This is a genomic window from uncultured Senegalimassilia sp., assembly GCF_934630535.1.
In the GTDB taxonomy this organism is placed as follows: Bacteria; Actinomycetota; Coriobacteriia; order Coriobacteriales; family Eggerthellaceae; genus Senegalimassilia.
In genome coordinates, this window is sequence record NZ_CAKTVU010000001.1 from 115,100 (window position 1) to 171,047 (window position 55,948).

Annotated in this window: 58 protein-coding genes (2 of these 58 cut by a window edge); 46 read left to right on the plus strand and 12 right to left on the minus strand. The window is 62.1% G+C overall.

All coding sequences use genetic code 11. The annotated features are described in order from the left end of the window. From Q0D52_RS00535 to Q0D52_RS00640, 22 genes are all read left to right on the plus strand, one after another. Positions 1 to 500: the end of a phage portal protein gene (locus Q0D52_RS00535; RefSeq protein ID WP_294379449.1), read on the plus strand. 751 nt of this gene lie to the left of the window's left edge; only the last 500 of its 1,251 coding nucleotides appear in the window; the start codon falls outside the window, past its left edge; its stop codon occupies positions 498 to 500. 22 nt (positions 501 to 522) lie between these two features. Continuing rightward, a complete protein-coding gene (locus Q0D52_RS00540) occupies positions 523 to 1,110 on the plus strand; it encodes an HK97 family phage prohead protease (protein WP_294379452.1) in 588 nt (195 codons plus the stop codon). 13 nt (positions 1,111 to 1,123) lie between these two features. Next, a complete protein-coding gene (locus Q0D52_RS00545) occupies positions 1,124 to 2,380 on the plus strand; it encodes a phage major capsid protein (RefSeq protein WP_294379454.1) in 1,257 nt (418 codons plus the stop codon). Between the two features lie 14 nt (positions 2,381 to 2,394). Further along, the gene (locus tag Q0D52_RS00550) at positions 2,395 to 2,712 is read left to right on the plus strand and encodes a hypothetical protein (protein ID WP_294379456.1); all 318 of its coding nucleotides are present in this window, start codon (positions 2,395 to 2,397) and stop codon (positions 2,710 to 2,712) included. Further along, positions 2,705 to 3,013, plus strand: coding sequence for a hypothetical protein (locus tag Q0D52_RS00555; protein WP_294379458.1), 309 nt, complete (start codon positions 2,705 to 2,707; stop codon positions 3,011 to 3,013). Before Q0D52_RS00550 ends, Q0D52_RS00555 begins: the two co-directional genes overlap by 8 nt. Further along, positions 3,010 to 3,393, plus strand: coding sequence for a hypothetical protein (locus Q0D52_RS00560; RefSeq protein WP_294379460.1), 384 nt, complete (start codon positions 3,010 to 3,012; stop codon positions 3,391 to 3,393). The genes Q0D52_RS00555 and Q0D52_RS00560 overlap by 4 nt, the downstream gene beginning before the upstream one ends. Then, positions 3,390 to 3,719 carry a hypothetical protein gene (locus Q0D52_RS00565; protein WP_294379461.1) on the plus strand — a complete coding sequence of 110 codons (330 nt, stop codon included), beginning with the start codon at positions 3,390 to 3,392 and terminating at the stop codon, positions 3,717 to 3,719. Before Q0D52_RS00560 ends, Q0D52_RS00565 begins: the two co-directional genes overlap by 4 nt. Positions 3,720 to 3,732: 13 nt before the next feature. Next, positions 3,733 to 4,329: a major tail protein gene (locus tag Q0D52_RS00570; RefSeq protein ID WP_294379463.1), complete on the plus strand. Its 597-nt coding sequence runs from the start codon at positions 3,733 to 3,735 to the stop codon at positions 4,327 to 4,329. Further along, on the plus strand, positions 4,329 to 4,751 hold the full coding sequence (locus tag Q0D52_RS00575; RefSeq protein ID WP_294379465.1) for a hypothetical protein: 423 nt from the start codon (positions 4,329 to 4,331) through the stop codon (positions 4,749 to 4,751). The genes Q0D52_RS00570 and Q0D52_RS00575 overlap by 1 nt, the downstream gene beginning before the upstream one ends. Then, positions 4,720 to 4,932: a hypothetical protein gene (locus tag Q0D52_RS00580; protein ID WP_294379467.1), complete on the plus strand. Its 213-nt coding sequence runs from the start codon at positions 4,720 to 4,722 to the stop codon at positions 4,930 to 4,932. Before Q0D52_RS00575 ends, Q0D52_RS00580 begins: the two co-directional genes overlap by 32 nt. An 84-nt stretch (positions 4,933 to 5,016) precedes the next feature. Beyond that, the gene (locus tag Q0D52_RS00585) at positions 5,017 to 7,524 is read left to right on the plus strand and encodes a hypothetical protein (protein WP_294379469.1); all 2,508 of its coding nucleotides are present in this window, start codon (positions 5,017 to 5,019) and stop codon (positions 7,522 to 7,524) included. Then, on the plus strand, positions 7,514 to 8,248 hold the full coding sequence (locus tag Q0D52_RS00590) for a distal tail protein Dit (protein WP_294379471.1): 735 nt from the start codon (positions 7,514 to 7,516) through the stop codon (positions 8,246 to 8,248). The genes Q0D52_RS00585 and Q0D52_RS00590 overlap by 11 nt, the downstream gene beginning before the upstream one ends. After that, the gene (locus tag Q0D52_RS00595; protein ID WP_294379474.1) at positions 8,239 to 10,953 is read left to right on the plus strand and encodes a phage tail spike protein; all 2,715 of its coding nucleotides are present in this window, start codon (positions 8,239 to 8,241) and stop codon (positions 10,951 to 10,953) included. Before Q0D52_RS00590 ends, Q0D52_RS00595 begins: the two co-directional genes overlap by 10 nt. Before the next feature lie 15 nt (positions 10,954 to 10,968). Continuing rightward, entirely contained in the window at positions 10,969 to 11,394 is a 426-nt protein-coding gene (locus Q0D52_RS00600; RefSeq protein WP_294379476.1) for a hypothetical protein, read from the plus strand. Beyond that, positions 11,394 to 12,197 (plus strand): BppU family phage baseplate upper protein, encoded by an 804-nt coding sequence (locus Q0D52_RS00605; protein WP_294379477.1) that lies wholly within the window; start codon positions 11,394 to 11,396, stop codon positions 12,195 to 12,197. The genes Q0D52_RS00600 and Q0D52_RS00605 overlap by 1 nt, the downstream gene beginning before the upstream one ends. Before the next feature lie 11 nt (positions 12,198 to 12,208). Continuing rightward, a complete protein-coding gene (locus tag Q0D52_RS00610; protein ID WP_294379478.1) occupies positions 12,209 to 13,768 on the plus strand; it encodes a hypothetical protein in 1,560 nt (519 codons plus the stop codon). Between the two features lie 343 nt (positions 13,769 to 14,111). Next, the gene (locus tag Q0D52_RS00615) at positions 14,112 to 15,212 is read left to right on the plus strand and encodes an RNA-directed DNA polymerase (protein WP_294379479.1); all 1,101 of its coding nucleotides are present in this window, start codon (positions 14,112 to 14,114) and stop codon (positions 15,210 to 15,212) included. Beyond that, positions 15,163 to 15,534, plus strand: a complete 372-nt coding sequence (locus Q0D52_RS00620; RefSeq protein WP_294379480.1) for a hypothetical protein — start codon at positions 15,163 to 15,165, stop codon at positions 15,532 to 15,534. Before Q0D52_RS00615 ends, Q0D52_RS00620 begins: the two co-directional genes overlap by 50 nt. Further along, positions 15,534 to 15,659 (plus strand): CD1375 family protein, encoded by a 126-nt coding sequence (locus Q0D52_RS00625; protein ID WP_294379481.1) that lies wholly within the window; start codon positions 15,534 to 15,536, stop codon positions 15,657 to 15,659. Before Q0D52_RS00620 ends, Q0D52_RS00625 begins: the two co-directional genes overlap by 1 nt. Before the next feature lie 4 nt (positions 15,660 to 15,663). Next, entirely contained in the window at positions 15,664 to 16,083 is a 420-nt protein-coding gene (locus Q0D52_RS00630; RefSeq protein ID WP_294379482.1) for a phage holin family protein, read from the plus strand. Next, positions 16,061 to 16,768 (plus strand): C39 family peptidase, encoded by a 708-nt coding sequence (locus tag Q0D52_RS00635; protein WP_294379483.1) that lies wholly within the window; start codon positions 16,061 to 16,063, stop codon positions 16,766 to 16,768. Before Q0D52_RS00630 ends, Q0D52_RS00635 begins: the two co-directional genes overlap by 23 nt. Further along, positions 16,765 to 17,793 carry a GH25 family lysozyme gene (locus Q0D52_RS00640; RefSeq protein ID WP_294379484.1) on the plus strand — a complete coding sequence of 343 codons (1,029 nt, stop codon included), beginning with the start codon at positions 16,765 to 16,767 and terminating at the stop codon, positions 17,791 to 17,793. Before Q0D52_RS00635 ends, Q0D52_RS00640 begins: the two co-directional genes overlap by 4 nt. 153 nt (positions 17,794 to 17,946) lie before the next feature. On the opposite strand, the gene Q0D52_RS00645 is transcribed toward Q0D52_RS00640, so the two are convergent. Next, a complete protein-coding gene (locus Q0D52_RS00645; RefSeq protein ID WP_294379485.1) occupies positions 17,947 to 18,132 on the minus strand; it encodes a hypothetical protein in 186 nt (61 codons plus the stop codon). Positions 18,133 to 18,697: 565 nt separating this feature from the next. On the opposite strand from Q0D52_RS00645, the gene Q0D52_RS00650 reads away from it, so the two are divergent. From Q0D52_RS00650 to Q0D52_RS00680, 7 genes are all read left to right on the plus strand, one after another. Then, the gene (locus Q0D52_RS00650) at positions 18,698 to 19,351 is read left to right on the plus strand and encodes an HAD-IA family hydrolase (RefSeq protein WP_294379487.1); all 654 of its coding nucleotides are present in this window, start codon (positions 18,698 to 18,700) and stop codon (positions 19,349 to 19,351) included. A 374-nt stretch (positions 19,352 to 19,725) separates the two neighbouring features. Further along, entirely contained in the window at positions 19,726 to 20,145 is a 420-nt protein-coding gene (locus tag Q0D52_RS00655) for a 6-carboxytetrahydropterin synthase (RefSeq protein WP_294379489.1), read from the plus strand. Between the two features lie 7 nt (positions 20,146 to 20,152). Beyond that, positions 20,153 to 21,163 carry a radical SAM protein gene (locus Q0D52_RS00660; protein WP_294379491.1) on the plus strand — a complete coding sequence of 337 codons (1,011 nt, stop codon included), beginning with the start codon at positions 20,153 to 20,155 and terminating at the stop codon, positions 21,161 to 21,163. A gap of 1 nt (position 21,164) precedes the next feature. After that, positions 21,165 to 22,004, plus strand: coding sequence for a 7-cyano-7-deazaguanine synthase QueC (queC, locus tag Q0D52_RS00665; protein WP_294379493.1), 840 nt, complete (start codon positions 21,165 to 21,167; stop codon positions 22,002 to 22,004). Between the two features lie 113 nt (positions 22,005 to 22,117). Further along, positions 22,118 to 22,621: a preQ(1) synthase gene (gene queF / locus Q0D52_RS00670; RefSeq protein WP_288578118.1), complete on the plus strand. Its 504-nt coding sequence runs from the start codon at positions 22,118 to 22,120 to the stop codon at positions 22,619 to 22,621. Between the two features lie 189 nt (positions 22,622 to 22,810). Continuing rightward, on the plus strand, positions 22,811 to 23,332 hold the full coding sequence (locus tag Q0D52_RS00675; protein ID WP_294379496.1) for a phosphatase PAP2 family protein: 522 nt from the start codon (positions 22,811 to 22,813) through the stop codon (positions 23,330 to 23,332). An 81-nt stretch (positions 23,333 to 23,413) separates the two neighbouring features. Next, a complete protein-coding gene (locus Q0D52_RS00680; protein ID WP_294379498.1) occupies positions 23,414 to 23,881 on the plus strand; it encodes a hypothetical protein in 468 nt (155 codons plus the stop codon). Positions 23,882 to 24,265: 384 nt separating this feature from the next. Here the strand turns inward: Q0D52_RS00680 and Q0D52_RS00685 are convergent, their stop codons facing one another. Continuing rightward, complete coding sequence (locus Q0D52_RS00685; RefSeq protein WP_294379501.1) at positions 24,266 to 24,631, minus strand: helix-turn-helix domain-containing protein; 366 nt, start codon at positions 24,629 to 24,631, stop codon at positions 24,266 to 24,268. Between the two features lie 143 nt (positions 24,632 to 24,774). Here Q0D52_RS00685 and Q0D52_RS00690 point away from each other — a divergent pair, with 143 nt between their 5' ends. Then, positions 24,775 to 25,623: a nuclear transport factor 2 family protein gene (locus tag Q0D52_RS00690; protein WP_294379503.1), complete on the plus strand. Its 849-nt coding sequence runs from the start codon at positions 24,775 to 24,777 to the stop codon at positions 25,621 to 25,623. A 107-nt stretch (positions 25,624 to 25,730) separates the two neighbouring features. Further along, a complete protein-coding gene (locus Q0D52_RS00695; protein ID WP_294379505.1) occupies positions 25,731 to 26,528 on the plus strand; it encodes a protein-ADP-ribose hydrolase in 798 nt (265 codons plus the stop codon). 239 nt (positions 26,529 to 26,767) lie between these two features. On the opposite strand, the gene Q0D52_RS00700 is transcribed toward Q0D52_RS00695, so the two are convergent. Further along, a complete protein-coding gene (locus Q0D52_RS00700; protein WP_294379507.1) occupies positions 26,768 to 28,063 on the minus strand; it encodes an O-acetylhomoserine aminocarboxypropyltransferase/cysteine synthase family protein in 1,296 nt (431 codons plus the stop codon). Positions 28,064 to 28,332: 269 nt separating this feature from the next. Between Q0D52_RS00700 and Q0D52_RS00705 the strand changes: the two genes are divergently transcribed. After that, on the plus strand, positions 28,333 to 28,701 hold the full coding sequence (locus tag Q0D52_RS00705) for a heavy-metal-associated domain-containing protein (RefSeq protein ID WP_294379508.1): 369 nt from the start codon (positions 28,333 to 28,335) through the stop codon (positions 28,699 to 28,701). Positions 28,702 to 28,899: 198 nt separating this feature from the next. Here the strand turns inward: Q0D52_RS00705 and Q0D52_RS00710 are convergent, their stop codons facing one another. The 4 genes from Q0D52_RS00710 to ilvA all read right to left on the minus strand — a co-directional run bounded on the left by Q0D52_RS00710 (position 28,900) and on the right by ilvA (position 32,766). Then, positions 28,900 to 29,319 carry a flavodoxin gene (locus Q0D52_RS00710; RefSeq protein WP_294379509.1) on the minus strand — a complete coding sequence of 140 codons (420 nt, stop codon included), beginning with the start codon at positions 29,317 to 29,319 and terminating at the stop codon, positions 28,900 to 28,902. Between the two features lie 182 nt (positions 29,320 to 29,501). Next, the gene (locus tag Q0D52_RS00715) at positions 29,502 to 30,209 is read right to left on the minus strand and encodes a DUF3793 family protein (RefSeq protein ID WP_294379512.1); all 708 of its coding nucleotides are present in this window, start codon (positions 30,207 to 30,209) and stop codon (positions 29,502 to 29,504) included. Between the two features lie 236 nt (positions 30,210 to 30,445). After that, positions 30,446 to 31,360, minus strand: a complete 915-nt coding sequence (locus Q0D52_RS00720) for an AEC family transporter (protein ID WP_294379514.1) — start codon at positions 31,358 to 31,360, stop codon at positions 30,446 to 30,448. Between the two features lie 194 nt (positions 31,361 to 31,554). Next, entirely contained in the window at positions 31,555 to 32,766 is a 1,212-nt protein-coding gene (ilvA, locus tag Q0D52_RS00725) for a threonine ammonia-lyase (protein ID WP_294379517.1), read from the minus strand. 279 nt (positions 32,767 to 33,045) lie between these two features. Between ilvA and Q0D52_RS00730 the strand changes: the two genes are divergently transcribed. The 3 genes from Q0D52_RS00730 (at position 33,046) to acpS (ending at position 36,411) form a co-directional block, all read left to right on the plus strand. Continuing rightward, the gene (locus Q0D52_RS00730) at positions 33,046 to 33,420 is read left to right on the plus strand and encodes a RidA family protein (RefSeq protein ID WP_042432748.1); all 375 of its coding nucleotides are present in this window, start codon (positions 33,046 to 33,048) and stop codon (positions 33,418 to 33,420) included. Between the two features lie 437 nt (positions 33,421 to 33,857). After that, positions 33,858 to 35,696, plus strand: coding sequence for a glutamine--fructose-6-phosphate transaminase (isomerizing) (gene glmS, locus Q0D52_RS00735; RefSeq protein WP_294379520.1), 1,839 nt, complete (start codon positions 33,858 to 33,860; stop codon positions 35,694 to 35,696). A gap of 73 nt (positions 35,697 to 35,769) precedes the next feature. After that, positions 35,770 to 36,411 carry a holo-ACP synthase gene (gene acpS / locus Q0D52_RS00740; RefSeq protein ID WP_294379522.1) on the plus strand — a complete coding sequence of 214 codons (642 nt, stop codon included), beginning with the start codon at positions 35,770 to 35,772 and terminating at the stop codon, positions 36,409 to 36,411. Positions 36,412 to 37,004: 593 nt separating this feature from the next. Here acpS and Q0D52_RS00745 read toward each other — a convergent pair. Then, positions 37,005 to 37,979 (minus strand): hypothetical protein, encoded by a 975-nt coding sequence (locus Q0D52_RS00745; protein ID WP_294379524.1) that lies wholly within the window; start codon positions 37,977 to 37,979, stop codon positions 37,005 to 37,007. A 770-nt stretch (positions 37,980 to 38,749) separates the two neighbouring features. On the opposite strand from Q0D52_RS00745, the gene Q0D52_RS00750 reads away from it, so the two are divergent. The 11 genes from Q0D52_RS00750 to Q0D52_RS00800 all read left to right on the plus strand — a co-directional run bounded on the left by Q0D52_RS00750 (position 38,750) and on the right by Q0D52_RS00800 (position 52,821). Next, positions 38,750 to 39,763, plus strand: coding sequence for an NAD(P)H-hydrate dehydratase (locus Q0D52_RS00750; protein WP_294379525.1), 1,014 nt, complete (start codon positions 38,750 to 38,752; stop codon positions 39,761 to 39,763). 379 nt (positions 39,764 to 40,142) lie between these two features. After that, entirely contained in the window at positions 40,143 to 42,350 is a 2,208-nt protein-coding gene (locus tag Q0D52_RS00755) for a SpoIIE family protein phosphatase (protein ID WP_294379779.1), read from the plus strand. A gap of 30 nt (positions 42,351 to 42,380) precedes the next feature. Beyond that, positions 42,381 to 42,683 (plus strand): STAS domain-containing protein, encoded by a 303-nt coding sequence (locus Q0D52_RS00760; RefSeq protein WP_294379527.1) that lies wholly within the window; start codon positions 42,381 to 42,383, stop codon positions 42,681 to 42,683. A 9-nt stretch (positions 42,684 to 42,692) separates the two neighbouring features. After that, complete coding sequence (locus tag Q0D52_RS00765; RefSeq protein WP_294379529.1) at positions 42,693 to 44,477, plus strand: GH3 auxin-responsive promoter family protein; 1,785 nt, start codon at positions 42,693 to 42,695, stop codon at positions 44,475 to 44,477. A 6-nt stretch (positions 44,478 to 44,483) separates the two neighbouring features. Next, positions 44,484 to 46,316, plus strand: coding sequence for an MATE family efflux transporter (locus Q0D52_RS00770; RefSeq protein WP_294379531.1), 1,833 nt, complete (start codon positions 44,484 to 44,486; stop codon positions 46,314 to 46,316). A gap of 226 nt (positions 46,317 to 46,542) precedes the next feature. Next, on the plus strand, positions 46,543 to 47,460 hold the full coding sequence (modA, locus tag Q0D52_RS00775) for a molybdate ABC transporter substrate-binding protein (protein WP_294379533.1): 918 nt from the start codon (positions 46,543 to 46,545) through the stop codon (positions 47,458 to 47,460). Between the two features lie 95 nt (positions 47,461 to 47,555). Next, positions 47,556 to 48,998, plus strand: a complete 1,443-nt coding sequence (gene modB / locus Q0D52_RS00780) for a molybdate ABC transporter permease subunit (RefSeq protein WP_294379535.1) — start codon at positions 47,556 to 47,558, stop codon at positions 48,996 to 48,998. Between the two features lie 3 nt (positions 48,999 to 49,001). Beyond that, a complete protein-coding gene (locus Q0D52_RS00785) occupies positions 49,002 to 50,126 on the plus strand; it encodes an ATP-binding cassette domain-containing protein (protein WP_294379537.1) in 1,125 nt (374 codons plus the stop codon). A 231-nt stretch (positions 50,127 to 50,357) separates the two neighbouring features. Further along, entirely contained in the window at positions 50,358 to 51,374 is a 1,017-nt protein-coding gene (gene moaA, locus Q0D52_RS00790) for a GTP 3',8-cyclase MoaA (RefSeq protein WP_294379538.1), read from the plus strand. Positions 51,375 to 51,401: 27 nt separating this feature from the next. Then, positions 51,402 to 51,917, plus strand: coding sequence for a cyclic pyranopterin monophosphate synthase MoaC (gene moaC, locus Q0D52_RS00795; protein WP_042432773.1), 516 nt, complete (start codon positions 51,402 to 51,404; stop codon positions 51,915 to 51,917). Further along, entirely contained in the window at positions 51,910 to 52,821 is a 912-nt protein-coding gene (locus Q0D52_RS00800; RefSeq protein ID WP_294379540.1) for a diacylglycerol kinase family protein, read from the plus strand. Before moaC ends, Q0D52_RS00800 begins: the two co-directional genes overlap by 8 nt. A 129-nt stretch (positions 52,822 to 52,950) precedes the next feature. Here the strand turns inward: Q0D52_RS00800 and Q0D52_RS00805 are convergent, their stop codons facing one another. From Q0D52_RS00805 to Q0D52_RS00820, 4 genes are all read right to left on the minus strand, one after another. After that, positions 52,951 to 53,517 carry a VanZ family protein gene (locus tag Q0D52_RS00805; RefSeq protein WP_294379543.1) on the minus strand — a complete coding sequence of 189 codons (567 nt, stop codon included), beginning with the start codon at positions 53,515 to 53,517 and terminating at the stop codon, positions 52,951 to 52,953. Positions 53,518 to 53,663: 146 nt separating this feature from the next. After that, complete coding sequence (ribE, locus tag Q0D52_RS00810; RefSeq protein ID WP_294164065.1) at positions 53,664 to 54,131, minus strand: 6,7-dimethyl-8-ribityllumazine synthase; 468 nt, start codon at positions 54,129 to 54,131, stop codon at positions 53,664 to 53,666. A 54-nt stretch (positions 54,132 to 54,185) separates the two neighbouring features. Next, on the minus strand, positions 54,186 to 55,391 hold the full coding sequence (locus Q0D52_RS00815; protein WP_294360842.1) for a bifunctional 3,4-dihydroxy-2-butanone-4-phosphate synthase/GTP cyclohydrolase II: 1,206 nt from the start codon (positions 55,389 to 55,391) through the stop codon (positions 54,186 to 54,188). Positions 55,392 to 55,446: 55 nt separating this feature from the next. After that, positions 55,447 to 55,948: the 3' portion of a riboflavin synthase gene (locus tag Q0D52_RS00820; protein WP_294379545.1), read on the minus strand. It continues 179 nt past the right edge of the window; the window shows 502 of its 681 coding nt (coding positions 180–681); its start codon lies beyond the right edge, outside the window — the gene reads right to left on this strand; the stop codon is at positions 55,447 to 55,449.

Below are 55,948 nucleotides of genomic sequence, written 5' to 3' on the forward strand. Positions count from 1 at the left end.
CGGTGGACGCCGCCCAGATGGAACGCATCGAGAAGGCTGCATATCGGTTCTTCGGCTCGTGCGAAGACATCGTTATGAACAAGGCCGACGAGGAAACATACAACTCGTTCTATGAGGGGCGCACAGAGGTTTTCGCGGTGCAGCTTGGATACGTGCTCACGTGCATGACCTTCACGCCGAACGAGATCGCGTACGGCAACAGCATCATGTTTTCCGCGAACCGCCTTGAGTTCGCGAGCAACCAAACGAAGCTCAACGTCGTCACGTCGCTTTACGACCGAGGGATCATGACGGGCAACCAGGGCGCTGACGTGTTCCAGCTTCCGCATTACGATGGCGGCGACCGCCACGTGATACGCGGAGAGTACATCGACCTCGACCTGATAAGCGAGCACACATCCGAGCAAGCCGCGAAGGCGGCTGAGGTAAACGCAAACGTCGCGGCAATCGACGGTAATAAGAAGAAGGACGGTGACGACGATGCCAGCCAAGCCGAATGAGCGGCAATACAGAACGATGTCGATGGTGCTGCGCAGCCTGCCCGATGATGGCAAGCGCGAGAAGCGCATCGAATCCGACTACTACGTTGAGGGATACGCCTCGACTTTCAATGACCCGTATGTTCTGTGGGTAGACCCGTGGGACGGCACCGAGTATCGAGAGGTCATCAGTCCCGATGCTTTCGCCGACACCGATATGAGCGACATCATCATGCAGTTCGACCATAGGGGCGACGTTTTGGCGCGCCAATCGAACGGCACGCTCATCGTCGAGCCCGACGAGCACGGGCTTTTCATGGCGGCCGATCTATCGAAGTCGGACGCCGCCCGCAACCGATTCGAGGAAATCGACAACGGCCTTGTCACGCGCATGTCGTGGGCGTTCACCATCGGCGCGTCCGAGTACGACCGAGACACGCACACCACGACGATCACGCGCGTCAAGAAGATTTATGACGTGTCCGCAGTTAGCCTTCCAGCTGATCCGAACACCGAAATAAGTGCAAGAAACCTTCTCAACGGAGTGATTGAGAAGTCGCACGGGGAGCACGTGCGCCGCAAGAACGCGCTGGTTAAGGCGCGTGCAGTAATGGCAATCGCCACCAATTAGAAGGGAAACAAACATGAACCTTGAAGACCTGCTGAAAGAGCTTCAGGCGCTCATCGACAAGTATTCCGCCGATGACGCCGAGCCGACCGATGAGGATGCCGCCCGCATGGCCGAGTTGACGAAGAGCATCAACGAAATTCGCGCGCAGCAGACCGCGACCGCCGACACCCGCGCCGCGACCGTCGCAGCAGCCCGCGCAGCCATCGAGAACGGCACCGCACGCCGCGTGGATGCTGTTCCGCTGGCGCGTTCCGCCAATGTCGTAGGCACCGGCAACGCCTACGACATCACCGATTACAAGGCGGCTGAGCGCCGCGCTTGGGTTAAGGGAATCGCTGAGCGTTCCGGCGTTCAGCTTGTCGAGGGCTACGCCCTGACCGACGTGGAGCGCGCGGCGCAGAACCACGCCATGGAACAGCGCGCCGCCTTCAACCACATGACGAGCAACACCGATTCCGTCATTCCCGTCGAGCTGCAAAACGAGATCATCACGCTCATCGACAACACCGCCGTGCTGTGGGGCGACATGCCGAAGCAGAACTTCCCTCACCAGTTCGAGATCATCCGCCATACGGGCATCGAAAAGGGCGATGCGGCGCAGACCGATGAGGGCGCAGCACCTGCCGATGACGAGAAGAACACTTTCGACACGCTCAAGTTCGAGGGCGTGGAGATCAAGAAGACCGTGAAGATGAGCCGCCGCATGGCCGTTCAATCCGTGGCAGCTTTCGAGTCCTATCTCGTGAGCGAGATTGCCGCCCGCCTGTCCGTTGGCTGCAACGCGCATGCACACGCGCGCCTGGTCGATACGTCCTACGGCATGGATGCCGCGAACAAGATTCAGACGGCCGAGGCACAAGCGCTTGCGAAAGCCGACCTCGCTGGCCTGCTCTCCAAGCTCTACACCTACGGAAACGCCGCGCCCAAGGGTGCCATCATCTACGCGAACAACAATGTCATCTGGAACTACATCGCCATGCTTGAGGACGGCAACGGTCGCTCTTACTTCGTCGATGAGAAGAACGCCGACCCCACTGTCGAGGGGCACATCTTCGGCAAGCTGGTCAAGCGCGACGATTCCATCGCCGACGGCGTGATCGTCGCGGGCTACCCCGACCTGTTCAAGGGCAACGTGTTCGACGGCCCCGACGTGATGCCCTACATCGCGCCCGACGGAACCCAGAACCGCTGCTTCGACGGATATGAGCTCATCGACTGCGGCCTTGCCGTTCCCAAGTCGTTCGCCCAGCTGACCATCAAGACCGCCTAGGCAGGCGGTGCGCCATGGCCGACAAAGCCAAGAGCAAGCTGCTCGACGCGTGCCGCGCCGCCCTGCGCATCCCCGCCTTCTGCAACGACTTCGACGAAGAGATTACAGACGTCATCGAAGCCGCCCGCGCCGAGCTGGTCGCGGGCGGCGTCCTTCCCGAGAAGGCCAACGACGATTCCGACGGGCGTATCCGCCTTGCCATCAAGGTCTACGTCAAGGCGAACTTCGGCATGGACAACCCGGACGCCGATCGCTTCATGAAGTCGTTCGAATGCATGCTCACCTCAATGAGCGGCGATTCGGCATACAGGACGGAGCCAGCCGATGAGTAACTGGAATGGCGTATGCACGCTCATCGCGACCGAGACCGAGCGCGATGACAAGGGGGTGCCTCATAAGAAGGAACGCCGCAGACGCGTGCCGTGCAACGTGTACTCGATGAGCGCGGCGGCGTACTATGCGGCGGCCCAGGCTGGCGTGAAACCGCAGGCGATTATCGGTATCCGCACCTGTGCGTATTCGGGAGAGGCTCTTGTGGAGCTAGGCGGCACCACGTACTCAGTTGACAACAAGCAGATGAGTGGTGCCGACAACGTGCGCCTGACGCTTGTTGAGAAAACGGGCAACAGATGAGCAGCATCAAAATCGACGACTTGGCGGCGATTATCGTGAACGACATGCAAGAGGTCATCGACGATGACACAGAGGCGCTCGAAAGCAACGCCCGCGCCGCTGGTCAGAAGGCCGTACGGTTGCTGCGCGAGCGAAGCCGAAAGAGAGAGCATCACGGCGGCAGCTACGCCAAAGGTTGGGCGGCGAGCGTTGAGACGGACGATACGGGCACGAGCTGCATCGTCCACAATAAGCAATATCAGCTCACGCATCTGCTCGAAAAGGGCCATGCGATCGCCAACCAGAGCGGGCGTTACCCTGGGCACGTCGCTGGCGACCACGTAATCGAGGGCGTGTACAACGAGGTTGCCGCCGAGTTCGCGAAAGGCGGTGAGCGATGAACTCTCTTGACGAGCTTGTGGCGGTGCTTAAGTCGTTTGGTTTGCCGTTCAGCAACGGAGCGTTCCAGCCCGACGAGCTGCCTGTGCCGCCGTACATCGAGATTGAAGCGAGCTACGGAGAAGCCGCGTACGCCGACAATGTGGCGCACCTGCGGTGGATGCCGTACGACTGTGGCCTTTACTGCGCAGAACGCGACTACGAGCTTGAGCAGCGTGTCGAAACCGCGCTCGATGATGCTGGCTTCGCCTATTCGAAAACCGTCACGCCAATCGACGGCGAAGGCGTTATCGAGATCGCCTACCAGACAAACGTATTTGAATACTAGAAAGGGGCATGCAATGCCACGAAACGGATTCTTCGGCGTTAAGAACTCGCATATCGCAGTTCTCAGTGACGAAGACGCATTTACCTATGCCACTCCCGTAAAGATTCCTGGCACGGTCGAAATCAAGATGGAGCCGTCCGTGGAGACTTCCACGAGCTACGGCGACAATGAACCGTGGCTTGACAAGAACCAGGACAACGGCGGCACCGGCACCATCTCGTTCTACGATACAGAGAGCACGGCTGAGATGCGTAAGCTCTTCGCCGATATCGTTGGTTTCGACATCGATGCAAAGGGACGAGTGCTCGGAACGTCTGGGAAGAAGCCAAAAAAGTTCGCCTTCATGTGCGAGCAGCCTGGCGAAGTCATCAGCAAGCGCCGCTGCTTCCTCGAATGCCAGCTCAAGGCTCCGAGCATGGACGCGAAGACGCTTGAGGAAAAGCCCGACATCACGCAGCTCGATTACGATCTGACTTGGCGTCCCGTCACGCTGCCCACGAAATGGCGAGGCAGCTTCTATGACAGCTACAGCGACCTTGAAGACTATGACAAGTTCTTTGAGAAGGTCGATATACAGCTCACGCCCGCGCCTGAGTCCGAGGTCGCGTAATGGTTGCAGAGATCGCCGTCGGCGGCGATACGTACCCAGTCGCATGCAACGCGTTCACACCGATTGTGTTCTCTCGCGAGTTCAGCGTGACCCGAGCTGACGGGAGCAAGCGACCGAAGGACATCAACGAAGACGTGTCGATGGTTCTTGAGGTTCAGGCTTGCTCAAGCGTCGCGCCAGTGGTTCCGCTGCTTGAGATTTTCTACGCGTGCGCGAAGACCGCCGACCGCAAGCTCAAGCCGTTCGATGAGTGGGTGAAGGGCTTCCCCGCCGACGCGTACGACCTGGAGCGTTCAGACGGTTGGGCTACCGACGTGATGAGCATCGTCCAGGAGAACTTTTTTCCGAACGCAGGAAAGGACGTGGAGCCCGCGACCGCCGAAGCATCCGATGCCACCGCTGCCGACGGAGCTGCAAAGTAGCTGCGACGCACTCTATATCTACGAGTGCCAGCAGGCGGGCTTGTCGATAAACGACCTGGAAAAGCTCAGCTATCGGCAGGTGCAGACGCTGCTTGACATACATTCGTTCGTCAATGATGCAATCGCCTATGCGCAAGACGACGAGGAATCGCGCAAAGGCGAAGCGGCGTTTTGGGCGTGATGCGAGCGCAAAGCGTCAGCGCACCTGAGAAGGTGCGCTGTTCTATGCGCTCATATCTTTGAATAAACGAATAGAGGTGAAGGCATGGCCGTAACGTACAAGGGCCTTACGATCAAGTTCGGCGGCGACACGACCGAGCTGCAAGGCGCGTTAAAGAAAGTGCAAGGCACGGCCAAGGACACGCAAGGCGCTCTCAAGGACATCAACCGCGCGCTCAAGCTCGACCCTGGCAACACCGAGCTTCTGACCGAGAAGGCGAAGCTCTTGAATCGAGCCTATGGCGAGACCAAGGCGAAGCTCGATGCCTACAAGTCGGCACTCGCTGGGCTTGAGGAAAAGCAGCGAAGCGGTGCTGCGCTCACGGAGCGCGAGCAAGCCCAGTATTCGAGCTTGAAAGCTCAGATAGCCATCTGCGAGAACCAGCTTGAGAGCTATGCCGACGACCTGAAAAACGTGAGCCGTGAAGCAGAAGCGTCCAAAACTGGGCTGTATCAGTTCGGCCAAACCATCCAAGACAACAGCGACAAGCTTGCAAAAGCTGGCAAGGGTCTTGAGACAACTGGCAAGACAATAACCGGCGCAGTCGGCGGCGCAGCGACGGCGCTCGTCGGATTGGCTTCGAGCCAAGAAGAGAACATCGAGCAGACTCATCAGCTCGACGCTGCCTGGAAGGATGCTGGAGGAACGAGCGAGCAGGCGCGGAACTCGTATACGCTCTTTTACAAGTTACTCGGCGAAGAGGACACTGCCACCGAAGCCGCGCAAAACCTGTCCCGCCTGACAACGAATCAGCAGGAGCTTGACCAGTGGACCAACATCGCCGCTGGCTCGTTTTCCAAGTTCGGCGACGCGTTGCCGCTAGAGAACCTGGTGGAAGCGTCGCAGGAGACGGCGCACACGGGCACCGTCACAGGCGGCTTGGCCGATGCGCTCAACTGGGCCACCGCGAGCAACGAGCAATGGAGCGCCGCGCTCTCTGGAAACCAGGCCGCGCAGCAGGCTTTCAATGACCAGCTAGACCAAGGTGCGACTAAAGAGGACGCGTTCAACGCCGCCCTTGCCGCATGCGGCAGCGAGCAGGAGCGTTCGACGCTCATCACGCAGACGCTTGACGGCCTTTACGGCGACATCGGGCAGACGTACCAGGAAACGAACAAGACCATGCTCGACACGCGCGAGCAGCAAGCCCAGCTCAACCAAAAGATGGCAGAAGCGGGCGAAGCGGCGATGCCGCTGAAAGAGAAGGTCTTGGAGCTTGGCACCACGTTGCTCGAAAAGGTGACGCCAGCGCTTGAGGGGGTCTCCAACTGGTATCAGCAGCTATCGCCAGAGCAGCAGGATCTGGTTACGAACATCGGGCTTGGGACGCTCGCGTTTGGCGGGCTCGCGACCGGCGCAGGCAAGGTTCTCCAAACTGGTACCGAGATCGGCGGCGCGATAAAGGGCGTTTCGGAGACATTCGGCGGGCTCAAGGGGGCCATCGGCGCAGTCGGCGGCGGATGGACTTTGTTCACAGGGCTTATCGCCGCGAACCCGATTCTGCTTGGTGTTGCGGCGGTGGCTGCTGCCGTTGCTGGCCTTACATGGTTTTTCACTCAGACCGAGGCAGGCAAGCAGCTGTGGTCTGATTTCACGGGCTGGATTTCCGAGAAATGGCAAGGCGTTCAAAATTTCTTTGCTGGAGTTCCCGCGTTCTGGCAGGGAGTATGGGACGGAATAACTGGCAAGTGCGAAGAAGTGAAGAACAGCCTAGCCGACAAATTCAATGGCATCCAGCAGAGCGCATCCAACGCCTGGGAAGGCTTGAAGAGCACAGCAAGCGACACGTGGAGCAACCTGCAAACCGCCGCAGCGGAGAAATTCGGTGCTATTAGAGATTCCATTCAGAACGACATGCAGACGGCCCAGACCGTCGGCAGCTCTGCGGCTGGCGCTTTGCAATCTGTCCTAAACGGCGATTGGGAGCAAGCGAGAAACCAGGCAAGCAACGCTTTTGATGCCATCAGAGACAACATATCGACCAAACTGCAAAACGCTCAGACCAATGCCATCAACGCGGGCAACGCAATCGGAGACAAGTTGGGCTTTCCTGGCCTTGGCTCAACGGTGGCTAACAAGTTCAACGAAATCAAGAACAACATAACCAGTCCCATTAATGATGCGTGGAACGTGATTAGCGGAATCCCCGGGCGCATTTCGTCTGCATTCAGCGGCATCCGAATAAGCTTGCCGCACATCAACCTGCCGCATTTCAACGTTTCTTGGCGCGACGTCGGCGGCGTCGTGAAGCTGCCGAGCGTGAGCGTCGATTGGTACGCAAAAGGCGGCTACTTCGACCGGCCCAGCATCATCGGCGTCGGCGAAGCAGGCGGCGAGCATGTTACGCCAGATAAGAAATTGCGCTCTAGCGTCGAGGACGCGGTTTCGCGCGCGTTCGATCGCGTTGGCGCAGGGGCTTCCCGCGCCGTCGAAATCGCCGTGACCGTGAACGCGAGCGTGTCCGACAAGCTGGACGCCTACACCACTGGTCAGCAAATTGGCGCTGGTATCGCGAGCCGCCTTAAGCAGAAGGGAGTGACCGTTGGAGCGTAACCGCAAGCGCAACCAGACCGACAGCATCGTGTTCAACGGCCATGACCTTTCGAGCCTGGTTTATTGTAAAATTCGCCGCCCTGTCATGGCGAGCGTCGATGCGACGTTCGAAGATGTGCCGGGGCGGCACGGCGAGGTTTTCAAAACAGTCAAGCGCGATGGCTACGACCTCTCGGTCGATATGTGGCTGCGCACAGAGCATCGCCGCGACGTAGCGGAAGCCCGCCACAAACTCGCGGCGATGCTCTGGGCCGACGAGCCCGCGCCGCTGTTTCTGCCAGACGATCCGACGCGGCACCTTATGGCTATCGTCAGCGGAAGCACCGACCTAGACGAGATAACTGACGATTGCCCGAGCTGCACGGTGACGTTCCATATCGGCGACCCGGACTATCGCGGCCAAAGCCGACGCATCGAAGTGAGCGGTTCAGCGGCGTTCGCCGTCGGCGGCACGCTGCCAGCACCGATGAGAGTGACGGCGAAGCCTGGCGCTTGCAGCTCTTGGCGTATCACCAACGCCGATACGGGCGAGTTCGTTGAGGTGGTTCAGGCGTTGACGGCTGACAGCATTGTTCGGCTCGATTTCGCAACGGAGCAAGCCACGGTGAACGGCTCGGTCGCGGCACTCAACATCATGAGCGATTTCTTCGAGATAAATGGCCGCGCTCACTTGAAGATTACAGGCGGCACAGCAACTATCGAATGGGAGGAACGATGGCTTTAATCTCGCGCATCGGCTTCACCCTGTTCGACCGCTGGGGCGAGAACATGGGGCGCTTGGCTTACACTGCCGCAACACACGCCGAAGCGCTCGACGGAACCGACGAGCTTAAGATCACATGCGGTCGCGAGCTTTCAAAGGGTCAGCGCGTCGTTTGGGTAGACCGTCAAGGCAATGCGCACGAGCATCTTGTCGATGAGGTCTCTCAGGTTCACGACGAAAGCGGCAAGACCTACTGCGAAGCCGTCTGCATAAACTCCATCGCCGAGCTGCTCGATGACTATATAGAAGATAAGCGGCCTAGCGGCGGCGTGGCCGAAGCGCTCACGTCCATCTTGGGCGGTACGCGCTGGGAAGTCGGAACATGCGATCTCAAGACCAGCGCATCGCATACGTTCTACCATACGAGCGTACGAGAGGGGTTGACCGACCTCATTGCGACATGGGGCGGCGAGCTTGAGACGCGCATCGAGACCGACGGCGTTAAGGTCACGCATCGCTACATCGGTGTGCGGGCTTCGCGCGGCGACCAGCAAAGCCCGAAGCGTTTCACCTGGACGAAGGACATCGTTGACATAAAGCGCACCGTCGGCAGCGCTAACCCGAAAACGCGCGTCTACGGCTACGGCAAGGGCGTGGAGACCGATACGGGCGGCTACGGTCGCCGCTTGACGTTCGGCGACATCAACGGTGGCAAGGACTACGTAGAAGACGCGGAAGCCACCAAGATTTGGGGGCATCCCGACGGCAAGGGCGGAATCCTGCCTGCCGTCGATACGTACATCAACGAGCAGTGCGAGGATGCCGCGCAGCTGTTGCAAGAGACGCAAGACTACCTTGACGCCGTAAAGGAGCCGACGGTCTCTTACGAAGCCAACGTGCTCGACCTGTACGCCTACGGGCGCACGTGGGAAGGCGTGGCGCTGGGCGATTGCGTGGCGATCATCGACAAGCAGTTCGCCGAGGGCGGCATACGCCTTAAGGGTCGCGTCTCGCAGATTGAGCGCGATTTGGTCACGGCAGAGACCACGGTGATGTTCGGCAACCTGGTCGACGCGCTCACCGACATGTGGGAGACGATCGCTGGCGCGTTGAAATCGGGCGCGGCTTCGAGGGCGAACTACGACGCCGTCACTAACCCTTCCGTCGGATGGTTGCAGCTTCTACAATCGGCGCTCAACAAGCAGTTCAACGCCGTCGGCACCTACAAGGTCGAATCGTTCGAGCTTGGGCAGGTTTTCAGCAACGTCGCCCTGAACCCCGAGACGGGAACGCCCGTCAAAACGACATCCAACATGTGGGCCGTGAACATCAACGGCATGGGCATCCGCCTTGCGTCATCGCTCACGGCTGACGGGCAATGGGCTTGGACGACGTTCATCACGGGGCAAAGCGTGAACGCCGATTGCATCAACGTCGGAACCATGCACGCCGACCGCGTGCGCGCTGGCCTGCTCACCGACGAGAAGGGCAAGAACTTCTGGAACCTCGACACGGGCGAGTTCCAGCTTTCGCCAGGCGATGTGAACTACGGCACTGGCGGATGGACGCTCGATAGCGTCGTGAACGACCTCGACAAGAGGGCGACAGACAACGCGAATGACGTCAAAACCCTAGGCAACGAAACGAGCACCGCGCTCAATGAGCTGACCGAGAACCTTGGCGAGACCGACAAGTCGCTCTCAGAGCTAAAGACATCGCTCGACAACCTCGACGGTACCGTCAACGACCTCGCGAGCGACGGCGTGGTGACCGAAGCCGAAAAAGCCGCCGTCAACAAGATTCTGCAAACGATCGAGAAGGAGCAATCAGACCTTTCGAGCGAGTACAGCACCCTGAACAACAGCACCTCGCTCAACGCCCAATTCAAGGCGAACGTCCTGGCCCCGAAATACAACGCGGCGTTCGGCAAAGGCCAGGCGTACGACAACCTGAAAGACTGCATCGACAAGGTTCTCGCGTGCAAGACAGCCGACGCGCTCAAGTCGGCGATGATCGAGTACAAGAGCGCATACAGCACTTACGCGAGCGCGGTCAACGCGTACCACTCGGCGGCGTACAGCGCGAAGAGCACCATCGAGCAATCGAAGGCCAAGGCGACGGCGCAGGGACTTTTGAGCGACTACGACGATGCGTTGACGCAAAAAGAGATCTTCAACAGGCTCACGAACAACGGTGCCACCCAAGGCGTCTACATGAGCAACGGAAAGCTCTATATCAACGCTTCGTATATGTCCACAGGCATTATTTCCGACAAAATCGGTCGAAACACGTGGAACCTCAACACCGGAGTGCTCACAACGAACTACATGACGGCCAACTACATGACGGCCAACGGAACGTTCAAATGCGGATACTCCAACTATTACACGATGCTAAACAACTCTGGTCAAATGAGCGGGTATCGAACAGACAACAGCAGCACGAGAAGCGTCGGATACATCGATTATTCCAGCTCGTCACGTGATACTTCTACAGGCGCGCTTTCATATGGCCTACAGCTTCAAGCAGAGGGCATCGTACGCGTCTCTACGCCGAAACTGTCCATATCAACGTCATCGAATCACTCTGTAACGACCACCAACGCGGGAACGGGAACGCTTTGGCTCGCAGGTTTCGACCACAACCCCGGCGATGGATGGAGCCTGAACGATCTTCGAGCCTACCAACTGCCGTTTGTGAACGGAATATGCACACGTGGATTCTAGAAGAAAGGAGACGCTATGAGCGAAGAGGAATCTTTGACGAAGACGATTGTGGCGTACATCTTGCATGACCCAATCGGAAACGTTGAGGGCTATATATCAGACTTTGATACAGAAGCGCTTAAGCGGGCAGAAGAGAACGGCATGGTCATCATAGCCGAATACAGCGATGGAACGCGTGCCATCGTGAAGGCATCTGATGTCGTTGAGCCCAAACCGAGCCTGAACGGCATCAGCGTGACAACGCCCGAATATGTCAACGCCCGTGCCGTCGCCACGGTGGAGTGCTTCAACGCATTGGCTCAGGTGCTGCAACCTACAGATGCGGTGATGCAGTCCGCAGATGACGCAGATGACACAGATGCGAAGTCACTCGACCCGTTTGGAGCCTTCAAGGCAGCGATCTCGCGCCTTCAAGTTCTTGCAATTGATGGTGATGCCTAATGAACACGCAGACCATCGAGCTTGATATCGACAAGCGCGGATGCGGGAATAACTGCATCCGCATCGCGCAGGGAGAGAGCGGCGGCACCACCATCAAGGCACTCATCTACGATAACGGCGCAGAGTTCGCGCTTTCGGGCTATACGGCCTACATTGTTGCGCGTTTGCCCGATCGAATCCATTACTACAAGGGAACCGCAACCGTTTCGGGAAATACGGTTACGTATGTCTGCGAAGAAAGCAAGCTCGCGTGCGTCCCTGGATACACCGACGAAGCCTATTTCGAATTCACCAAGAGCTCGCAAACGGTGCAGACCGAACGTTTCGCGCTCGACATCATGCGCGACGCCCGCGAGGGCAACGCGCCCGCGCAGTCTTGGGACAACGCCGTCGAGGCGTTGGAGAAACGTGCCGAGACAGCCGTTTCGAAGGGCGAGAAGGCCGCGACCGTCGCGACCGCCGCAGTCGGCAATGCCAACGCCGCCGTGAACATCTGCAAGAGCGCGACCGAAGCTGCCAACACGGCAACCAGCAAGGCCAACGCGGCAACAAGAAGCGCGAACGACGCCACGACGGCGGCGAACGCGGCGAAAGCCAACGCGGACGCTGCAACCGATGCCGCGAAGACGGCGACGAACGCCGCAAACGCATCGAAGGACAGCGCCGACGAAGCGGCGGCGGACGCCCGCAAGGCGGCTGAGGAAGCTCGCGGCTCCATCAGCACCGACATGAAGATCTATTTCAAACGAGTGACCGACGCGCAGGGCAACTCTTGGCCCGTGCTGGTCGATATGACTGTTTAGGAGGTCAAAGGATGGATTTCAATTTCCCGCGAAACGAGACGCTTGAGCGCATCGCCGTCGCGCTCGAAGGCATGGGCGCATCGACGGTGCCGAAGTTCAACGAGGGAACGGGACGCTACGACAATGCGAGTATCGCCGCTTGGCTCGCGAAGATGCGCGACGGCAAGAACTACGGCGTGAGCATTCCCAAAGGCAGTTCTACCGCCTGCACCAAGACTGGTGCGAATGCAGGTATCGCGAACCCGAAGCCAGGCGTCATCGGTCGCGCGGCGGTAGACCCGTACGTCGGCCATGGCGCGTTCGTCTTCTTCGAGGTCAACGGCGGCGTCGATGCCGACGGCACGCCGTACGTCACGGCAATCGACGGCGATGGGCGCTTCTCGCGCGCGAACGATACGTGGATTATGACACCCGTGCTGTACACGCTTGAGACCGAGACCGACGATGCCGTCAACCTCACGGTTTCCGACACGCGACAGCCGGGCATGAAGCGGCAACCCGCCGCCCTGCTGCCGAACGGCGCGCAGCGTCCCTATATGCTCTACGCGAAATACGCCCTGTCGGTCGACGCCGACGGCAATCCGCGCAGCGTGAGCGGCGCACCAGTCAAGACGCGCACCGTGAGCCATGACGGCGGCGTCTCGCTCATGAAGACGGCCACTACGGGCGATGCGCTCAAGGCCGCTGCCGACGACTGGTACGTGAAGGCGATGTTCCTGCTCAAGTACGCCACGAAGAACTCGCAGAGCGTCTTCGCGGGCTGCACCGCATACGACGTGACGGCAACGCCGACGCTCACCGAGAGCAACACCACGCGCGTCGTAATCGCGAAGGACAAGGCCGACCAGGTTCTCGTAGGCTCGGCGATGATGCTCGGCACGCACACGGGAGACAGCACCGACCGTGGCTATAGCTACAACTGTGACGTATTCGACGGCGCGAAGGTCATCAAGAAAGCGGCAGTCGATGCTTCGAACGTCGCGATCTACTTCGATGTCGCGAAGCCGTTCAGCACCGCTACCACCTACCAGCTCGCGACTTCGCCGTGGAACACGGGCGCGTGCGACATGGTTGAGGGAGACGGCTCACCGACGAGCTGCACCGACTCCAAGCAGCCGTTCGTTGTCCAGGGCATCGAACTTGGCTTGGGCATGTACGAGGTTCTAGGTAACGTGCTCATCCAGTACACGGGCAGCGGCACCGTCGTGTGGGTTAATCCCGACACCAAGAATGAGAAGTCTGGCGGCATGCCAGATTCGGCGCTAAGCATCGGCGCATTCCCTGGCTCTGCTGGCGCAGGCTGGAATTACGGCCTTTACCCGAAGACCGCCAACGGCCTGATGATGCAGCAAGGAACTGGCGCGTCAACGTCCGTCGGCATCTGCGACGGCAACTACAAGGTCGCGGACACCACCGTCGGCTGGCGAGAGTGGCTTTCCCTCGGCGCCTTGTGGCACGGGGGCGTTGCTGGCCTTTGGTGCGTCGACGGCGACTACGGCACCGGCGCCTCCCGGTGGTGCATCGGCTCGCGCCGCTCTGCCAATGGTCGCTCAAGGGGTGAAGCGGCGTAAGCCGCGAGGGGACTTGTCCCCTCTGAAAAACAAGCAGGGATTCGCGGCGCGCGGGCTGTCATGCTCTCTTGGCTTTCCCTCGGCAACTTGAGGAACAGGGGCAATGCTGGCCTTTGGTACGTCAACGGCAACAACGGCACCGGCAACACCAGGTGGAGCATCGGCTCGCGCCTATCTGGAACAACTAACAACCAGCTGAGCACTTCCGCCGCGACTACCCGCCGTGCTGGCAACGAGCGGGCATTGGCCTGGGTCAACTGACTGAAATGGCTTTAAGACCACTGGGACAGTAGCCGTGTCGGCGACCTCTCAGACAGCATCCAGAGAGAAACGGTCTAAACAATTGAAGAGTTATTGCAAAGGGCTCCGCATCGACGGAGCCCTTATTAGTAGAGCCTACGAATCATGGCTCGCCGCGCCCGCTGGAAAGAAGAACGCGTGGCGCGTACCCGACGAGCACGGCAGCTCCGAGTCGCTTATTGCGGAAATCGAGAGCGAGATCGCGTCGCGCACGCTCGCGCTTCGCCCCATCAAGCGCTACAGGCACCGCGAGCCGACGAACGGCAAGCTGCGCATCATCGGCGTCGAATCGGTCAAGCAGCAGATATGCGACTACGTGGCAATCGAAGCGCTAAGCGGGCTGCTGCGCTCGAAAGTCGGCTTCTGGCAGGTTTCCAGCGTGAAGGGCAAAGGCCAGCTAATGGCTGCGAACGCCGTGAGCCGCTGGGTTCAGGAAGGCGGCTATTTCGTCCATTTGGACGTTCGCAAGTGCTATCCGTCGATAAAGGCCGATGTGGTCATGCGCATCCTCCGCCGCTATGTGAGAAGCCCCGACGTGCTGTACCTGTGCGAGACGCTGCTCGCGACCTACGGCGGCGGGTTGGAGATCGGCAGCTATTTCAGCCTGCGAATGGCGCAGCTGGTTCTCTCGTTTGGCTACCACGCCGTGGAGGGCATGCGCAAGGTTCGGCGCGGCTGCAACGTGCCGATGGTGGCGCACCAGCTCTGGTATGCCGACGACATCTATCTGTTCAGCCAAGACAAGCGCAACCTGCGAAGCGCCGCGCGGCAGCTGCAAAGGCTGCTGCTCAAGGACTTCGGCCTGCACGTCAAGCCTTGGAAGGTCTGCCGCGTCGGCGACGAGGAACCAGTCGACGTCGTGGGCTTCACCGTCCGGCGGAACCGCGTGACGTTGCGGTCAACACTGTTCCTTCGAGCATGCAGGGCGTTTCGCAAGTACAGGCGATTGCCGACGCTAGGACGCGCCAGGCGCGTGTGCAGCTATTGGGGCTGGTTCAAGAACACCGATTCGCTCCGTCTCGTGATAGGCAACGGGTTCGACAAGGCATTTAAGCAAGCAAAACGGCATGTGAGCGCCGTGGAAAGGAAGGAACATGAGCTATCAAACGGTATCGGCGACGCCGCTCGCGGCGGTGCTGATTGAGGCGCGCGCGGACAACGTGACCGCTGATGTTTGGCTTCGCAAGAACATCGATAAGGACGTTGCCGATAACGGCCCCGACGCCGAGAAGTCCATCGAGTTCTACAAAGCCGACGAGCTTCATTTCGTCCAAGTCGGGGTGCCGACCGTCGATGAGGTGACGGCGGCATTCGATGAGCTGTGGGAAGCGCACGAGGATGACGAGCTTACCGACGCCGAACGCATCGACGCGCTCATGGCGCAGCTAAAGGCGACCAACGCCGCGCTCGATGACACAAACGCCGCGTTGCTCGAAATCGGCGATTTGGTAGGCGGTGAAGAGTAATGGCGAAGATCTACTACGAGGCCGTGAAGAGCGGCAAGCGAACGCTCGACAGCGTGCCGAAGCGTTGGCGCGACGCCGTGGCGGCGATGCTCGAAGCAGACAAGAAGAACGACCAGGAAGGTTAAGGATATGGATTTCACTGCAATTTACACGTTCACCGAACAGCAGGTTTGGGCGATTGCTGGCGCGTTTCTGCTGATGCTGTTCGACATGATCAGCGGCATCGTTGCAGCCATCATGAACCGCGAGTTTAAGAGCTCCACGATGCGCACTGGGCTTGGACACAAAGCGGTTCTCGCGCTCATCATCTTGCTTGCGATGTGCATCGAGATTCTAAGTGCCCACGTGGCTGGATTAGGCTTCGGCGGTGTGACCGTGTACGTCGTATGCGTCGCGATTATCGTCATGGAGGTCGCGAGTATCCTCGAAAACCTCTGCAAGGCTTACCCAGAAATCGCGAACCTTACCATCATGAAGATTTTCGAGCACGCCGACGCCGAAGCGGCTACCGCGAAGGTGATCGCCGATGAAGCATCTAAGCGCGGTTAGGCTCAAGCTCGCAATTGCGTTGCTGTTAGGTGTCGCTATCGGCTTCGCGGCGTGGTTCGGCGTGACGCTCGACCATGTGCAGGCTGACAGATCAAGCGCCACCGAGAGCTATGAGCGTGGCTACAGCGACGGCGTGCAAGATGCGCAGCCCATCATCGACAAGCAAATGAACACACCGAAGAGCGGCTATATGCCGCTCTTCTTACAGAAAGACCCGCAATGGGCGTCGTACGCCTACAGCGACGGTACGATAGGCACCTACGGTTGCGGGCTGACTTGCGCAGCTATGGCTCTGAGCTATGAGAACGGCACCACCGTCACGCCAGACCTGCTCGCGAGCCTTGTGGGCGAAGCGTGCCTTACAGACCGTGTTAACGACATGGCAAAGTTCTCGCAGCTGCTTCATGACCGCTACGGTTTCGACTGCGTTGACACGTTCTGGGACATCGACACAGCGCTTGGCTACATCGATGATGGATGGATCATCTTCGCTGGCGTGAGCGGAACACTTGGCGAGCGCAACTACGGGAGCCACGTCGTGATGCTGTGGCACGGAAACGATGACGGCACCTACGCGATGCGAGACCCAGACGATGGGGCGAATTCAATCAAGACATGGACGCGTGAAGAGCTTGAAGCCGTCGGCTTCGGCTCTTTCAACGCTTTGAGAGGTGATAAGCGATGACTATGAAGGGCATCGACATTTCCGATTACCAGCGCGGCATCAACCTTGCCGCAATCGACTACGATTTCATGATTTGCAAAGCGACCGAGGGAACAAGCATCGTCCATACGACGTGCGATCCGTTCATCCAGAAGGCAATCGCCATGGGGAAGTGCTGGGGCTTCTACCACTTCATGAACAAGGAAGACCCTATCGCGCAGGCGAATTACTTCTATGAGAGCTGCAAAGGCTATTTCGGCGCGGGTATTCCAATCCTCGATTATGAGATGTACGGAAGAATTGGCACCGACGGCGCTAAGAAGTTCCTCGACCGAATCTATGAGCTTACAGGCGTGCGCTGTATCGTGTACATGAGCCGTAGCGTTTGCGAGGAAGAGGATTGGAGCGCAATCGCGCCAAATCATGCGCTCTGGGTTGCCCAATACGCAAACGACGATACTACTTGTTATCAGGATTCGCCGTGGTTGCCGTCGGGCAGCTTCGGCGCATGGAGCATGTGCGCGATTCATCAGTACACGTCCCATGGCCGTATCGACGGATACGGCGGCAACCTCGACCTCGACATCGCCTATATGGATGCCGCCGCATGGGCGAAGTTCGCAAACCCCAACGGCGGCACGCCCGCGCATGCGCCGTCCAACGACCCGCAAGGCAGCACGGCAGACCTTGCCGCCGCCGTCATGCGCGGTGAGTACGGCAACGGAGACGATCGCCGTAACCGCCTAGGCTCGCGCTACGATGAAGTTCAAAACCTCATCAACCGCGCCGCTTCCGCAAGCGTCGATGACCTTGCTAGCGACGTACTCAACGGGATTTTCGGCAACGGTGACACCCGCCGCGCAATCCTCGCAGACCGTTATGACGATGTTCAGGATCGCGTGAACGAGCGCGCCAATGGCGTTGACATCGACGCTCTTGCCCGCGCCGTGATTCGCGGTAAGTACGGAGATGGCGATGCGCGCCGCGCTGCCCTGGGAAGCAACTACGATGCCGTACAGAACCGCGTGAACGAGCTTCTTGCATGAAAGACGAAGCTATCTGGGGCATCGGCGTTGCGGCTGGCGTACTAGTCACGCTGTGCCTTCTACCGTTCGTGCCCATCTTTTGGGCGGTATCGAAGCTGAGCAAATAAAGAACAAAGCCCGCACCCCGTAAAGGGTGCGGGCTTTTTCTGCGTTTCATACGTGCTTTTCCATATCGGCGGCAACGAGCTTCTTGAGGTATTCGGTGGTGTTCGGCTGGCTCTTTAGCCACTGATACATTGTCTCATCGCCATCGTTGGGATAAAACCGAATGGTGAGCTGCTTCACCGACTTTTTGCGGTAGGCCGATACGGCGCGCTTCTGCGAATCGTAGACCATCATTTTCCGCCTTTCCTGCTTCTGAGCCACCTCATTACAAAGATTGTTGCCAATGACGCCGCAACTGCAATTAAAACCGTTTTCATCGCGATTCTCCTAGTGTAAAATCGTTGGTGGCGGGGCACCGCCTTCGCGGTGCCCCTTTGACTCAAGACCTCTTCGAATGCTTCCCGGCTTTGCGAGAGGTCTTTTCTTTTAGGGCTTGGATTGCCGTTTCCGCTGCTACTGTAACCAAGCTGCTTATCACGGCTACTGCCAAGTCCTTCAAAAACTCGTCCATTTGAACCACCTCCTTTCCTCTTGACATCTATTATTATAGGGTAGACCATAGAGAAAAGCAAGCGGTAATTTGGGATTGCTTAACCTTTTTTATTATTTTGCTCACAGAGGGCCACGACGGCAAACCAGCTTCGTGTTACCTTGATTTCAATCGAGTTGGCATATATCGTGTTCGCAGTAAGTAGTTTCTGCTCCACCATGGATTCGCAAGGGCTGCTGGTATACCGGCAGCCCTTTTCTTTTAAATACGCTGAGTTGGATATGCCTCTATAGATATCGAAGGAGCATCATGGCTGGTCTGAAGGCGGTTTTGTTCGACAACGATGGCACGCTGGTTGATTCTCGCGAGCTGCTTTTGGCGAGCTTTCACTATGCGGGTCCTGCGGTGCTGGGCCGCCAGCTCAGCGACGAGGAATACCTGCAGAAAGTGGGGCAGCCGCTGGCCGTGCAGGTCAAGGACTACACGGACGACCCGGTGCTGCAAGAGCGGTTCTGCGAAGCGTATCGAGCGCACAACAAAACGGTGCACGATAAGATGATCAAGGCGTTTCCAGGCACGGTGGAGGCGCTGGCGAAGCTTGCGGACGCGGGTCTGAAGCTGGGCGTGGTCACATCGAAGCGCCATGCGGTGGCTTGGCGCGGGCTTGAAGTGGTGGGCGCTGCATCGTATCTGGATTGTTGCGTGGGCTGGGACGATATCGAGCGCCCGAAGCCCGACCCCCAGCCGGTGGTTCGTGGCTGCGAGCTGCTGGGATTCGACCCCGGCGAGTGCCTGTACGTCGGCGACGCGCCGTTCGACCTGCAATCCGGCAACGCGGCAGGCGCAAGAACCGCGGCGGTGACTTGGGGCATGTTCAACGAGCCCGCCCTGGCGGCAGAGCGTCCTTCGTTCGTCTCGCACACCTGGGACGAGCTGCTCGCAAGCACGCTGTCGCTTCTGTAGCTCGGGATATCTGCGGGGCATCGGACACTTGGGGACGTAGAATTAAGTGTCCGATCGGGTAACGCCGTCGGGTCGGACAGTTAGTGCTACGTCCCCGAAGTGTCTGGGGTGCGGTTATCGTGCGGAAGCTCGGGTGCGGCGTTGTTTGCGGCTTTGGGGCGGTATACTTGCCGCGTGATTGATGGACAGTTCGAAAACCTCCTGTCGGTAAACAAAACTAGGTACCTTGCCCGCTGATCGCGGCGGGCGTTTTGCGTGACGGCGCGATTCTATCGGTGGAGGCGAACGGTTTCCGCTGCATCGTTGCAGGTTGTCGCGCATTTCGAAAAGGGCCTTTCCGACGGCGGTTTTCGCTTGATGGAAGGGCTTTTGCTATGTATGGGCTGAAAACGGAGAGCAGCTTCGACGCTGCGCATTTCCTGACCGATTACCACGGCAAGTGCGAGAACCTGCACGGTCATCGCTGGCGCGTGGTGGCGTATCTCGAGCAGGCCGAGCTGCAAACCGAGGGCACGCACAAGGACATGGTCATCGACTTCGCCGACTTCAAGCGCGCGCTGCGCAACCTTACCGAGGAGCTTGACCACTCGTTCGTGGTGGAGGAGGGCTCGCTTATGCCCAAAACCCTGGATTGCCTGCGCGAGGAGGGGTTCACGCTGTCGATGATGCCGTTCCGCACCACCGCGGAGAATCTGGCGCGCTACTTCTTCGGCAAGCTGGCCGAGCAGGGTTTCCCCGTGTCGCAGGTGGACGTGTACGAAACGCCGAACAATTGCGCGATCTACCGCGCATAGCGAAGCCATGACCTGCGAAAACGAAAACGCAACCTACGGCAGCCTGCACGACGCGTTCTCGGCCTTCAAGCGCACCGATGGCGCGCAAGCCTCTGCGTCCGATGCCGGTAAGACGTCGGCGCCTGCTCCTGACACCGTGCATGGCTCGTTGTCGGCGGCCATCGCTGCTAGCGGTTCCCTGGCGTCTGAGCTTGTCGCTGCCGATGGCGTCCAAACGGCTGCGCGTATCCCCGCTGTCAGCGCCGCGACGGCCTCTTCGCTTGCCGCCGCCGTTAGGGCGTCGCAGCGTCGAAACGCCGGCGAATCCGGCCCCCAGGCAACCATGCCGGTTGCGGAGCGGTTCGTTAGCATCAACGGCGAAGGGGCGTGCGCGGGCAAGCTGGCGGCGTTCATCCGGTTCACGGGCTGCAATCTGCGTTGCGGCTACTGCGATACCATGTGGGCGAACGCTCCGGGCGCCGCGGCGCAGGGCGAAACCCCGCAACAGCTGGTGGCGTGGGTGCGGCAGGCGGGCGTGGAATGCGTGACGCTCACCGGCGGTGAGCCGGTGTTGCAGCCGCTGCTGCCGCAGCTGGTGGAGCTGCTGCTGGGCGAGCTCGGTCCGGGTGGGTGCGGCTTGCGCGTGGAGATCGAGACGAACGGCGCCGCCGACCTGGGCGAACTCGCCGCGCTGCGCACGCGTATCGGCAACGACGCACCCGGCGAGCTCACCTTCACTGTGGACTGGAAGCTGCCGTCGAGCGGCATGGAGCAGCGGATGCTGCCTGCGAACTTCCGCCTGCTCGATGCGCGCGACACGGTGAAGTTCGTGTGCGGGCGGGGCGATCTGCCGCGCGTTTTGGAAGTTGCCCGGCAGCTCGATCTGCCAGGGCGCGTGCCGGTGTATCTGAGCCCGTGTTTTGGGGACATCGAGCCGGCGCGCATCGTTGAATTCATGCAAGAGAACCGGATGACCTGGGCAACCGCTCAAGTGCAGCTGCACAAGGTCATCTGGCCCGATGTTGAGAGGGGCGTGTAGGATGGGCATATTCGAGGGACAGGCGTTCTCCTCGTTCGCGGCTGCGGCCGCAAACGCGCGCGAGAACCTGCGCATACACGGGACGCTGGGCGAGGACCCGGCGCCGCGTGACGAGAACGGCAAGGTGTGCGGCGATAACCCGCAGAAGGCGCTCGTGCTCAGCAGCGGCGGCGTTGACTCCAGCACGCTTCTGGCCTTGGCGGTCAAACGCTTCGGCGCGGAGAACGTGTTCGCGCTGAGCATCTCCTACGGTCAGCGCCACGAGAAGGAGATCGAGAGCGCGAAGGCCGTTGCCGCGCATTACGGCGTTGAGCAGCGCTTTCTCGACCTTTCCGCCATCTTTGCCGACAGCGACTGCAGCCTGCTCGAGCACTCCACGCAAGATGTTCCCGAGGAAAGCTATGCCGAGCAGATCGACGAAGGCGACGGCTCGCCGGTGAGCACGTACGTTCCGTTCCGCAACGGCCTGTTCCTGTCCAGCGCTGCGTCCATGGCGCTGTCGCTGGGTGCGAGCGTGCTGTTCTATGGCGCGCATCACGACGATTGGGCCGGCGATGCCTACCCCGATTGCTCCCTCGAGTTCGTGAACGCCATGAACCTTGCCATCACGCAAGGCACGGCGGGCCAGCTGCACCTGGAGGCCCCGTTCGTGTCCTGGTCGAAGGCCGATATTGTGAAATGCGGCCTTGACCTGGATGTTCCCTATGAGCTTACGTGGAGCTGCTACGAGGGTGGCGCCCGCCCGTGCGGCAAATGCGGCACGTGCATCGACCGCGATCGCGCCTTCGCGGCCAACGGCATGCGCGACCCGCTGCTCGACAAGCTGGACGCTCAGGGGTAGGGCGCGAACCTGGCTGCTCGCGGAATCGCCTTCCGCTGCGCAGCGGTTGCCCCGTGCTTTCCCGAACCGTTACAACCCGCGGCCCCCTCGGCCGCGCTTTCCAAGGAGAATCTATGACCAACGAGAAGCCCATGCGCTCCGGCACCGATGACCTGTCGCTTCTGGGCAACCAGGGCGTGCAGTATCCGCAAACCTACGACCCGAGCGTGCTCGAGACGTTCGACAACAAGCACCCCGGCAACGACTACTTCGTGAAGTTCAACTGCCCGGAGTTCACGGCGTTGTGCCCGATCACCGGCCAGCCCGACTTCGCCACCATCTACATCTCCTACGTGCCCGACGTGCGCATGGTGGAGAGCAAAAGCCTGAAGCTGTACCTGTTCAGCTTCCGCAACCACGGCGACTTCCACGAGGATTGCGTCAACGTGATCATGAAGGACCTGATCGCGCTGATGGACCCGAAGTACATCGAGGTGTGGGGCAAGTTCCTGCCGCGCGGCGGCATCTCCATCGACCCGTACTGCAACTACGGCAAGCCCGGCACGCGCTGGGAGCAGGTTGCCTGGGATCGCCTGGCAAACCACGACCTGCATCCCGAGGCCGTGAACAACCGCTAGCAGCGCCTAATGCCCGCAAACATTGCCGTTTGCGGGCATTTTCATGCGTGCGTCACATACATTTGCGCGTTTTTTGGCAGGAACCATACGTGTGCAGTGACCTGGGAAAACGTTGCATCGCACCAGGTAAACGGCCGATTTAAAATGTGCGCGAGTGCGTGTGATTTCGCAATCGGATACAATGCCAACATGCAAAAATCGACTTACATATGTATGACCGATGCCTTGCGGGCGCGTCCTGCGCTGTCGCGTTGCGTTTCCCTGGCGAACAAGATCATCACCGACGCCGTGTACGTGGCGTATCCCTGCCTGCTCGCATGGCTGGCCTACGCGGCGGCAACCGGCGCAACCGATGCGACGGGTACGCTGCTGCGGGCCGTGCTGGTGCCGGGCGTCTCGTTCGTGCTGGTCACTGTGTTGCGCAAAGCCATCAACGCGCCGCGTCCGTACGAGGTGTTCGAAACCGCGTCCGTCATCCCGAAGGACACGCGCGGCAATTCGTTCCCCAGCCGCCACACGTTCAGCATCTTCGTCATAGCCATGACGTTTTGCGCCTGCTGCCCGCTTGCGTGGGCGGGGCCGGTCATGTTGGCTGCCGGGGTGTTGCTGGCGGTCATCCGCGTGGTGTCGGGCGTGCATTTCCCGCGCGATGTCGTGGTGGGGGCTTTGTTGGGGATGCTTGCAGGTTTTGTGGGTCTCTGGATTCTTTAGCGGCGGCCTGATACAGTTATCGATATTAAATATCGATATCGGTTAGCCGATACCGTCCGTTTCGTTTCAGAGGGGGCAGATATGCTGAAGGTTTCGAAGCGTACGTTGCTTTTAGTCGCCGGCATCGTTTGGCTTATCGCCGGCGGTAACATCGCTTGGCTGGGCATCCGGTCGTTCGCTCAGATGGACCAGGGGATGTGGTGGCTGCTCATCATCGGCGCCGCCGTGGTGTTCACGCTGTTCCACATCAAGGTTTTCTCGAAGATGGTGGGCAAGCATGCCGTCCGCATCGCCGGCTACGAGGCCGATCGTGTCGGCATTTGGCGCTTCTTCGATGTGCCGGGTTATGCCATGATGGCCGTCATGATGACCGGCGGCATCTCCCTTCGCGCGTTCGGCCTGGTCCCCGTGTGGTTCATCGCGTTCTTCTACACGGGCTTGGGCGTTGCGCTGGCGCTTTCCGGCGCAAGCTTCCTTATCCGTTTCGCGCGTCGCGGCAACCGTCCCGCCCCGTGCCCGCTGGTTCCCCGTGCAGCTTCGCGCGGATAACCGCTTCTTATTCCCTAACCTCGCTTCATCACGAAGGCCCGCTCAATCGAGCGGGCCTTCTCTTTGCTGTCAGGGGTTCCTGGCGAAAGGAAGTTCTGACAAGGGGTCGTTCGAATCGGGAGGGCGTCTCGCGGAGCTTCCCCAACCGCGGTTATGGCGCGCGCCGCTGGGGAAGCGCCATAGCCTTTAGAGGGTTGCCGTCTGGCGGGGCTTTCCCTCCCGGACTCGCGCGGATAGGTGTTGCCGATCCATTCTTTATTCCCTGATCAGATATAGGCACCTTGAATACGGTGCCATGCGATGGCAAGAGCTATGTAGCCGCGCCAGCGTTGTCGGCAAGCATCTGGGCAAACCAGAAGAAAAGAAAGGGAAGGCATCACTTCGCTAAAGCCTGGTACGACTCCCCCCATGCCACATGGAATCAATGATGGGCCTCAGACTTTGGCCTAGCTCCGTGAGGGAGTACTCGACGCGGGGCGGGACCTCTGCGTACACCCTCCTGACGATGAGCCCCGCGTCCTCCATGTTTCGCAGATTCGTGGTGAGGACCTTCTGGGAGACGCCCCCGATGCTGCGCTGAAGGGCCTTGAATCTCATCGAGCCGTTCAGGAGCAGGTCTCGCATTATAAGCAGTTTCCACTTGCTGCCGATCAGGGACACGCAGGTCTCCACCGGGCAGGCGGGGAGGTTGCTTCTCTCGGGAAGCTTGTCATTGCGGTATTCGGTGTAGCCGATTTCATCGTCGCTCATTGCGAACCACCTGTTTATCCTTGGTTACCTAAAGGTACCTACAGCACTTTATTGTGCCTACTTTTCGTTTTGCACCACAGATTTTACCATGAAGCCAAGCAAACGGCGAGAAGGGCCGCAGACCCGCAGGGAAAGGAACTTACATGAGCAACATCAAGAAAGCATTCAACTTCATCGGCACGTTCAAACGCCGCAAGGCCACAGGGAAAGGAACGAACACGAGCAACACCCAGAAAGCGCTCGAACTCATCGGTACGTTCGCCACTGGAGACGCTGAGTTGGCGGCGAGCCTCCTCGACGAGGGCTACATTCAGCACAACCTCGCCTACGGCACGGGTCGCGACGCGTTCGTCGGGTCCGTGAAGTACCTGGCCTCCGCGCCCGTCAAGACGACGGTGAGAAATGTCCGTGCGTTTGAGGACGGCGACAAGGTGTTCCTGCAGACCGTTTACAACTTCGCGGGGGCTGGTGAGCAGGTTGCCTTCGACATCTTCCGCTTCAACGGCCAGGGGCTCATCGCCGAGCACTGGGACAACCTTGCCGATGTCGCCGGACCGAACCCCTCCGGTCGCACGCAGACCGACGGCCCCATCGAGGCATCCGATCTCGGTAAGACGGAGGAGAACCGAGCCCTCATCGAGGCATTTCTCGTAGACGTCATGCAGGGGAAGCGCCCCGAGAAGACCCCGGAGTACTTCAAGGGCGACGTCTACCTCCAGCACAACACCGGGATCGCCGACGGACTCTCCGGCTTGGGCGCCGCGCTTGAGGCGCTCGCCGCGAACGGCATCCAGATGATCTACGACAGGACCCACCAGGTTCTCGCGCAGGGTAACTTCGTCCTGGGCGTGAGCGAGGGCACCTTCGGCGGCAAGCCCACGTCGTACTACGACCTCTGGCGCGTGGAGGACGGTAAGATCGCTGAGCACTGGGACGTCATGGAAACCATCGCCGATCGGGCTGACTGGCAGAACGAAAACGGCAAGTTTTAGCGACGCAACGAAAAGGGGAACGCCGTGGCGCCTTCCGCAAGAGGCGCCACGGCCGATTGCGGGGAGACAAGAGACATGCCCGCACGGGCGTTGCTGAGGATAGGAGGATGAAACGGATGAAAGACCTTGCCTACTGCGTCAGCTGTTTGGCCGCCGAGCGGTTTGGGACGGAGAAGGCCCGCGAAACGGTGGCATCGCTGGAAGGCGATGATCGCGCCCTCTTCGAAGCCTACCGCGCCCTCGTGAACGTGCGCGAGCCGATGTCGGCGACCGACAAGTTCTTCGCCGCGCAGGACCGCATGCTCCAAGACCGCATCGCCGAGGCGGGGATAGTCGACGTCGGTGCGCTGCCCCGAACGTCGCTGGATGGGCGCCTGAGCCTTTGGCGCGGCGATATCACCACGCTCGCCGCCGACGTCGTGGTCAACGCCGCGAACTGCCGGTTGCTGGGCTGCTGGGTGCCAGGCCACCACTGCATCGACAACGCCATCCACACCTATGCCGGCATCCAGCTGCGCGCGGAGTGCGCGCGCATCATGCGGTCGCAGGGTCGCCCCGAACCGACGGGCCTGGCGAAGATGACGGGAGCCTACAACCTGCCTGCGAAATGGATCGCGCACACCGTGGGCCCCATCGCGGACGGAAGCCCCGACGCTGAAGACCGGGCTCTCCTGGCGAGCTGCTATGAAAGCTGCATGGATGCCGCCCTTGAGGCGGGGGCGGCATCCATCGCGTTCTGCTGCATCGGGACCGGCGTGTTCGGGTTCCCCCAGGAAGAAGCCGCGCAGATCGCGGTCCGCACGGTGCGCGGATGGCTTGACGAGAGCGAATCGAGCATCCATGTGGTGTTCGACGTCTTCCTGGAATCGGATGAGAAAATCTACCGCGACATTCTATTCAGCTAACTTGTTCGCCGGTGGCGGGTACGCGCACGCCAAGCGGGGCGCGGCCCTCGTTGAACTGCGTCCTAAAACCGCAAAACATGGGTGGCTTCAATAAAAGGCTACGCAACAAGGGACTGGCTCCGGAACTCCTCCGGGGTCAGTCCCTTCGGTTTAACCTGGCGTCTCCGGGTGCTCAGATTCTGGCCGGGGAAATAGGAGCCGGTAGCGCGCCCCGCCATGGGCATTCGGTCGTCGGAAGGCTACTTGATGGCCTCGAAGCCGGCGGCCAGGTCGGCGAGGATGTCGTCGATGTTCTCGGTGCCGATGGACAGGCGCACGGTGGTGGGCTTGATGCCGGCGGCCAGCAGCTCGTCCTCGGTCAGCTGGGAGTGCGTGGTGGAAGCCGGATGGATGACGAGCGACTTTACGTCGGCGACGTTGGCCAGCAGGCTGAACAAGCTCAAAGACTCGGTGAACTTGCGCGCGTCGTCGGCGGTGCCCTTCACATCGAAGGTGAAGATGGAGCCGGCGCCGTTGGGGTAGTACTCGTCATAGAGTTCCTTGGCGCGGCCGGTTGCCAGCGCCGGATGGTTCACGGAAGCCACCTGCGGATGGTTGTTCAGGAACTCCACCACCTTCAGCGCGTTCTCCACATGGCGGTCGACGCGCAGGGAGAGCGTCTCCAGGCCCAGCAGCAGCAACCATGCGTTGAACGGGGAAAGCGTGGCGCCCTGGTCGCGCAGCAGCGTGGCGCGGGCCTTCGTGATGTAGGCTGCGGGGCCTGCGGCCTCGGTGAACACCACGCCGTGGTAGCTGGGGTTGGGCTTGGCCACGCCGGAGAACTTATCGGCGTTGGCGGCCCAGTCGAACGTGCCGGCATCGGTGATCACGCCGCCCATGGCCGTGCCGTGGCCGCCGATGAACTTCGTGGCGGAATGGACGACCACGTCGGCGCCGTGCTCGATCGGGCGCAGCAGGTAGGGCGTGGAGAAGGTGGCGTCCACGATCAGCGGCACGTTATGGCGGTGTGCGATGTCGGCCCAGGCCTTAAGGTCGAGCACGTCGGAGTTGGGGTTGCCCAGCGTCTCGGCGTAGAGCAGCTTGGTGTTGTCCTGGATGGCGGCCTCGACGGCGTCCAGGTCGGCCGGGTTGACGAACGTGGTGGAGAGCCCCTGCTCGGCCAGCGTGTGCTCGAACAGGTTCAGCGTGCCGCCGTAGAGGTTGGTGGAGGACACGATGTGGTCGCCGGCAGTGGCGATGTTCTGCACGGCGATGGTGATGGCGGCGGAACCGGTCGCCACGCCAAGGGATCCGACGCCGCCCTCGAGCGCGGCCACGCGCTCCTCGAAGGTGCTGACCGTGGGGTTGGTCAGGCGGCTGTAGATGTTGCCGGGCTCGGTCAGGCCAAAGCGGCCGGCGGCGGTGGCGGCATCCTTGAACACGAAGGACGAGGTCAGGTAGATCGGCACGGCGCGGGCGTCGGTTGCCGGATCAGGCTGCTCCTGTCCGGCGTGCACTTGCAAGGTTTCGAATGCGTACTTCTGCTTCTCAGACATCTGGTTATCTCCTAAATCGATTACTATGGCTTTCTTGTTCTCATATAACTTGATGACGGTTCGTAGTTATACCGAAGCAAAGGAAGCGGGTCAATAGGAATATAGGAGATTCCGTTTGCGGGGTATTTCGAAATTCAGATACCTGGTTTTTCATGCTGGCGATAAGCCTAGCAAATAAATGGGAAATATTGCTTCGAACATGCCCCATGGGGGTATGCAAGTGATACAATCGGCTTGTCTAGTTAACCAAAGCTAAGAAAGGTGGGACCATGGTCGCGACCGTGATCATCTGTGCCGTTATCGCCGTTGCCGCCGTATTCGCAGGCAGAAGAGCCGTTCGCACGTTCTCGGGCGATGGCTCGTGCTGCGGCGGGAAGAGCGCGAAGAAGGCAAAGCGCGCACATGTCGAGGATACCGACGAGGCGAACTACCCGCATGCGACGGATGTGCCGATCGGCGGCATGACGTGCGAGAGATGCTCCGCTGCGGTCGAGAACGCGCTGAACGGCATCGATGGCGTGTGGGCGCGCGTGGATTTGGCGGCGAAGAACGCGCATGTGCTGTCCAAGCAGCCGCTCGATATGGACCGCGTGAAGGACGTCGTCCGCGAAGCGGGGTATTATGTGATGCAGCGCTAGTTGCACGCCCGTCGCAAGGCGAGCGACCGCAGGCGATGGCCCGTTTCGCTGGGCGGTTCGCGTCGACGACAAGGGAGGGCGCCTAGCTGCGGCATTATGCTGGGCGGCTTGTCCACCAGTATGAAAAGGGCTTCCCTTGGGAAGCCCTTTTCATGTCTGATCAGCGGTTTCGCGAACCGCCGGGGATCGTAAGCTGCGTTATGCCAGCAGCGCGCCCAGACGCATGCATTCGGCGGCGGCATCATCGTCGGGATAATCCTTTGCGATGACGCTGTCCACCACGTTCAGGCCCGCCTCGTCGGCGCGCTGCTCCCACAGCTCCATCCATTCGCCGTCGTTCCAGTCGTAAGAGCCGAACAGGGCCACCTTCTGGCCGGACAGCGCGGGCTCGACCTCGTCGTACATGGGCAAAAACTCGGTGTCCTCAAGCTCCTCGTCGCCCATGGCCGGGCAGCCGAAGGCGAACGCGTCGAAATCGGCGATGCGGTCGGCGCTGAAATCGTTGCACTGCACCAGGTCGGCGGTGCCGCCTGCCGCGCGCACGCCCTGAGCCACCAAATCCGCCATGGCCTCGGTGTTGCCCGTGCCGCTCCAGTACACCACTGCTACTTTGCTCATCTGCATATCCTTTCGTTGACAAGGGAAGCGTCGGTCTTGTGCCGAACGGTCGGGGCGCTTCGGGCGAGCGCACCGACCGTTCGGCGCGAATGCGGCAAAGGCACGCTTTGCCGCCGGTGTTCGATGCTTGTGTCGTTTGCGGTGCTTACGGGCCTGCGAGCTTTTGCGCCCGCGGGCGCTGGCTACACCGCTGCTGCGAACGCCTCCTGGGCGGGGAAGTTCTCGTCGATTGCGGCAAGGCAGTCGATGGGCACGCCTTCGTCGAACAGGTCCTCGTAGGCCGCGGTGCAGGTTTTGTAGCAGCAGAAGCACGCCTGCGCATCGCGGGCGCGGCTGTATACCTTCCAGCAACCGCTGCACAGGCTGTTCTCGCCCTTGTTCTCGATGAAGCCCACCACATCATCGTAGGGGTAGCCCAGGAAGAACCCGATCTCGTGCGGGAACGCGCAGCTGCCGGAAAGCGTGGCGGCAAGGTCGGTGCCGCAGATGCGGCGGTGCAGCTTGGCGATGCAGCCGGAAAGGTCGGAGGGGTCGTACCCCTCGTCTTTCAGGTAACGGAGGACATCGGGCTGCGCAAGGTATGCCTTCAGCATGGTTGGACGATATACGTACAACAAAAGACCGGTTTTGCGTCGCGCCAACACCTCGATGCGCACGCCGCAAGGCTCCAGCTTTTTACGGCATATCCCCAGTTCCTGGGCGAATTTGGTGGAGCTGAGAGCATCGGGCGCCATGCTCTTGCCCGGGTCTCCTCCGGCATCGACGCCTTCGCGGTACACGAACATGTTCGCCGGCTTCAGCCCGGCAAGCGCAGGGGAGCAGTGGTGCACCAGCTTGCGCTCAAGATCGGCGGTGCGGCTTGTCTTCGCATTCGATGCGCCTATGATCACGTCGGCTCCTTCTCGTTTATGTAATCCGTGGCTAACATAGTAAGCATAAGTAAACCACAGTCAACATGTTTGGGGAATCTTCGCAAAAGATTTCGCGCCGATGGCGGACACGGCCGGGAAGCGGCTGCGGTGCGGACGGGAGCCGGCAGGCGCGACCGCATCGCGCGGGCGCCGCCGGCGGTCACGGTCGCTCGAATCGCCCGCACCGCAACGTCGTCGCCGTGCGCGCCGAAGCTCTACACCAACGTCAGCGCGATGAAGGTGGCGGCGATCACGCCCAGGATGATGGTGAGGGCGTTCGCGAAGCCTGCCAGGCCGCCGTCGCCGCCCGACATTTGCGTGTACATAGGGGCAAGCGCGCTTGCCGGGCTCCAAACCAGCAGCGTGAGCAGGGCGTGCATGACGCCGTCGATCGGAAGCGCCAGCCAGATGATGCAGGTCAGCAACGCGCTGAACGCCACGCGCAGCCCTACCAGGCGCGCCACCTTCGCCATGCGCTCGTGCGAGACGGAGAAGCTCATCATGAGCCCCAGCATGAACATGGCCAGAAACGAGTTGGCGTTGGCGATGGGCTCGGTGAACGCCACCAGCTCGGCGGGCAGGCGAACTCCCGCCACCGACAGCAGGATGATCAGCAGGTACGTATCGAACGGCAGGCTTGAGAACAGGCGCTTTGCGACGAAGCGCACAGGATGCTGGATGCGCTCGCCTCCGGCGATCAGGCCGGTGAGCGCATAGGAGCCGCCTGCCATCATGAACGCGTTGCCGGCGTCGTAGAGGCAGGTGGCCACGGCCATGGTGGGCGAGAAGATGGCCTGCACGAACGGCAGCGCGAAGCAGCCCAGGTTAAATCCACAGCCGTTGAGCAGGTAGAACGCGCGGTCGGCGCGCTTGGTGCGCGGGGTGATGGCGAAGGTGATCAGGTATGCGCCGAAGGCGAAGACGAAGCCGAGCGGCACGAGCAGCAGCATCTCCGGCGAGAAGTCGGCGGCGCCGAATGCGTGCAGCACCGCGCAAGGCAGCGTGAACGTGAACACGATCTTCGACACGAACTCGCCGGGCATGTTGCCAAGCTTGCCGGTGTGGCCCATCCAGTAGCCTGCGATGATGATGCAGACGAAGGCGAATACTTTGATGAGTGCGGTTTCCATGCTGTCCTTCCCTTCCGGCTCCTCTTGGAAACCGATCGGCGCGTTTCCTGCGCAAAACGAGAAAACGCGCAAGCCCCCAACCGAATCGAATCCCGAAAGAAACCGGTCAGGGGCCTGCGCGTTGTGCGACTTGCGTATGCGGTTGTGGAGCGAGGGGCTCATGCGGTGGCTTCGTCCCCTCGTCGCTGCTTGCGTTACAGATGAGCGTTGATGAGCTTGGGACGGAAGCCTTCGCCTTCGAGCGCCTTGACGATCTGCTGCTTGTGGTCGGTGCCGAACGCCTCGATGGTGACGCGCAGCTCCACGGCGGCCTGGCGGTTCGTGGTGACGAACTGGTTGTGGTCCAGGCGGATGACGTTGCCCTTGTTGTCGGCGATGACCTGCGCCACGCGCACCAGCTCGCCGGGGCGGTCGGGCAGGAGCACCGAGACGGTGAAGATGCGGTCGCGCTGGATCAGGCCGTGCTGCACCACCGAGGACATGGTGATGACGTCCATGTTGCCGCCGGAGAGGATGGAGACCACCTTCTTGCCCTGGAAGTCCAGGTGGCGAAGGGCGGCCACGGTGAGCAGGCCGGAGTTCTCCACGACCATCTTATGGTTCTCGACCATGTCCAGGAAGGCCGCGATCAGCTCGTCGTCGTCGACGGTGATGATGCCGTCGAGGTTCTCCTGGATGTAGGGGAAGATCTTATCGCCGGGCTCAAGCACCGCGGTGCCGTCGGCGATGGTGTTGGCGCGCGGCAGCTTCACCACGTGGCCCGCCTCAAGGGAGGCCTTCATGCATGCGGCGCCGGAGGGCTCCACGCCGATGACCTTGATGTGGGGGTTGAGCAGCTTGGCCAGCGTGGACACGCCCGTGGCAAGCCCGCCGCCGCCGATGGGCACCAGGATGTAGTCGACCAGCGGCAGCTCCTGCACGATCTCCATGGCGATGGTGCCCTGGCCCGTGGCGACGCCCAGGTCGTTGAACGGGTGGATGAACGTGTAGCTGTTCTCCTCGGCAAGTTTGAGCGCATGCTCGTAAGCCTCGTCGTAGACGTTGCCGGCCAGCACCACGTCGGCGCCCAGGGCCTTGGTGCGCTCGACCTTGATGAGCGGGGTGGTGGTGGGCATGACGATGGTGGCCTTGACGCCGTAATGCTGCGCGGCGTAGGCGACGCCCTGCGCGTGGTTGCCGGCCGATGCGGTGATCAGGCCGTGCGCGCGTTCCTCGTCGGTCAGCGTGCTGATCTTATAGTAGGCGCCGCGCACCTTGTAGGCGCCGGTGCGCTGCATGTTCTCGGGCTTGAAGAACACGCGGTTGCGGGAAATCTCGCTGAAGTAGGGGCTTTCAATAAGCTTCGTCTCCTGTGTAACTTCCTTGACTTTGGCTGCGGCTTCTTCGAATGCGTCCAGCGTCAGCATAGTTTCACCCCTTTTGTTTTCGGTTCGCGGCGGTTTAATGTCGGTGAACATCATAGCTTTGCAGGCGCTACAATGGTGAGGTTCCATATCAGCGCGACAAAATTCGACGCATCGCCTAGGTTTAACGCTTGGTTCAAGGCGCGAAATGCGCTGCCCGGTTTTCGGACAGTTGGCGCTACGTCCCCCATGTGGCAGCTTGGGGCGAAGCGTGCGAAGCGCTGCCGTTCCGCGCGCCTGCGCGCGCATGTTGGGGCGCAAGCCCCGGAAAGGACGACCATCATGAAGGTCATCGCCACCCCGAACGCCCCCGCGGCCATCGGCCCCTACGTGCAGGGCCGCGTGTGCGGCAACCTGCTGTTCGCCAGCGGCCAGATCGCGCTCTCCCCGGAAACCGGCGAGCTTGTCGGCACCACCATCGAGGAGCAGACGGCGCAGGTCATGAAGAACGTTGCCGCCATCCTTGCCGAGGCCGGCACCGACTTCGACCACGTGCTGAAGGCCACGTGCTTCCTGGACGACATCGACGACTTCGCCGCGTTCAACGCCGAGTACGCCAAGTCCTTCGGCGACGCCCGCCCGGCCCGCTCGGCCGTGGGCGTGGCGAAGCTCCCCAAGGGCGCCCTGGTCGAAGTCGAGGTCATCGCCGAGGTGTAACGGTTTCGCCGTTCTGTCGAACGGCGAATTGACTCGACGCTGCGGGCCGCTGCGTCACCCCGCCTTCGCACGAGCCTGAAGGCTTGCGTACCAAAGTACGCGGCACCTTCACGCTCCCGCGAATCCGGGGCACCGCAGCGGCCCTCGCTGACTTTGCCGCCACCTGCGGGTGGAGCGAAGCTGTTGAGCGCTTCACGCTCTTAGCTTTCGGGGAGGGGTGACGCTACATCGCCGCGCACGTATTTGCATGCTGCGAACGGCGCTGTGCGCGGGATGAACGGCAGGCGCGTTAGAGATTGTCTGCAGCCTTGGTGCGTTCGCCGGACGCTGCCCTACCATGTACGCGATGGAAAGCCCGACCAGGCAGCTCGGCTTTGAGCGTTCGCTCCCGCCGTGCGGCGCCTTCGGGCCGCAACCTACCTGTGAGGAGCAATCGCATGTGCGGAATCGTCGGTTTCACGGGCGCGCGCCCGGCGCAAGGCATCCTGATCGAGGGCCTGTCGCGCCTTGAGTATCGCGGCTACGACAGCGCCGGTGTGGCAATCTACCAGGACGGCAAGCTCGAGGTGGTGCACCGCAAGGGCAAGGTTTCCAGCCTGGCGCACACGCTGGGGCATTTCAACTTCGAAGGAGCTTGCGGCATCGGCCACACGCGCTGGGCGACCCACGGCCGCCCGAGCGAGGCCAACGCCCATCCGCACACCAGCTGCGACGGCCGCATCGCCGTGGTGCACAACGGCATCATCGAGAACTTCGCCGACCTGCGCGAGGAGCTGCAGGCCGCGGGGCATTCCTTCACCAGCGACACCGACACCGAGGTGGTGCCGCATCTGATCGAGCAGGCGCTGCGCGACGGCGCGCCCGACCTGCTCTGTGCGGTCCGCGCCGCCAGCGAGCGTTTGGTGGGCGCGTACGCGCTGGCCGTCGTTTCTGCCGACGAGCCGGGCACCATCGTGGCCACGCGCAAGGATTCCCCGCTGGTGGTGGGCCAGGGCGCGGAAGGCGCCTACGTCGCCAGCGACATCATCGCCATGATCGACGCCACGCGCGACGTGGTGGTCATGAACGACGGCGAGCTGGCCAGGCTCACGCCCGAAGGCGTGACCTATTACACCGCCTCCGGCCAGGTCATCGAGGACCCCAAGGTCACGCACGTGGACTGGAACCTCGACGTGGCCGAGAAGGGCGGATACCCCGACTTCATGCTCAAGGAGATCCACGAGCAGCCGCGCGTCATCCGCGACACGCTTGCGGGCCGTCTGGTGGGCGGCGCCCTTTCCATCGATGAGCTGGACCTTTCCGTGGAGGAGCTCAACCTCATCGACCGCGTCTACATCATCGCGTGCGGCACCAGCTACCATGCGGGCCTCATCGCGAAGAACCTCATCGAGGGCTGGGCGCGCATCCCCTGCGAATGCGAGGTCGCAAGCGAGTTCCGCTATCGCAACCCCATCATCACGCCCACCACGCTCGTGGTTGCGGTGTCGCAGTCCGGCGAAACGGCCGACACGCTGGCGGCCATCCGCGACGCCCGTGTGAAGGGCGCGCGCGTGTTCGGCATCACCAACGTGGTGGGCAGCCCCGTGGCGCGCGAGTCCGACGGCGTCATCTATACGAAGGCCAACAAGGAGATCGCTGTGGCCTCCACGAAGTCGTTCCTGGGCCAAGTGGTCTCGCTCACGTTGCTTGCCATGCTGTTGGCGCAGGTCAAGGGCAAGCTGAAGATGAACCAGATCCGCCTGCTGTTCCGCGAGCTCGCCGACACCGCCGAGCAGGTCGAGCGCATCCTGGCCGAGTGCGGCCCGGCGGTCGAGGAGTCCGCGCAGGCGTGCAAGGACGCCCGCAGCGCGCTGTTCGTGGGCCGCGGCATGGGTGCGGCGGTCAGCCGCGAGGGCTCCCTCAAGCTCAAGGAGATCAGCTACCTGCACGCCGAGTCCTACCCGGCCGGCGAGATGAAGCACGGCCCCATCGCGCTGATCGACGAGGGCTTCCCCGTCATCGCCGTGGCGACGAAAAGCCCCGTCTACGACAAGCTGGTGTCCAACCTTCAGGAGAGCAAGGCGCGCGGCGCCATGGTGGTGGCCATCGCCACCGAGGGCGACGAGGAGATCCGCAAGCACGCCGATCACGTCATCTACATCCCGAAGGTGCGCGACGCGTTCTCGGCCATCACGGCCAGCGTGCCGTTGCAGCTGCTCGCGCGCGCCATCGCCGTGGCCCGCGGCTGCGATGTCGATCAGCCGCGCAATCTGGCGAAAAGCGTGACGGTGGAGTAGGTTCGCGTACAATAAGGGCAACGTTGGTGCGGGCGCCGTTCGGGCGCCCGCTTTCTTTACAGGGAGGTCGCTTGTGGTCGAGGACGCGAAAGTAGCGGGCGAGGGCCGGCAGGACGGCGCATCGTCGCAGGTGGAAGCTGCGTTCGGCGCCGTCGAGGGGGCCGTGGGCCTGGGCGTGGACATCGTTGAGATCGAGCGCATGCGCAAGATCCTCAAGCGATCCCCCGCGTTCGCGCGCAAGGTGTTCAGCGCCGAGGAATGCCGCTATTGCGACGCCACCGCGCAGCCGGCCGTCCATTACGCCACGCGCTTCGCGGCGAAGGAGGCGGTGCTCAAGGCGCTGGGCACGGGCTTTTCGCAGGGCATCGGCGTGCGCGACGTGGAGGTCCGCCGAACGTCGAAGGGCCGTCCCTACGCCGTGCTCACCGGCCGCGCCAAGCAGGTGGCGCAGGCGCTCGGCGTGCGCGAGCTGCCGCTTTCGCTGTCGTACACGCACACCGATGCGGTGGCGTGCGCCATGGCCATCACCGAGGGGTCGGTGCGCGCGCAGCAGGAGCGGCGCGACCCCATGGAGGAGCTGGCGCGTCAGTTTAAGGAGGCGCGCACCATGCTCGACGACCTGGATGCGGCAGCGCCCGCGCCTGCGCAGCCCCAGGTGCCCGACGCGCATTCGGCCATGGGCATGGTCCGACATGCGCAGGGGGAGGCTGATTAGCGGCCGCGTCAGGCTCGATGACCGCTTCTCGCAAGTTGGACGCCGGCGCGAAGCGAGGCGTACGTAGGTCGCGGGGTGTGAATTGCGAAGAATCGCTCGTTTTGGCCCCAGCGGGACATAACGAGCGATTCTTCGCGTTTTCTGAGGCGCGGGATGGACAATATTGACGGTATTTCGTGCGAATGGGGAGCGCGGCGCGAATAATCGTTTCTTTTGGCCTACTCAGTGGCGAAGAACCGTTGATTTTGGCCGCCGAGGGACAAAATGAACGGTTCTTGTCTGGGCGAATTTGCGAATCCGTCGCCCCAGCGTGTTCGTTCGCTTGCTGAGCATGGTTCGCTTGCTGCGGCAGTTTCGTTTTCGTGCTTGTGACGTTACTGTCTGGCGAGCTTAGATGGCGCACAATCTAGGCGCTCGTGTACCTGGGGAAAGCACGCGCGCTTGATGGTCGCAGCAGATGGACGCCCGTTGGGCGCGGCAGCGCCCTTGCCTGCCGGATCCGCTGCATCAACAAACCGGTTTGTCGAAGAGCTCGCTGTAGGCGACTTACGCTGTGCCGCGTGCGTCGAATGCGAAAGCGGCGCATGTTTGCGCTACTCGCCATAACGGGCGCTTTCCCAAATCGGTTGGCTGCTCAGACGCTTGCGAAGCTCGATTTGTCGACGGTCATAGTGTTCGCTCCTCGGCCTGATGCGCGTTCCGAGAAGCCGCGCGACGGTTGCGCCGACTCTTTTAAATTCCGACCTGTCGCGAAACGTCCGGTTTCCCACGGTGATGACTGTGATTCCCAGGCGGAGCAACGCATTCCTTCGTGCGGCATCCGAGGCGATGCGGTCGGATCCGGAGTGCTCGGCATCGCTGTCGTACTCAATGGCGAGCTTTGCTTGCTCCCAATAGAGGTCGCAAAGGAAATAGCTTCTATTGAGCGCCTTTTGCTCTGCTGCGTTGAGCGGGATGAAGCGGTTCAGCGAAGGCTGGGGGAGTCCCATTCCACCGATTTTGCAGGGGAGCGTAAGAGCGAGCGCAACTTTCGTTTCGGCAGGCGACGCTGATCGGTCGAGCACGTGATCGAGCGCCCATCGTGCGGTTTTGATCCCGTTTGCCCCCTGGTTTTCGCAAACGACCGCGCTGAGCTTTTCGCGCGTGGCGATGGCATTGCGCTGAAAGAACCCTCCGCGTGCGTGGCGGTCGATGGAATACGTTGCGCACAATTCGCACCCTAAACGCACGGTATCGATTTTGTCGAGCGCAGTCGCCGATTGGACGAAGGCGAGTTCAGGGGAGCAAACGTAAACGTCATCTGCGATTCTATAGAGCGCCCGTGCTACGGGCGAGGACCAAACGTGGCAGCGGAAGCGCGTGCTGTTATGGAGCGGTTTCGTGGTAGCAATATGCAACGGGATGCTGGCGCACTGTTTTAGAAGCTGCTCGGCGCGGCGGCGGTCATCGATGGTGGGACTCGCGCACGGGAGTTCGGTTGCTGCATGGGCAGACGTGGCCTTGGGCTTGAGCGATTCGTGCGCAAGCCAGTACTCGATTGCTGAAATATGTGAGATCACAATAGTCATGCAATCTAAGGTATCAGAGTATTTCCCCAGGTAGAACGAGAATTTTGCGGTGCAGGGACTAGGGAAGGTTTTGGTAAGGGTCGGGGAAGAGGTCGACAAGGTTTGCGCAAGGAATCGACAAGGTTTGCGCAAGATGGTTGTGATACGGAGGGCTTGCGCAAGCGTCGTGGCTCACGGCTGCGAGTTTGCGACTGCGCTTTACGGAATGCGCGCCGAGATTGATGACGGGGGCGTTGCATGTTGGGCATGGGGTTGGGCTGTCGTGTGGGGGCGCGATGCGAAAAACCGTCTGTTTTGGTCGTTGGCGGTCAAAACGGACGGTTTTTCGCGGTCTCGGAAGAGAGAAACGGACGTTTTTGCCGGTTGTGCGCGTATGGGCTTTCCGATAGCGCAAATAATCGAGCGTTTTGGCCTTGAGGCTGCGAAGAATTGTCGATTTTGACCACGGCTGGACAAGACTGACGATTCTTCGTAGCGGGAACTCGCTGCTTGGCCAGGCTAACGCTCCGGAGTCCGGTTTTCGTCCCGGCGCGCGCTGGGGGCTCTGGCGCATGCTGGGGGCTCTGGTGCGCGTAGGGGTTCGGCTTTCCCTGGCGATTGACGCGGTCGCGCTTGCGCTTGGGACGGTGCTGCGGCTTGCGCGTTGGCGCCGGGCTTCTTGTTTGCGGGGCTGCTTGCGGTGGCGAACGCCATGTTTTACTTGGCTCTTACGTGGTTGGAGTACACTGGGTGCGAGCATGTGTGCGTAGCGCTTGGCGAATGGAGGACGGATGCAGCGAGCGAAGAAGTATACGTTGGAGCAGGTGGCGGCATTGCTTCCGTGGCCTGACGACCTGGCGAACAAGTATTCGCGCGGCAAGTTGACGCTGATTGCCGGTTGCGCCGACTATCCAGGCGCCGCATGTCTTGCGGCGGTTGCCTCGCAGCGCATGGGCGCGGGGTATACCGAAGTTGCCTGCTCGCCCGAATCCGTCGCGCCGGTGCGCGCGGCAAGCCCGTCGCTTGTGGTGCGCGCGTGGGATGAGTTGGCGGCGTACGCGCAGCTCGATCCCGATGAACGGGGGAGCGTCGCTGGCAGCCCTGCCGCGGTTCAGGCTGCGCCCGCAAGCTCGGACGGGCGGGCGGGCGCGTATCGCGCATGCCGATCGGGCCGTCCGGTGCATGCGGCACCGCGCCCGAAAGCGCTTGGCCCCGTGGCGCCCCGTCATCCGCTGGCGTTCCTCGTCGGTAGCGGCCTCGATGCCGCCGATCCTCTTTCCGCCCAGCTGACCTGCACCGTTCTCGAGGGCGCGGCCGCTGCGGTGCTTGTCGACGGCGGCGGCCTTGACGCGCTGACCTCTCCCGAAGGCCGCCTGCTGCTGCGCCGCCGCTTCATCGACGGCTTGCCCACGGTCGTCACGCCGCACGCGGGAGAAGCTGCGCGCCTTGCCGCTCCGCTGGCCCTGCCTACCGACGACCCGGCGCAGTTGGCGTTGTTGCTTTCGCAAGCTTACGGCGTGACTGCCATGGTCAAAGGCCCTGTTACCTATATATCTGACGGTGAAACCATCGTGCGCATGTCGGATGGAACCTCTGCCTTGGCGAAGGCGGGAACGGGCGATGTGCTTGCCGGCATGGCCGCGGCGCTGCTTGCGCAGGGTTTGGCCCCGGTAGACGCGTGCGTGCTTGCTTCGGCGCTGCATGCGCGGGCGGCGCGGGCGGCGGCAAAGCGCCTGACCAGCATTTGCGTAACCGCTGAAGACGTGGTGGCCGCCATTCCCGAGGCGATCGCTTCGTTGTCGTAGCGCCCTGCCGCGACAGGTGGGCGGGCTTGCGGATGCTATTGCGATCCGGCGAAGATTGGACGAATCCGCATCGCCTATCTGCAGCGTGTCTGCGAAGGGCCGGGCATCCTGCCGGTTGCCGGGGCGGGGATGGCTTTTATCCTTCGTCTCGGTTTGCCTTCTTCTGCGCCAGCGACATTCGTTATAGTAAGGGCGAACGAATCTGGATGGCGTTTTAGCGAACGGATGCGGGAGGTGCGACACCATGGAATCGGATCGACCGGAACATAATGAGATGCCCGCAACCGCTGTTCGCGATGTCGGGGGGATGCCGATAGCTTCCGTTGCGCCAGAAACCCCGCAGGCGCCATTGCGGCTTGGCTGGAAGCGGTCGTTGAGCATGTTCGCCGCCTGCTTCGTCGTGTACCTGGCGGTCCTTGAAGGCTTTCTGGCGGTTCCGCAGTTCAACGATGTCGTGCAGATTCGCCCGGCGTCAGCGTTGGGGCCGGTGCTCGGGCTGTTCTTCGGCTTGCCGGGTATTTTCGGTTGCGCGACGGCCAACCTGGTCTCGGATATCCTGCACGAAGGCGCCACGCCGTTCATGCTGGCGGGCTACTTCCTGATACAGATCATGTACAACGGCCTGCCGCGCTGGGTGTGGTATCTCGTGAACGCGAAAAGCCCGCGCCCGTACCCGCGATTCGATTCGGCGTCGAAGACGGCGCTGTACATGGGACTTGTCCTGGTGGACAGCGCGTGCGTGAACCTGGCCGTCTATCTGTTCGTCGGCGCGCCGCCCGAGTCGGGCCCGTCGTTCGCCGCGCGCGGCTTGAATAACGTGTGGATGCTGCTCTACATCGGCCTGCCCCTGCTTTACGCGCTCGAGCGCAGCCCGCTTATGCCCAACCCGCCGCGTTGGATCCACATCCCGTACCGCAACATCAAGAAGGCGAACCTCACGCAGCGTTTCGTCATCTGGTTCGTTATCGCGTCGGCGTTGCTGATGCTTCTCGTTTCGGTCTTGGTCATCGCCTTCGCCTCCGGCGACGAGGAGAGCTTCCAGACCGTTGTGCACACCATGTTCCACGAGGCTGCCATCCTCATGGTGCCCATCTTCCTGCCCATGTTCGCGTTCTTGCACATCTTGGAACGCCGCTTCACGCGCCCCATCGAAGTGCTCGCCCTCGACCAGCAGACCTTCATCGAGCGCATGGAATCCGATGTCGAGCAGGGCAGGCGCGACATGCGCATCGCGGTCGATGAGCGCGGCACGAAGCCCCGCTACGAGATCGCCGAGCTGTACGAGTCCACCAACAAGATGCGTCGCGACATGGTCGGCTTCATCGAGCGCCTGTACAACGTCACGGCCGAGCGCCAGCGCACGGCCACCGAGCTCGACGTGGCCAGGCAGATCCAGATGAGCGCCGTGCCGCACGACTTCGATTCGCTCACGGAACGCTTCGCGCTCGATATCGCCGGCTTCATGCGCCCGGCACGTGAGGTGGGCGGCGACTTCTACGACGTGTTCGAGGTGGGCGAACGCGGCGTGGCCTTCGTCATCGGCGACGTGTCGGGCAAGGGCGTTCCCGCGGCGCTGTTCATGATGCGCGCGCAAAGCCTGCTGCGCCAGTACCTGCTGGAAACCGACGATCTTGGCACGGCGTTCACCCTGGCCAATCGTCAGCTGTGCGAGCGCAACGACGCCATGCTGTTCGTCACCGCGTTCGCGTGCGTGGTGGACACGGCAACCGGCGAGGTGCGCTTCGCCAACGCCGGCCACAACCCGCCGGTGCTCAAGCAAAACGGCAAGCTCAGCTTCCTGAAATGCCGCCCAGGTTTGGTGCTTGGCGCCATGGACGTGGTGAAGTATCGCGAGGGAAGCTTCGTGTGCAGCCCGGGCGACGGCCTGCTTTTGTACACCGACGGCGTGTCGGAAGCGGCAAACGCGGCTGAAGAGCTGTACGGCGAGGAACGTCTGCTGGAAACGCTGGCGCGAATCGATGCGTCGGGTGGGGAAGGTACCCCCGTGGGCTCGGACGCGCAAGCGCCGGGCGTTTCGGCGGTTGCGAGCACGGCGGCCGCATCTTCGGCCCAAACCGCTGTAAACTCCCTGGCGGAAAGCGTGGACGCCTTCGCAGGCGAAGCGCCGCAGGCTGACGACATCACCATGCTCGCCTTCCGTTGGAACCTTCCCGTGCAGCGCCTTGCGCTGCCGGCCGACGATGCCGAGCTTGATAGCCTGTTCGCCTTCCTGGAGCCTATTTGCGAGGGCGAGGGCCGCACGCCGAAGATGATGGCGCAGATGATGCTCGTCTGCGAGGAGGTCTTCGTCAACATCTGCCACTACGGGTTCCCCGACGGCCAGCCGCGTCTGCCGGTGGACATCGAGGCCGCCGTCGACGAGCGCGCGGGCTGCTTGCACCTCGTGTTCAGCGACCAGGGAATCGCCTACGACCCGCTTTCGCACAACGCGAAGAAGGTCGACCCCACCGACGAGCAGCGCAAAGGCGGGCTGGGCATCCTGCTTATGCGCAAGTACATGGACGACTTGCGCTACACTCGCGCCGACGGGCGCAACATCTTGCGTATGACGAAGCGATTCGTTTAAATACGGGAAGCGTTCGAGAAAGGACCGCATATGGAGATCAAGGCAACGAAAAACGGCGACGCGCTCGAGGTGGCCCTGTCTGGGCGCTTGGACACGAACACGTCCCCGGATCTGGAGGGCTACCTGCGCGAGAACCTGGAAGGCGTCGCCAGCCTGGTCATCGACCTGGCCGATACCCAGTACGTTTCGAGCGCCGGTCTGCGCGTGTTCTTGTTCGCGCACAAGGAGCTGGCGAAGGTGGGAAGCGGGCTGGTGTTGCGCCATCCCAACGAGTACATCGCCGACGTGCTCGACGCCACGGGCTTCACGGAAATCCTGACCGTAGAACAGTAGGGGGCGGCTATGGCGCATGACGAAAAGATCTCGGAACCGACCGGCAACGACGTGCATCACGAGATGCCCGCATCGGCGAGCGCGCCCGCGCAGGTGCCCGATGTGGCAGCCCTGCGCGCCATGATGCACGAACGCCAATACGCGGCGGGAAAGGCGCTCGAGCAGCAGCTTGAGGCCGACGTGCTGCATGCGCGCGAGGTGCAGGAAGAGCTGCTCTTCGAGATGATAGAGGCGAACAAGGACACGCCGTTCGGCCGTGATCACGGCTTTGCCGACATCAAGACGGTCGAGGACTTCAAACGCGCCGTTCCCTTCACCAACTACGACGATTACGCCGGCTATATCTACGAGGTGATGGAGCACGGCACGCGCGGCGTGGTGACCACCGAGGAAATCGTGCACTTCAATGAAACCTCGGGCACCATGGGCAATCCCAAGGGCATCCCCTACACCAAGCGCATGGCGGAGATCCTCATGGGCTATTCGGGCGCGTACACGTATTACCGCAGCTACGTGGGCGCGGGCGAGGGCCTGGCCGGTGGCCGTATGCTCACGCTTATCGAAAGCCACTACGCCACGCTGAAAAGCGGCATCTCGTTCGGGTCGCTATCGTGCAAGGCCATCGCCGACGCCCGCCCGTATCTTGCGGCGACCACTACCAGCCCCGACGAGGCCGTGTTCACCAAACCCGGCACCGACACGCGCTATCTGCATGCGCGCTTCGCCATCGAAGAGCGCGACATACGGGACATATCATCGGTGTTCATCACCGGCGTGCTCGACCTCATGCGCTACGTCGAGGACAACTGGGAGCTGCTCGTGCGCGACATCGAGCAGGGAACCATCGATGCGTCCATCCAGATGCCGGCCGACGTGCGTGCCGGTTTGGAAGCGCGCATCGAGCCCAACCCCGAGCGCGCTGCCGAGCTGCGCGCCATCTTCGAGCGCGGCTTCGACGAGCCCATCACACCGGCCATGTGGCCGAACCTGCTGGTCGTTCGCAGCGTTGCCGGCGGCGGTTTCGCGCCCTACACGCAGCGTCTGCGTCGCTTCATCGGCAACGACGTGCACATCCTCTACACCGGCTACAGCGCTTCGGAAGGCGCGTTCTCCGTGCCGTTTGAGCTGGATAACCCTTCGAGCGTGCTGCTGCCGCGCAGCGTGTACTTCGAGTTCGTGCCCGTCGACGACCCCGACTACGACCACACGCTCGGCGTCGAGGACCTGCAAGAAGGCCATGACTACGAGGTCATCATCACCAGCCGTTCGGGCTTCTACCGTTACAAGATGCGCGACGCCATCCGCTGTGTCGGCCACAAGGGAACCATGCCCACGATGGAGTTTCTGTTCCGCCTCGATCAGACGGTGAACATGCATGGCGAGAAGACCACGGAGCTTGTGCTGCGCAAGGTGGCCGACAAGGTGGCTGCGCGCGCAGGGCTCGACCTCGTGGATTTCAGCGTGTACCCCGACGTCGACCATCATCCGGCACGCTACGAGTACCTGTTCGAGTTTTACCATGCCGACCATGCGGCCATCGACCTGGCCGAATTGTCGCGCATCACCGACGAGGAGCTGCGCGCGGGCAACTACGACGTGGACTACATGACCGAGGACGGCACGTTCGCCCCGGCCACCGCGCGCGTGCTGCAGGACGAGACCAATCAGCTGTGGCGCGATATGCGCGTCATGCACGGCAAGGCCCCGAACCAGATCAAGCCGGTGCACATCGTGGACACCGAGCAGAAGCGGCGCTTCTTCTTCGCGCTCATCGACGGGGAAATCGAAGGGTAGGGAGCCATGGGGGCGCAAACCGAGAACAGCGAGCTGATCAAGCGGACGTTCGGCAAGTATCTGGCCATGTCCATCCTCATCACCCTGTCGGCAACGCTCGGCATGATGATCGACAACGTGATCGCCGGCAACTTGCTAGGGTCGGGCGCGGTGGCGGCCATCGGCATGTCGCTTTCCGTGTTCATGCTGTTCTCGGGGTGCGCCGGCATCCTTGAAACGGGCGCGGTGGCCCTGTGCGCCCGGGCGCTGGGCAACCGCGACGCCGATAGGGTGAACGTGCTGTTCAGCGTGTCGCTTGCCGCGGCGCTTGCGGTGGGCGCGGCGCTGTCGGCGGGTGGCGTGGCCGGCGCCGACGCGTTGGCGACCATGCTCGGCGCCGCATCGGGCGAGCTGCACGCCGACACCGCGGCGTATTTGAGCGGCATCTGCTCCGGCGCGTTCGCCATCGTGCTGCTGCAGCTGCTCATGGGGTTCACGCGCCTGGACAACGCGCCTCAGCTGGGTATCGTGGCCATCATTGGCATGAGCGTGTGCGACGTGGTATTCAATCTGGTGGCGGTTTGCGTGCTTGACCTGGGACTTCGCGGTATGGGCCTGGCCACGGCGCTGGCGTATTGCGTGGCCGTGGGCATCTGCTGCACGCATTTTCTCAGCAAGGGCAACACGCTGCATCTGGTGAACCCCGTGCCGCATGCGGGGCAGCTTGCCGGCGTGCTGAAGACGGGCCTGCCCGATTCGCTTACCCGCGCCACCGTCATGGTGCGCACGTTCACGTTCAACTGGCTGCTGCTGACGGTGGCGAGCGCCGGCGCGGTCGCAGCCTTGTCCATGCTGTCGTCGGTGAACTCGTTCGCCTCGTCGGTAACCATTGGCGTGGGGCAGACGGCCACCCTTCTGTGCGGCATCTTCTTCGGCGAAGAGGACCGCGGCGCGCTGAAGGCGACGCTGCGAACGGGCATGCGCATGGGGCTGGTGCTGTCGTGCGCTTTGTGCGCGGCGGTGTTCGCGTTCGCGCCCCAGGTCGTGGGGCTGTTCGGCCTTGAGGGCGACGCCGAGGCGTTCGGCGTGGTCGCCGTGCGGGCGTTCATCCTGTGCGTGCCCATCGACCTGATCAACCAGCTGTTCGTGAACTACTACCAGGGCACGGGCAACGTGCGCGCCGCAAGCGCCATCGCCGTGGGGCAGTCGGGCCTGTTCGCCGTGCTGTTCGCGTTGGGGACGGTATGGTTTTGGGGCGCGACGGCGGTGTGGACGTCGTTTCTGGTGGGCGAGGCCGTCACGCTGGCGCTGCAGCTGGTCGTGGCCAGCGTGCTGTGGAAGCGCGGGGCGGCGAAGAGGGCTGCCGGCGGTGCGCACGAAGCTGCGGCGGATGCGTGCGAGCGGGCCGGCCTGCTCGACAAGATGATGTACCTGCCCGAGACCTTCCAGCAGGATTGGCGGGCCTGGCGGGCCTTTTCTTGCAAGCCCGATATCGCGTCGGTCGCGGCGTGCTCCCAGCAGGTGGCGGCGTGGTGCGAGGCGCAGGGCATCGACGGGCGCCGTTCCTATCTGGTGCCGCTGGCGGTGGAGGAGATGGCCGCCAACGCGGTGGAGCACGGTTTCGCCAAAACGAAGCACCCGGCCATCGACGTGAAGCTCATCTTGAAGCGCGACGGCACGCTGGTGCTGCGCATGCGCGACAACGGGGCGCCGTTCAACCCCATGGACCTGGACCTTTCAGCTGCCGACCCTTGTTCTGCCGTTGGCATTCGTATGTTGCGCCAAGGTGTGAAGGGCGTTGAATACCAGAACACGGTCGGCCTTAATAACGTGGTGGTTACATTATCCGCACCTGCGTAAGGTCGTGTCTCCAAAGAAATCACGCAAAGCGGCCACCTGTGCATTCGCGCAGGTAGCCGCTTTATTATTCGCCGAGCGTTACATTCTGCTAGCAAAATAATTCACGAAAATGGATTATTGTCAATTGACTAACATACGACGATGAGAATAATATATCCACCAAGCAACGAATTGTTCGCTGTTGCGTACAAAGAGGGGTATCTCATCAGGAAGGAAAGGGAAGCACATGAAGAAGCAACTTCGCGTCGTGATCGCGGCCGTATGCGCGTTCGCGATGGTGGGCGCCTTCGCTCTGACCGGCTGCTCGTCCAACAGCGGCTCCACCGAGCAGAAGAATGATTCCGCTACCGAGCAGTCCGCCGATAACAATAAGGAGCAGGTCGAGCTGCAGGTCTTCGCGGCCAACTCCCTGTCCAAGGCCATGGAAGAGGTCCAGGCAGCCTATATCGCCGACGGCCATGACAACGTCTCCTTCAAGGATACGCAGTACAAGGCCTCCGGCGAGCTCAATGAGATGCTTGGCGCCGGCTCCTACGCCGACCTGCTGATCAGCGCCTCGAAGGGCTCCATGGACACCGCCGTGGAGAAGGGCTACGTCGATTCCTCCACGCGCGTTGACATGTTCAAGAACGACCTGGTCATGGTCTCCAAGGAAGGCGCCGACATCAAGGACGTCACCCTTGACGACATCGCCGCCGGCAAGTACTCCATCTGCGTGGGCGACGATTCCGTGCCCGCCGGCAACTACGCCGCCCAGTCCCTGTCCACGGTAGGCGTGTACACCCCCGCCGCCTCCGACGAGGGCAAGACCGGCAAGGACATCTCCGGCAAGGGCGGCAGCTACCAGGCGTTCGTCGATGCCGGCCATAAGGTTGTCACCGACACCTCCGTGGGCAACGTGTGCAAGCATGCCCAGTCCGGCGATGTCGACGTCGCCTTCGTGTACACCTCCGACGTGTACCGCTTCGGCGGCGTGCAGATCGTCGGCACCGTGCCGGCCAACACGCACAAGAACATCGTGTATCCCGGCGCCGTCACCTCCGAAAGCAAGAACGCCGCTGCCACCCAGGAGTTCCTGGATTGGTGCCTGAGCAGCGACAAGGCCCAGGAAATCTGGCAGAAGTGGGGCTTCGAGCTGGCGTAAGCGCCGCGCTTGGAACCGCATAGCAGATAGACGAACCAAGCAAGGGGATGGGGCGATTCGGCCCCATCCCCTTACCGCGTCCAAGGACGGGATATATGACGAAACAGGGAAAACGTGCGAAAAGGCTTATCGCAAGCCTTGCTGTTACGGCGGCGCTGACGCTGTGCGCGCCGGCCGTGGCGCTTGCCGACGACGCGCTGGGCGATGTGGATACGCCGGCGGTAAGCGCGAAGCCGGCAGCCGCCTCTTCGGGCTCCGATGAGCAATCCGCAGGCGATGTGGATACGTCGGCGGTGCAGGTGTCCAAAGACGGCGACGCCGCGGCGCTCGAGGGCAGCAGTTTTGCGATAAGCGATTTCTCGCGTGCGCAGAAGGGCTCCAACCGCAGCATCGACGGCGAATATCGCGGCTACGCGTACCTTATCGGCCAGGGGGTCGGGCAGGCGGCGCAGCTGATAGCGGTGAACGATCAGGTGGTGGCCTACGTTCCGCGCGGCGTGGCCAACCAGCTATCCTTCGACCTTGAGGATGCGCAGACGCAAACGCAGCTCAAGCAGCTGTTCTGCGCGCTCGATGCAGGCCAGTCGTCGGGCTCGGTGCCCTTGAGCGGCATCTCCACGTGGCATTTCACCACGCAGCCAACGTATGACCTGGGCGCCGTGCGGCTTATGTTCGACCAGGAGATCTCGGGCAAGGCGTACGTGCTGGCCATCGGGGTGGACGGCAGCGACATCACCGACAGCGAGAACGCGAACTACGCCAAGCCCTCGTTCGCCGACTTCGGCACCATCGCGCCGGCCGATCAGGTGAGCATCGTCGCGAAGGCCACGGGCCTGGCCGCGGCGGGCGAGTTTCTGCAGAACCTGGATTGGAGCCCGCTGTGGGTGAGCCTGCGCACCACGGGCATCGCCATCGTGTTCATCGTCATCCTGGGCCTGCTGGCGGCGTATTTCTGCCTGAACCTCAGCTCGCGTGCGAAGAGCATCTTCGACGCCATCTTCACCATCCCCATGGTGCTGCCGCCTACCGTGTGCGGCTTCATCCTGTTGTTCGCGTGCGGCTCGAACACGGCGTTCGGCCGGTTCTGGATAGAGACGGGCTTCCCGCTCATCTTCAGCCCCGCGGCGTGCGTCATCGCCGCGGTGGTGGTGGCGTTCCCGCTGATGTACCGCAACGCGCTCGGCGCGTTCGAGAGCCTTGACCGCAACATGCTCGACGCCGCCCGCACGCTGGGGTGGAGCAATGCGAAGATCTTCGTGCGGCTGATGCTGCCGCTGTCGTGGTCGAGCATCGCGGCGGGCATGGTGCTCGCGTTCGCGCGCGCCTTGGGCGAGTTCGGCGCCACGCTGTTCATGGCGGGCAACTACGTGGGTATCACGCGCACCATCCCCATCGCCATCTACTTCGAGTGGATGAACGGCAACAGCGACGTCGCCTGGTTCTGGACGGGCGTCATCATCGTGTTCTCCCTGGTGGTCATCGTGTTCATCAACCTGTGGAGCGGGCACACCACTAAGTATCGCAAGCGTTCGGAGTAAAGCATGAGCCTTGAAGTAGACATCGAGAAGAAGTTCAAAGGGTTCCAGCTGCAGGCGAATTTCTCTGCAGGGGATGAGACGCTGGGGCTTTTGGGCGCATCGGGGTGCGGCAAAAGCCTGACCATGCGCTCCATCGCCGGCATCGAGCGTCCCGATTCGGGCAAGATCGTGGTCAACGGCACGGTGTTCTTCGACCGTGCCCCCGGCAAGAAGGCGCGCGTGGACCTTTCGCCGCAGCAGCGCAAAACCGCCCTGCTGTTCCAGAACTACATGCTGTTCCCCAACCTGACCGTGGCGCAGAACGTGGCGGCGGGCATCGCCAAGGACGTTTCGCCGGCCGACCGCGACGCCATGGTGCAGGCCGAGCTCAAGCGCTTCGGTCTGTCGGGCTTCGAGAAGCGCTATCCCGTGCAGCTTTCCGGCGGTCAGCAGCAGCGCGTGGCGCTTGCGCGCATGCTCGCGGCGCGTCCGGGGATCCTCATGCTCGACGAGCCGTTCTCCGCGCTCGATGCGCACCTGAAAAGCGTTCTGGAGCAGAACCTGGTCAGCCTGTTCGACGCGTTCCGCGGCACCATCCTGTACGTGTCGCACGACATCGACGAGGCGCTGCGCTTCTGCGACCGCATCGCCGTGGTGGAATCCGGGCACATCATGGAGATGGGCACGGGGGATGACCTGGTGAACCGCCCGCAAAGCCAGGCGGGCATCAAGCTGTCGGGCTGCAAGAACGCCACGCCGGCGCAGCGCCGCGGGTCGCATACGGTGTGGCTGCCGAAATGGGGCGTGCAGGTGGAAACGGCCTCTGAGGTGCCTGAGGGCGTCAAATGCCTGGGCGTACGCGCGTTTTATCTGCAACGCGCCGACGGCCTGGGACGCAACTGCTTCCGTATGCGCGTGGACCGCGTGAGCGACTCGCGCTTCGAGCGCACGGCGTTGCTGGGCTTTCTGGATCGCAGCCCCGAGGCGGCGCCGGCGGTGGAGCGCACCGAGGACGAGATGAAGTACCTGCACCAGCACTTGTTCTGGCGCGTCGACAAGCTGAAGACGGACGCCGCGCTTCTGCCGCACGAAGGCGAGGAGCTGTGGATCCGCATCCCCGACGACAAGCTGTACCTGGTGGAAAGGTAAGGACGCGAAGCGCCTGGCAGCGAGCGCCTCCCGCCTCTTAGGCTGATAGGGTGGTTTGAGAAGCGGGAGGTTTGCCATGATGAGGGGGCGCTGCGAAAGGCGCGGCGGCCGCTGCAGCGCAAGGGGCTTTCGGCGAACGGGTCTGATGGTTCGGTGGGGCAATTGCTACCGAGCCGGATGTATTCGCTTCGCCCGTGGTACACTGGGGATTCTGAAACGAGAGGGGACCTCATGAAGGACGGACACGGCCGCACCATCGATTACCTGCGTATATCGTTGACGGACCGTTGCAACTACCGTTGCATCTACTGCATGCCGGAAGAGGGCGTGCAATCCATGTGCCATACCGACATCCTGCGCATCGAGGAGATCGCGCACGTGGTTCGCGTGTTCTCGGGCCTGGGCATCAAAAGCGTGCGCTTGACCGGCGGCGAGCCGTTGGTGCGCAAGGGCGTGGTCGACCTGGTGCGCGATATCAGCGACACGCCCGGCATCAAGAACATCTCGCTCACCACCAACGGCGTGCTGTTGCCACGCATGGCCGATCAGCTGCGCCAAGCGGGGCTTTCGCGCGTGAACATCTCGCTCGACACGCTCGATGCCGAGCAGTTCCACACCATCACGCGTCGCGGGTATCTGCAGGAAGCCCTCGACGGCATCGACGCCGCGCTTGCCGCCGGGTTCAACCCCGTGAAGATCAACGCGGTCGCGGTGCGCCAGCTGCACCAGGATTACCTGGCGTTCGCGAAGCTCTCCATCGACCGCCCGCTGCACGTTCGCTTCATCGAGTACATGCCCGTGGGCGAAAGCTCGGGGTCCGACGGCTGCGGTTGGGGCCCCGACGATGTGATCAGCTGCGAGGAGCTGTTCGAGATCATCAATCGTCAGGCGCGTGCCGAAGGCTTGCCCGAGTTGGTGCCCGCCGGCAAGCACCAGCCGCTCGGCTGGGGGCCGGCGCGCTACTTCGAGTTCCCCGGTGCGAAGGGCACCGTTGGTTTCATCAGCCCCATGAGCAGGCATTTCTGCGGCGAATGCAACCGCATGCGCCTTACGGCCGACGGAAAACTGCGCCCGTGTTTGTTCAGCGATCGCGAATACGATATCCGCGGCATCCTGCGCAGCGGCAAGCCGGAGGAGCGGATCGATCGGGACCTGGTCGACGTGTTCCGCACGGCGCTCGGCGCGAAGCCCGACGATCACGACGACATCACCGGCACCGAACGTCGCATGTCGCAGATAGGTGGATAGGGAAATTTGATTTTAAGGAGAGCGAATATGACTGAGCAGCAGCATTTGACGCATATCGATGAGAAGGGCGATGTGCGCATGGTCGATGTGTCCGAGAAGGACATCACCAAGCGCGTGGCCGTGGCCGAGGGCTTCATCAGCATGCATCCCGACACGTTGGCGCTTATCGTCGAGGGCAAGGCGGCAAAGGGCGACGTGCTGGCATGCGCGCGCGTGGCGGGCGTCATGGCCGCTAAGCAGACCAGCACGCTCATCCCCATGTGCCATCCGCTCAACATCACGAAGGCGAAGGTAGAGTGCGAACCGGTGCACGCAGGCGAGCGCGAGGACGGCCGCGTGGGCATCCACGTGACCACCACCACGGGCGTCACGGGCAAGACCGGCATCGAGATGGAGGCGCTTACCGCCGCAAGCGTGGCGTGCCTGACCATCTACGACATGTGCAAGGCGGTCGACCGCGGCATGGAGATCATGGACGTGCGCCTGCTGTTGAAGGACGGCGGCAAGACGGGCCTGTGGACTCGCGAGGAGCAGGGTGAATAGCTCCCTCGGGCATATCCTTTTGATTGCGAACCCGGCTGCGCAAAGCGGGGCGGGGGCCGCTGCTGCCGATAAAGCGGCGGCGAACCTGCGTGCGGCGCTTGGCGAAGATGCGGTCACCGTGGCGCGAACCGCGGGCCCGCGCCATGCGTGCGCCATCGCCGGGGGTGCGCAGGGCGTGCAGACGGTGGTGGCCCTTGGCGGCGACGGCCTTATCCACGAGGTGGTGAACGGTCTGATGACGCGTCCGGTGGGCGATCGTCCGCAGCTCGGCGTCATCCCCGTGGGGTCCGGCAACGATTTCGCGCGCACGCTGGGAGTGCCGGCGAAGGTCGATCGCGCGTGCGATCTGCTGCTGTCGGCGTGCCCGCAGCCTGCCGATGTGGGGCGCGTGAACGGGAGCTTTTTTGCCGAAACGTTGTCGTTCGGCTTGGACGCCGCCATCGCGCTCGACACCATGGAGCGTCGCAAGCGCACGGGCAGGCATGGGGCTGCGCTGTACATGGCAAGCGGTTTCGATCAGCTGTTCCATCATCTTGACCAGTGCGAATATCGCCTGCAGCTTGACGACGGCCCTGTGATGGAAGGCAAATCCATCACGTTCGCGGTGCAGATGGGGCCCTACTACGGCGGCGGGTTCCGCATCTGCCCCGATGCCCGCCTTGACGACGGGCTGCTCGATGTGTGCATCAGCCATCCGCCCATCACGCCTGCGGGCGCGGCGGCCATCTTCCTGATGGCCAAGGGCGGCAACCACACGCGCCTTGCGTGCATGGAGCTGCATCAGGCGCGCAGGGTGCACGTGGAGTTCGACGAGGTGCCCGCGGCCCAGGTGGACGGCGAGCGCATAGAAGCGCGGACGTTCGATGTGGAGGCGCTGCCCGCGGCGTTGCAGGTTCTGCGCTAGCTTCCCTTGGCCGTGTTCGCCTTGGGGCGCGATGCGGCGCGGATTCCGCGCATCGTAGCTGCGTATCGATTTCAACCCTGAATACACGACGGCCCGGGATCGTTCGATCTCGGGCCGTTTCGCTTCGTGTTACCTTCTTGCCCGCAGCGCCTTGAGCACCAGATAGCAGATGAGCGCGCCAAGGGCGGCGGCTATGGTGTCCACCAGCCAATCCATGGGATCGCAGCTGCGACCGGGGGTGAATATCTGGTGGAACTCGTCGGTGACGCCGTATACGCTCGAGAGCGCCGCGGCAACGACGGGCGCCCACTTCGACAGCGCGTCAATGGGCTTTGCTACCAGCAACGCGCCGGCGGGTCCTTGCGGTTTCAAGTGGAATCTTGCAGCGTTGCATAGCGCCGCACCGAGCACCAGATACTCGCAGAAGTGCCCGACGGGGCTTACGTCGACCTCGTGCCCGAACAAGGCGGCAGCTTGCGTGGCAAGCCATTGCTTGACCACGGAGAAGATGCCGGTTCCGGTGTCTATCTGATTGCCCGTCCTGCTGGACATGAAGAAGATGAGCACCAGCATGGCGATGACGGCGATCCAGGAGATAATACAGGTGGTTTTGCGTTGGCTATTGCCGGTGACCTGCGGATTCTCAGGATTCGAAGCGTTGTTTGCAACGTTTTGGGAAGCGTTTTCGTTAGTCATAATGCATCCCAGTCTAGCAAAAACGTCCCCGCGCGCCGGGGGCGTGCGGGGACGTTCACGAAAGGTGCGGGGGTTGATGCGCCGATTTCGGCGCGTTTTCCCTCCATCGAAAGCGCGGGCCGAAGGCGCTCCAGCCCGCTGTCTTGTTACAGCTGACGCAGGACGTTGACCATCTCGATGGCGCCGACGCCGCACTCGAAGCCCTTGTTGCCGGCCTTGGTGCCCGCGCGCTCGATGGCCTGCTCGATGGTGTCGACGGTCAACACGCCCATCATCACCGGCGTGCCAGTTGCCAGCTGCACCTGCGCGATTCCCTTCGACACCTCGTTGCACACCACGTCGTAATGCGAGGTGGCGCCGCGGATGACCGCGCCCAGGCAGATGACGGCGTCGAACTTGCCGCTTTGCGCCATGCGCTGGGCCACCACGGGGATCTCGAACGCGCCGGGAACCCACGCCACGGTGACGGCCTCTTCCGGCACATCGTGACGGCGCAGCGCGTCAAGCGCGCCGCCGAGCAGCTTCGACGTGATGAATTCGTTGAAGCGGGCGCACACGATGCCCACCTTCATGCCCTCGTTGATTACCTTGCCTTCGATGATGTTGACGGCCATGATGGTTCCTTTCTGTTGTACGAACTTAGTGCAACGGTTTACGGTACGGATCGGTTAGTCTTCCACGTGCTCGAGCAGATGCCCCATGCGGTGCGCCTTGGTCTGCAGGTAGCGGCGGTCGTGCTCCTGGGGCGCGATTTCGATGGGCACGCGCTCGGAGATCTCCAGGCTGAAGCCGGAAAGGCCGTACACCTTATCGGGGTTGTTGGTGAGCAGACGCAGCGACTTGCAGCCCAGGTTGCGCAGAATCTGCGCGCCGCTCCAGTATTCGCGCAGGTCGGGGGCGAACCCGAGCGCCTCGTTGGCCTCCACGGTGTCCATGCCCTGCTCCTGCAGCTCGTAGGCGCGCAGCTTGTTCATCAGCCCGATGCCGCGGCCTTCCTGACGCATGTACAGCAGCACGCCGCGCCCCTCGGCCTCGATGGCGGCAAGGGCGGCATGTAGCTGCTCGCCGCAGTCGCAGCGCTTCGAGCCGAACACGTCGCCGGTCAGGCATTCGGAGTGAACGCGGCACAGCACATCGCGGCCGTCGCCCAGATCGCCCTTCACCAGCGCCACGTGCTCCTCGCCCGTGATGTCGTTCACGAAGCCGTGCGCCTGGAACGTGCCGTACTCGCAGGGCAGCTGCACGCTTGCCTGCTCGTGCATGTGGTTGTCGTGCATGCGGCACCAGTCCTGGAGCTGCTTGATGGACACGATCACCAGGTTGTGCTCGCGCGCCAGCTCGAGCAGCTCGCTCGTGCGCATCATGGTGCCGTCCTCGCGCATGATCTCGCAGCACAGGCCGCACTGCTTCATGCCGGCATGGCGCATGAGGTCGACGGTGGCCTCGGTGTGGCCGTTGCGCTCGAGCACGCCGCCGGGCTTGGCAACCAGGGGGAACATATGGCCGGGGCGGCGGAAGTCGCCGGGCTTGGCGTCGTCGTCCACGCACTTGAGCGCAGTGATGGAGCGCTCGGCCGCCGAGATGCCCGTGGTGGTGCTCACGTGGTCGATGCTGACGGTGAAGGCGGTCTCGTGGTTGTCGGTGTTCTCGGAGACCATCTGCTCAAGGCTGAGCTTGTGCGCCAGGTCGCGGCTCATCGGCATGCAGATGAGGCCCTTGGCCACGCTGGCCATAAGGTTTACGTTGGCCTGGGTGGCGAACTCGGCGGCGCAGATCATGTCGCCCTCGTTCTCGCGGTCAGGGTCGTCCACCACGATGATGACGTGGCCGGCGCGCAGCTCGTCGAGCGCCTCGGGGATGGTGTTCATGCTCATTGGAGGGTCCTTTCGGTTGGGGTTGCGGGATAGGGAAGGGGCTTGCGCCGCTGTGCTAGAAGCCGTTCGCGGCAAGGTATTCCAAGGTCAGGGACGTGGAAGCCGGTTTACCCGCATGGTCTGCGGCGGATTCCTCGGTGTTCCGGTTTTTGTTGTACAGCAACCGTTGCACGTACTTGCCCACCACATCGTTCTCCAGGTTCACCGTGCTGCCGGGGCGGTGCGAGCCCAGTGTGGTTTCGGCGGCCGTGTGCGGGATGACCGAAACCTCGAACGCGTCGTCGTAAAGGTCGGCTACCGTCAAGCTGATGCCGTCGACGGTGATGGACCCTTGCGCCACGATGAGCGCCATGATGCCGGCGGGCGCGCCGATGGTGAAGCGGACGGCGTTCTGGTCGCGGCGCACGCGGCGCACGGTGCCGGTGCCGTCGATGTGCCCGGAGACGATATGCCCGCCGAAGCGGCCGTCGGCCGCCATGGCCCGCTCAAGGTTCACGGGGCTGCCTGCGCGCAGCGCGCCCAGGTTGGAGTGCGAAAGCGTCTGCGGCATCACGTCG

Bases quoted from the DNA above. Each gene is read 5' to 3' on its own strand.
- Q0D52_RS00630 (WP_294379482.1), top strand. From the start codon at position 15,664: ATGGATTTCACTGCAATTTACACGTTCACCGAACAGCAGGTTTGGGCG.
- Q0D52_RS00605 (WP_294379477.1), top strand. From the start codon at position 11,394: ATGAACACGCAGACCATCGAGCTTGATATCGACAAGCGCGGATGCGGG.
- Q0D52_RS00655 (WP_294379489.1), top strand. From the start codon at position 19,726: ATGTATGGGCTGAAAACGGAGAGCAGCTTCGACGCTGCGCATTTCCTG.
- Q0D52_RS00720 (WP_294379514.1), bottom strand. From the start codon at position 31,360: ATGGAAACCGCACTCATCAAAGTATTCGCCTTCGTCTGCATCATCATC.
- ilvA (WP_294379517.1), bottom strand. From the start codon at position 32,766: ATGCTGACGCTGGACGCATTCGAAGAAGCCGCAGCCAAAGTCAAGGAA.
- Q0D52_RS00635 (WP_294379483.1), top strand. From the start codon at position 16,061: ATGAAGCATCTAAGCGCGGTTAGGCTCAAGCTCGCAATTGCGTTGCTG.
- moaA (WP_294379538.1), top strand. From the start codon at position 50,358: ATGAAGGACGGACACGGCCGCACCATCGATTACCTGCGTATATCGTTG.
- Q0D52_RS00765 (WP_294379529.1), top strand. From the start codon at position 42,693: ATGGCGCATGACGAAAAGATCTCGGAACCGACCGGCAACGACGTGCAT.
- Q0D52_RS00705 (WP_294379508.1), top strand. From the start codon at position 28,333: ATGGTCGCGACCGTGATCATCTGTGCCGTTATCGCCGTTGCCGCCGTA.
- Q0D52_RS00745 (WP_294379524.1), bottom strand. From the start codon at position 37,979: ATGACTATTGTGATCTCACATATTTCAGCAATCGAGTACTGGCTTGCG.
- Q0D52_RS00640 (WP_294379484.1), top strand. From the start codon at position 16,765: ATGACTATGAAGGGCATCGACATTTCCGATTACCAGCGCGGCATCAAC.
- Q0D52_RS00545 (WP_294379454.1), top strand. From the start codon at position 1,124: ATGAACCTTGAAGACCTGCTGAAAGAGCTTCAGGCGCTCATCGACAAG.
- Q0D52_RS00550 (WP_294379456.1), top strand. From the start codon at position 2,395: ATGGCCGACAAAGCCAAGAGCAAGCTGCTCGACGCGTGCCGCGCCGCC.
- modA (WP_294379533.1), top strand. From the start codon at position 46,543: ATGAAGAAGCAACTTCGCGTCGTGATCGCGGCCGTATGCGCGTTCGCG.
- Q0D52_RS00540 (WP_294379452.1), top strand. From the start codon at position 523: ATGGTGCTGCGCAGCCTGCCCGATGATGGCAAGCGCGAGAAGCGCATC.
- Q0D52_RS00560 (WP_294379460.1), top strand. From the start codon at position 3,010: ATGAGCAGCATCAAAATCGACGACTTGGCGGCGATTATCGTGAACGAC.
- Q0D52_RS00570 (WP_294379463.1), top strand. From the start codon at position 3,733: ATGCCACGAAACGGATTCTTCGGCGTTAAGAACTCGCATATCGCAGTT.
- Q0D52_RS00680 (WP_294379498.1), top strand. From the start codon at position 23,414: ATGCTGAAGGTTTCGAAGCGTACGTTGCTTTTAGTCGCCGGCATCGTT.
- Q0D52_RS00700 (WP_294379507.1), bottom strand. From the start codon at position 28,063: ATGTCTGAGAAGCAGAAGTACGCATTCGAAACCTTGCAAGTGCACGCC.
- glmS (WP_294379520.1), top strand. From the start codon at position 33,858: ATGTGCGGAATCGTCGGTTTCACGGGCGCGCGCCCGGCGCAAGGCATC.
- queF (WP_288578118.1), top strand. From the start codon at position 22,118: ATGACCAACGAGAAGCCCATGCGCTCCGGCACCGATGACCTGTCGCTT.
- Q0D52_RS00710 (WP_294379509.1), bottom strand. From the start codon at position 29,319: ATGAGCAAAGTAGCAGTGGTGTACTGGAGCGGCACGGGCAACACCGAG.
- Q0D52_RS00750 (WP_294379525.1), top strand. From the start codon at position 38,750: ATGCAGCGAGCGAAGAAGTATACGTTGGAGCAGGTGGCGGCATTGCTT.
- Q0D52_RS00730 (WP_042432748.1), top strand. From the start codon at position 33,046: ATGAAGGTCATCGCCACCCCGAACGCCCCCGCGGCCATCGGCCCCTAC.
- Q0D52_RS00815 (WP_294360842.1), bottom strand. From the start codon at position 55,391: ATGAGCATGAACACCATCCCCGAGGCGCTCGACGAGCTGCGCGCCGGC.
- Q0D52_RS00565 (WP_294379461.1), top strand. From the start codon at position 3,390: ATGAACTCTCTTGACGAGCTTGTGGCGGTGCTTAAGTCGTTTGGTTTG.
- Q0D52_RS00625 (WP_294379481.1), top strand. From the start codon at position 15,534: ATGGCGAAGATCTACTACGAGGCCGTGAAGAGCGGCAAGCGAACGCTC.
- Q0D52_RS00645 (WP_294379485.1), bottom strand. From the start codon at position 18,132: ATGATGGTCTACGATTCGCAGAAGCGCGCCGTATCGGCCTACCGCAAA.
- ribE (WP_294164065.1), bottom strand. From the start codon at position 54,131: ATGGCCGTCAACATCATCGAAGGCAAGGTAATCAACGAGGGCATGAAG.
- Q0D52_RS00650 (WP_294379487.1), top strand. From the start codon at position 18,698: ATGGCTGGTCTGAAGGCGGTTTTGTTCGACAACGATGGCACGCTGGTT.
- Q0D52_RS00595 (WP_294379474.1), top strand. From the start codon at position 8,239: ATGGCTTTAATCTCGCGCATCGGCTTCACCCTGTTCGACCGCTGGGGC.
- Q0D52_RS00555 (WP_294379458.1), top strand. From the start codon at position 2,705: ATGAGTAACTGGAATGGCGTATGCACGCTCATCGCGACCGAGACCGAG.
- Q0D52_RS00660 (WP_294379491.1), top strand. From the start codon at position 20,153: ATGACCTGCGAAAACGAAAACGCAACCTACGGCAGCCTGCACGACGCG.
- Q0D52_RS00620 (WP_294379480.1), top strand. From the start codon at position 15,163: ATGAGCTATCAAACGGTATCGGCGACGCCGCTCGCGGCGGTGCTGATT.
- Q0D52_RS00585 (WP_294379469.1), top strand. From the start codon at position 5,017: ATGGCCGTAACGTACAAGGGCCTTACGATCAAGTTCGGCGGCGACACG.
- Q0D52_RS00770 (WP_294379531.1), top strand. From the start codon at position 44,484: ATGGGGGCGCAAACCGAGAACAGCGAGCTGATCAAGCGGACGTTCGGC.
- queC (WP_294379493.1), top strand. From the start codon at position 21,165: ATGGGCATATTCGAGGGACAGGCGTTCTCCTCGTTCGCGGCTGCGGCC.
- Q0D52_RS00575 (WP_294379465.1), top strand. From the start codon at position 4,329: ATGGTTGCAGAGATCGCCGTCGGCGGCGATACGTACCCAGTCGCATGC.
- Q0D52_RS00785 (WP_294379537.1), top strand. From the start codon at position 49,002: ATGAGCCTTGAAGTAGACATCGAGAAGAAGTTCAAAGGGTTCCAGCTG.
- Q0D52_RS00805 (WP_294379543.1), bottom strand. From the start codon at position 53,517: ATGACTAACGAAAACGCTTCCCAAAACGTTGCAAACAACGCTTCGAAT.
- Q0D52_RS00610 (WP_294379478.1), top strand. From the start codon at position 12,209: ATGGATTTCAATTTCCCGCGAAACGAGACGCTTGAGCGCATCGCCGTC.
- Q0D52_RS00755 (WP_294379779.1), top strand. From the start codon at position 40,143: ATGTTCGCCGCCTGCTTCGTCGTGTACCTGGCGGTCCTTGAAGGCTTT.
- Q0D52_RS00685 (WP_294379501.1), bottom strand. From the start codon at position 24,631: ATGAGCGACGATGAAATCGGCTACACCGAATACCGCAATGACAAGCTT.
- modB (WP_294379535.1), top strand. From the start codon at position 47,556: ATGACGAAACAGGGAAAACGTGCGAAAAGGCTTATCGCAAGCCTTGCT.
- moaC (WP_042432773.1), top strand. From the start codon at position 51,402: ATGACTGAGCAGCAGCATTTGACGCATATCGATGAGAAGGGCGATGTG.
- Q0D52_RS00760 (WP_294379527.1), top strand. From the start codon at position 42,381: ATGGAGATCAAGGCAACGAAAAACGGCGACGCGCTCGAGGTGGCCCTG.
- Q0D52_RS00675 (WP_294379496.1), top strand. From the start codon at position 22,811: ATGCAAAAATCGACTTACATATGTATGACCGATGCCTTGCGGGCGCGT.
- Q0D52_RS00695 (WP_294379505.1), top strand. From the start codon at position 25,731: ATGAAACGGATGAAAGACCTTGCCTACTGCGTCAGCTGTTTGGCCGCC.
- Q0D52_RS00600 (WP_294379476.1), top strand. From the start codon at position 10,969: ATGAGCGAAGAGGAATCTTTGACGAAGACGATTGTGGCGTACATCTTG.
- Q0D52_RS00690 (WP_294379503.1), top strand. From the start codon at position 24,775: ATGAGCAACATCAAGAAAGCATTCAACTTCATCGGCACGTTCAAACGC.
- Q0D52_RS00580 (WP_294379467.1), top strand. From the start codon at position 4,720: ATGCCACCGCTGCCGACGGAGCTGCAAAGTAGCTGCGACGCACTCTAT.